General features: G+C 43.7%; 40 protein-coding genes and 4 tRNA genes. 4 read left to right on the forward strand and 40 right to left on the reverse strand.

Annotation, left to right across the window (positions count from 1 at the left end; all coding sequences use genetic code 11):
* From PHV77_01225 to PHV77_01255, 7 genes are all read right to left on the reverse strand, one after another.
* Nucleotides 1-1,445: ABC transporter ATP-binding protein (locus PHV77_01225; GenBank protein MDD5503923.1), on the reverse strand; the 1,445-nt coding region annotated here is incomplete at its 3' end.
* Nucleotides 1,446-2,225, reverse strand: a complete 780-nt coding sequence (locus PHV77_01230) for an ABC transporter permease (protein MDD5503924.1) — start codon at nt 2,223-2,225, stop codon at nt 1,446-1,448.
* Between the two features lie 4 nt (nt 2,226-2,229).
* Nucleotides 2,230-3,390 (reverse strand): glycosyltransferase family 4 protein, encoded by a 1,161-nt coding sequence (locus PHV77_01235; protein ID MDD5503925.1) that lies wholly within the window; start codon nt 3,388-3,390, stop codon nt 2,230-2,232.
* Between the two features lie 110 nt (nt 3,391-3,500).
* Nucleotides 3,501-4,676, reverse strand: coding sequence for a radical SAM protein (locus PHV77_01240; GenBank protein ID MDD5503926.1), 1,176 nt, complete (start codon nt 4,674-4,676; stop codon nt 3,501-3,503).
* Nucleotides 4,677-4,706: 30 nt separating this feature from the next.
* The gene (locus tag PHV77_01245; GenBank protein MDD5503927.1) at nt 4,707-5,960 is read right to left on the reverse strand and encodes a radical SAM protein; all 1,254 of its coding nucleotides are present in this window, start codon (nt 5,958-5,960) and stop codon (nt 4,707-4,709) included.
* On the reverse strand, nt 5,947-7,131 hold the full coding sequence (locus PHV77_01250; protein MDD5503928.1) for a radical SAM protein: 1,185 nt from the start codon (nt 7,129-7,131) through the stop codon (nt 5,947-5,949). Before PHV77_01250 ends, PHV77_01245 begins: the two co-directional genes overlap by 14 nt.
* A gap of 7 nt (nt 7,132-7,138) precedes the next feature.
* Nucleotides 7,139-8,545 (reverse strand): radical SAM protein, encoded by a 1,407-nt coding sequence (locus PHV77_01255; protein ID MDD5503929.1) that lies wholly within the window; start codon nt 8,543-8,545, stop codon nt 7,139-7,141.
* 220 nt (nt 8,546-8,765) lie between these two features.
* Here PHV77_01255 and PHV77_01260 point away from each other — a divergent pair, with 220 nt between their 5' ends.
* Nucleotides 8,766-10,256 carry a glycosyltransferase family 39 protein gene (locus tag PHV77_01260; protein ID MDD5503930.1) on the forward strand — a complete coding sequence of 497 codons (1,491 nt, stop codon included), beginning with the start codon at nt 8,766-8,768 and terminating at the stop codon, nt 10,254-10,256.
* Nucleotides 10,257-10,312: 56 nt separating this feature from the next.
* Here PHV77_01260 and PHV77_01265 read toward each other — a convergent pair whose 3' ends face one another.
* From PHV77_01265 to fba, 5 genes are all read right to left on the reverse strand, one after another.
* Nucleotides 10,313-11,173, reverse strand: coding sequence for a TIGR01212 family radical SAM protein (locus PHV77_01265; GenBank protein ID MDD5503931.1), 861 nt, complete (start codon nt 11,171-11,173; stop codon nt 10,313-10,315).
* A gap of 97 nt (nt 11,174-11,270) precedes the next feature.
* Nucleotides 11,271-11,465 carry a DUF6485 family protein gene (locus tag PHV77_01270; protein MDD5503932.1) on the reverse strand — a complete coding sequence of 65 codons (195 nt, stop codon included), beginning with the start codon at nt 11,463-11,465 and terminating at the stop codon, nt 11,271-11,273.
* Nucleotides 11,466-11,486: 21 nt separating this feature from the next.
* A complete protein-coding gene (locus PHV77_01275; GenBank protein MDD5503933.1) occupies nt 11,487-13,100 on the reverse strand; it encodes a Na/Pi cotransporter family protein in 1,614 nt (537 codons plus the stop codon).
* Nucleotides 13,101-13,111: 11 nt separating this feature from the next.
* On the reverse strand, nt 13,112-13,777 hold the full coding sequence (locus tag PHV77_01280) for an HD domain-containing protein (protein MDD5503934.1): 666 nt from the start codon (nt 13,775-13,777) through the stop codon (nt 13,112-13,114).
* Between the two features lie 3 nt (nt 13,778-13,780).
* Nucleotides 13,781-14,707: a class II fructose-1,6-bisphosphate aldolase gene (gene fba, locus PHV77_01285; protein MDD5503935.1), complete on the reverse strand. Its 927-nt coding sequence runs from the start codon at nt 14,705-14,707 to the stop codon at nt 13,781-13,783.
* A gap of 164 nt (nt 14,708-14,871) precedes the next feature.
* On the opposite strand from fba, the gene PHV77_01290 reads away from it, so the two are divergent.
* The 3 genes from PHV77_01290 to PHV77_01300 are packed head-to-tail and all read left to right on the forward strand — an operon-like array spanning nt 14,872 to nt 17,811.
* Nucleotides 14,872-15,549 carry a ComF family protein gene (locus PHV77_01290; protein MDD5503936.1) on the forward strand — a complete coding sequence of 226 codons (678 nt, stop codon included), beginning with the start codon at nt 14,872-14,874 and terminating at the stop codon, nt 15,547-15,549.
* A 16-nt stretch (nt 15,550-15,565) separates the two neighbouring features.
* On the forward strand, nt 15,566-16,681 hold the full coding sequence (lptF, locus tag PHV77_01295; GenBank protein ID MDD5503937.1) for an LPS export ABC transporter permease LptF: 1,116 nt from the start codon (nt 15,566-15,568) through the stop codon (nt 16,679-16,681).
* Between the two features lie 35 nt (nt 16,682-16,716).
* Entirely contained in the window at nt 16,717-17,811 is a 1,095-nt protein-coding gene (locus tag PHV77_01300) for an LptF/LptG family permease (GenBank protein MDD5503938.1), read from the forward strand.
* Between the two features lie 66 nt (nt 17,812-17,877).
* On the opposite strand, the gene pfkA is transcribed toward PHV77_01300, so the two are convergent.
* The 28 genes from pfkA to PHV77_01440 all read right to left on the reverse strand — a co-directional run.
* Nucleotides 17,878-18,840, reverse strand: a complete 963-nt coding sequence (gene pfkA / locus PHV77_01305; protein ID MDD5503939.1) for a 6-phosphofructokinase — start codon at nt 18,838-18,840, stop codon at nt 17,878-17,880.
* A 5-nt stretch (nt 18,841-18,845) separates the two neighbouring features.
* Nucleotides 18,846-19,901 carry a type IV pilus twitching motility protein PilT gene (locus tag PHV77_01310; protein ID MDD5503940.1) on the reverse strand — a complete coding sequence of 352 codons (1,056 nt, stop codon included), beginning with the start codon at nt 19,899-19,901 and terminating at the stop codon, nt 18,846-18,848.
* A gap of 51 nt (nt 19,902-19,952) precedes the next feature.
* Entirely contained in the window at nt 19,953-21,041 is a 1,089-nt protein-coding gene (locus PHV77_01315; GenBank protein MDD5503941.1) for a PilT/PilU family type 4a pilus ATPase, read from the reverse strand.
* Nucleotides 21,038-22,294, reverse strand: a complete 1,257-nt coding sequence (gene ahcY / locus PHV77_01320) for an adenosylhomocysteinase (protein ID MDD5503942.1) — start codon at nt 22,292-22,294, stop codon at nt 21,038-21,040. The genes PHV77_01315 and ahcY overlap by 4 nt, the downstream gene beginning before the upstream one ends.
* Nucleotides 22,295-22,329: 35 nt before the next feature.
* Entirely contained in the window at nt 22,330-23,475 is a 1,146-nt protein-coding gene (gene metK / locus PHV77_01325) for a methionine adenosyltransferase (protein ID MDD5503943.1), read from the reverse strand.
* Between the two features lie 65 nt (nt 23,476-23,540).
* Entirely contained in the window at nt 23,541-24,275 is a 735-nt protein-coding gene (locus tag PHV77_01330) for a nucleotidyltransferase family protein (protein ID MDD5503944.1), read from the reverse strand.
* A gap of 2 nt (nt 24,276-24,277) precedes the next feature.
* Nucleotides 24,278-26,011 (reverse strand): phosphoenolpyruvate--protein phosphotransferase, encoded by a 1,734-nt coding sequence (gene ptsP / locus PHV77_01335; GenBank protein ID MDD5503945.1) that lies wholly within the window; start codon nt 26,009-26,011, stop codon nt 24,278-24,280.
* Between the two features lie 26 nt (nt 26,012-26,037).
* On the reverse strand, nt 26,038-26,328 hold the full coding sequence (locus PHV77_01340) for an HPr family phosphocarrier protein (GenBank protein ID MDD5503946.1): 291 nt from the start codon (nt 26,326-26,328) through the stop codon (nt 26,038-26,040).
* 15 nt (nt 26,329-26,343) lie between these two features.
* Complete coding sequence (locus tag PHV77_01345; protein ID MDD5503947.1) at nt 26,344-27,645, reverse strand: YvcK family protein; 1,302 nt, start codon at nt 27,643-27,645, stop codon at nt 26,344-26,346.
* 3 nt (nt 27,646-27,648) lie between these two features.
* The gene (locus tag PHV77_01350; protein MDD5503948.1) at nt 27,649-28,110 is read right to left on the reverse strand and encodes a PTS sugar transporter subunit IIA; all 462 of its coding nucleotides are present in this window, start codon (nt 28,108-28,110) and stop codon (nt 27,649-27,651) included.
* Nucleotides 28,111-28,181: 71 nt separating this feature from the next.
* Nucleotides 28,182-28,257, reverse strand: a tRNA-Gly gene (locus PHV77_01355).
* A 99-nt stretch (nt 28,258-28,356) separates the two neighbouring features.
* Nucleotides 28,357-28,441 (reverse strand) — tRNA-Leu (locus tag PHV77_01360).
* Nucleotides 28,442-28,596: 155 nt separating this feature from the next.
* Nucleotides 28,597-28,672 (reverse strand) — tRNA-Lys (locus tag PHV77_01365).
* A gap of 441 nt (nt 28,673-29,113) precedes the next feature.
* A complete protein-coding gene (locus tag PHV77_01370) occupies nt 29,114-29,872 on the reverse strand; it encodes an RES family NAD+ phosphorylase (protein MDD5503949.1) in 759 nt (252 codons plus the stop codon).
* Between the two features lie 32 nt (nt 29,873-29,904).
* The gene (locus PHV77_01375; protein ID MDD5503950.1) at nt 29,905-30,126 is read right to left on the reverse strand and encodes a zinc-ribbon domain-containing protein; all 222 of its coding nucleotides are present in this window, start codon (nt 30,124-30,126) and stop codon (nt 29,905-29,907) included.
* 132 nt (nt 30,127-30,258) lie between these two features.
* A complete protein-coding gene (locus PHV77_01380) occupies nt 30,259-30,618 on the reverse strand; it encodes a hypothetical protein (GenBank protein MDD5503951.1) in 360 nt (119 codons plus the stop codon).
* A 50-nt stretch (nt 30,619-30,668) separates the two neighbouring features.
* Complete coding sequence (locus PHV77_01385) at nt 30,669-30,890, reverse strand: helix-turn-helix transcriptional regulator (GenBank protein MDD5503952.1); 222 nt, start codon at nt 30,888-30,890, stop codon at nt 30,669-30,671.
* A 325-nt stretch (nt 30,891-31,215) separates the two neighbouring features.
* Nucleotides 31,216-31,292 (reverse strand) — tRNA-Arg (locus PHV77_01390).
* Nucleotides 31,293-31,418: 126 nt separating this feature from the next.
* On the reverse strand, nt 31,419-31,847 hold the full coding sequence (locus PHV77_01395) for a hypothetical protein (GenBank protein ID MDD5503953.1): 429 nt from the start codon (nt 31,845-31,847) through the stop codon (nt 31,419-31,421).
* Nucleotides 31,837-32,565, reverse strand: a complete 729-nt coding sequence (locus PHV77_01400) for a DUF3047 domain-containing protein (GenBank protein ID MDD5503954.1) — start codon at nt 32,563-32,565, stop codon at nt 31,837-31,839. The genes PHV77_01395 and PHV77_01400 overlap by 11 nt, the downstream gene beginning before the upstream one ends.
* Nucleotides 32,544-32,903, reverse strand: a complete 360-nt coding sequence (locus tag PHV77_01405; GenBank protein MDD5503955.1) for an S-adenosylmethionine decarboxylase — start codon at nt 32,901-32,903, stop codon at nt 32,544-32,546. Before PHV77_01405 ends, PHV77_01400 begins: the two co-directional genes overlap by 22 nt.
* A 240-nt stretch (nt 32,904-33,143) precedes the next feature.
* Nucleotides 33,144-34,421: a saccharopine dehydrogenase family protein gene (locus PHV77_01410; GenBank protein ID MDD5503956.1), complete on the reverse strand. Its 1,278-nt coding sequence runs from the start codon at nt 34,419-34,421 to the stop codon at nt 33,144-33,146.
* Nucleotides 34,422-34,452: 31 nt separating this feature from the next.
* Nucleotides 34,453-35,556, reverse strand: a complete 1,104-nt coding sequence (locus PHV77_01415; protein MDD5503957.1) for a carboxynorspermidine decarboxylase — start codon at nt 35,554-35,556, stop codon at nt 34,453-34,455.
* A 96-nt stretch (nt 35,557-35,652) separates the two neighbouring features.
* Nucleotides 35,653-36,438 carry a polysaccharide deacetylase family protein gene (locus PHV77_01420; protein MDD5503958.1) on the reverse strand — a complete coding sequence of 262 codons (786 nt, stop codon included), beginning with the start codon at nt 36,436-36,438 and terminating at the stop codon, nt 35,653-35,655.
* An 87-nt stretch (nt 36,439-36,525) separates the two neighbouring features.
* Nucleotides 36,526-38,637 (reverse strand): HD domain-containing protein, encoded by a 2,112-nt coding sequence (locus PHV77_01425; GenBank protein ID MDD5503959.1) that lies wholly within the window; start codon nt 38,635-38,637, stop codon nt 36,526-36,528.
* Nucleotides 38,638-38,889: 252 nt separating this feature from the next.
* Nucleotides 38,890-41,073, reverse strand: a complete 2,184-nt coding sequence (locus PHV77_01430; protein ID MDD5503960.1) for a cation:proton antiporter — start codon at nt 41,071-41,073, stop codon at nt 38,890-38,892.
* Nucleotides 41,074-41,092: 19 nt separating this feature from the next.
* The gene (nuoB, locus tag PHV77_01435; protein MDD5503961.1) at nt 41,093-41,845 is read right to left on the reverse strand and encodes an NADH-quinone oxidoreductase subunit NuoB; all 753 of its coding nucleotides are present in this window, start codon (nt 41,843-41,845) and stop codon (nt 41,093-41,095) included.
* Between the two features lie 15 nt (nt 41,846-41,860).
* On the reverse strand, nt 41,861-42,139 hold a 279-nt coding region (locus PHV77_01440), incomplete at its 5' end, for a hydrogenase (protein MDD5503962.1).

Consider the following 42,139-nt stretch of genomic DNA (forward strand, 5'->3'; position numbering starts at 1 on the left):
GGGTCAACTACAAGCTTTAAGTTGTCTTTTGATATACTGCGGTTTAAGAGTTCCTGCCGGAGCTTGAGGGCGAGGCTGTCATCACGCTTTTCCTTAAGCACGCGCAGATATTCTAAAAATTCACTTTTATCCGGTATAAAACTTAATTTTGCCGAGAACGTATCGGACCCTGCCGAGAATATTTGAAGAACGCGCGCTTCCTGTTGATAACCTGTGTTAAAAAATCTGACCTGTTGCCAGCTGACAAAGGCTTGCTCCGCTATAATACCGGGCAATACGGCGCCTTGCGATTCGCCAAAAATACCGGCCGCCGCTTCCTGCGTATTGTCCAAACTTAAATCATGCCATCCGGATTTATGGATAAAATCGGGAAAATCTCCCTGCTCATCAAGCGAATGCCAAAGGTTATATTGCGGAATAAACATACAATCAGCCCTTAACTGTTTCGGGTCTTTTCCCGCAACCTTTACCGACCAGTCAAGGCATGCCTTGCCTAATTCAACCGTCCATTCCTGCAAAACTACTCCATTAGGCAAACTGCCGCGGGCAATAATTTTCCCCGGGCAGGCGCTGACTATTTCCCACGATAGATTAAAAGATAATATCTCTTTATCCTGGCCGTGATACCTGCATGAAAAATAAAAACCTGAAGCCTTTGTCACGGCATATCCTTTATACCTTAAATGCATATTACCGTTATTAAATATCAGCCTGATATTATCTGTTTCTATAGCGGCGATACCCTCCCTGTCGCCGACAGTCTCCATATAATAAGATGTCACCCTGCCGGGGCCGCCCTCCTGGACTATTGAACCGTTCTCCAGCAAGACAAGGCGCGTGCATAATTTATCTATCATATTCATATCATGGCTTACAACAACTATTGTCATGCCTTTTTGCTTGAGCTCAAACACCTTTTTAACGCATTTTTCCTGCGCTTCCTGATCGCCTACGGAAAGAATATCGTCAATCAACAATATCTGCGGTTCTACGAAAATAGCCAGCGCGAATGCCAAGCGCATATACATGCCTTGAGAATAGTATTTAATAGGAGCATCAATAAACTTCCCCAGGCCGGAAAAATCTATCATCTCGTCCATGCGCCTGGTAAGCGTACCGGAATCCAGGCCATAGACCCGCGCGTTTATGGCAAGATTCTGCCTGCCGGTAAATTCAGGGTTAAAACCGGCGCCCAAATCCATCAAAACAGATACCTTTCCGTTAACGCGGACATGGCCCCTGTCCGGCACCAGCTTGCCGGCCGCGAGTTTTAGCATAGTCGTTTTTCCCGCCCCGTTATCCCCGATTATGCCTAATACCTCTCCTTTCTCCACGCCGAGATTGATATCCTTCAGGGCCCATATCTCTTCCCAGGAGACCTTATTATCCTGCATAAATTGGATATTATACTTTTCCCAGACCCCTTCAAATTCAATAGGTTTCATCTAAACCCTCTTTAAGATCTCTTTTTCTTTGCGCAAAAAAAATAGATATCCGGACAAAAAACACAATAATGCTATGATAAAAACAGTCCCCAGACAGCCTATGGACGGGGGCCTTGCCTCAAACAATATCCGGTTATACAGGGCGATAAAATGTGTCATCGGATTGAGCAATCCTATAAAACGGTAAGGATATGGCAGCATATCAAGATTATAGAATACGGGTGTTATCCAAAACCATATTGTAAGCGTTATAAAAAAGAAATGGGGGGCATCTTTTGAAAACGCGTTCCAGCCCGCGAAGATCATGCCAAGCCCGGCGGTAAAAATCAACTGTAAAAACACTGCTACAAACAATAAAGGCGCGGCCATTAACACCTTTATTTTAAATACAATAAATAACGGCAAGAGCGAAAAAAGGCCTATTAAAAAAGTGAAAAAAGCCGATAGGACGGCTGATAACGGTATAAATTCCGGAAGCAATATACCCTGTTTTAATATTGAAGCGTGACTGCCGAACGAATTCACGGATGCCAGCACAGAATTGGAAAAAAACATCCACGGTATTATGCCGGAAAGCACAAAAAACGTGTAATTCGGGGTATCTATCTTATAGGCCTTTGTAAAAATCAGATTAATGCTTATTGCCAAAAGCAATGGATTGATTACCGCCCACCATATATGAAGCCTTGAGCCTGAATACTGCGATTTAAAATCTCTTAAAGCAAGGCTTAAAAGCGTCTCTCTTAGGCTATAGGCTTTTTTCATCCTTTGGACGAACATATATTCACCTCTCCAAATATTTGTTATACGCGGACAATAAAGAAGACGCGGTAAAATCCCAGTTGTATTTTTCAACCGCTCTTGCCCTTGCCCTGGAAGATAGGGCCTGCCTCAATCCTCCGTCATTGACCAGCTTCAATATGCCATCCGCCAGGGCCGAACAATCACCCGGCTTTACCAGAAGTCCGGCGTCTTTTATCATATTGCCCACTTCTCCGACATTGCTTGCCACAATCGCCTTGCCGCAGGCCAGATACTCCGCTATTTTTAAAGGGCTTTTACACCGGGTTATATCATTATCTTCAAAACAAGCTACGCAGATATCCGCTGAATTAATATAAGAAGGCACAATCTCGTGGGGCAGAGACCCCGTAAATATCATATGCCGGCCCAAGCCCTGGGCGGAGGCCAGTTCCTTTAATTCCACCGACCTATAGCCATCGCCTATGATCATAAACGTTACCTCTTTTGTTTTTTTGAGTATAAGCCCGGCGGCCTTTATAAAAAGCTCGGCATATTGGCCTCCATGCAGTTGTCCGATATATAATACAAGATAACGACCTGTATTGTAACGCGTTTTGATGCCGTGGGATTGGTCCGGGCACGGCTTGAATTGATTTATATCTGCCCCGACAGGCGCGGGGAAGATATCATCCTCTCTGACCGCCGCTTTAAGGCAGAGTTCTTTAAGCCGCCTGCTTGACACCGATACCGTGTCCACGGCCAGAGGCATTAGTTTTTCAAGCATGTGAATAAACCCGCCTAAAACACGCTTCCTGGGGTTTGAATAATAAAATATCTTGGTCTCCCAGTCATCCCAATCATAGTGCGCGGGCTTGTTTTTAATCCAGGCCCCTATCAGGGCCGGAAGTGACGCGTAATAATAGCATTTCTGAAAATGCACCACATCCGCCCAGCCGGCCAGCCTTGTTATCTGGGCAGTGTTTTTTAAAAAAACAAGACTGCCGAGGCGCCGGCTTAAAGATATGGCCTCATAGCCGTTTTCTTGAAATCGTTTACCCGCGTTATTATTGTCAAGCGGAAAATAAACAAGCTTAACAACATGGCCCTTTTTTGCAAGCTGACATGCCAAATTTTTTATACGCGTAGTCCATGGTTCGGAAGCGGAATGGATGTCATGCGGGCCTATCATAAGTATATTCATCCTATCATCCCCCGGGAAAATACAAACTGCCTCTTATCTTTTTTATAATAAATAATGCCGTGTCCATGGCCAGGCTGATAATCAGCATGAAAAATATAATAAATAATTTTTTAATTTTTTTCATAACAGTTTCCGGCACAAAGCCCAAAACAGGGCCGCGTAAACCTATAAAAACCTCTGTTTACCAGTATATTATCGCAGGCGCGTTTGCACCCCGTATCCGTTTCAGGCGCATTACCAATATAGGAAAAATATCCCGCATCCTTTGGGACTTTTAAAGACTGGCGCCTGAATCTCTGCTGAAGGGCATTATTCCAAACAGAATAAATACTTTCATTATAAGCGTTGCCTATCGGCATGCGATGGGATTTCAGGCATGAATTATAATCTCCATTCGCCCTGACCCTCAAAAATACCCATCCCGCGAAACAACGCGTAACGGCGGCAGGGCTGTCATATTCACCCTTCTCGGCGCCCGGATTTAATATCCTCGCGGCAAAAACATCCTTGTTTATTATGCGCGCCTTGTGTTTTTTTTCACGGCAGAGCCGCGAAAAATCATCATAAAGAACATCTAACTGGCCTCTATTAAGAAGCAGGCTGTCCGTAACCCCGGGCATAATGTCCGGCAGGCCAAACTCTATACCGTCGCTTTTTGTGACAGAGGCCAGTTCTCTCATTTCCCGTGTAGATTTATAATTTAAATTAGTAATAAGGCAGAACAAAGACGAGCATGTCCCCGGGCTTTTGAGACTGTTAAATACCGCCAGATTCTCCTTCGTCTTTTGAAAATCCTCTTTGCTTCTGCCATGGAGCCGCGCGTATAAGTCGCCGTTCGCGGCCCAGATGCTTACCGTGATAGAAGCCATCTTTTTAAAAGACGCTATTCTGTTTATGTCGTTTCTGCCGCACTCGTTAAGGCTTGTGTTTATTCTAAAACACAGCCCCATTTTTTCAATCAGCTCCAGAACATCCCATATCCGAGGATGCAAAAAGGGTTCGCCGCCGCCAGATATTATTATCTCTTTTGCTCCGTATAAAGCAGCGTCTTTTATAAGCGATTCCGCGGCCGTAAAATCCAAGTCTTTAAAATCCGCGCTGGCCTGTTTAGCGTGCAGGGGAGAGTGCAGCCAGCAGGCTATACAATGACTGCGACATTTGTCCGTCAGGTCAATCTGCACGACATCAGGCCCCTTAAAAGCTGCTGCGCCGTTTACGATACCCCTTATATTGAGCAGACGCCTTTTGTTTTCCTTAAACGAAAACCTGTCGCGTAAAAAGCTCATATAAAACCTTTTCTATCAGAGCCTGGCGAATTATTTTTCACGCTTCAGCTTCAGCAATGCCTCGCCCGCCTTAAGCAGGAGAGGATTTTTTCTTAGTTTTTCCAAACACGCGTGCATCGGTATATTCTGCCACAAATTATCGCAGTTATAACAGCCTGTCCTGGCTTCGGCCTCGTTTCCTATTCTGGAAAAATACGGATCTTCTTTTGAAAGCGTCAGGCCATTGCGCCTGAATTCATTATATATATCCGAAAACCATATGTCCCGGAAACTATTTTTATATAAATTACCCATAGGCATGCGGTGCCCTTTACAGCAAGGCACGACATCCCCGGTCGCCATCACCCTGGCAAATAACCAGCCGGCATAACAAGGATACAGTTCAACCACATCTTCATCATAGGCGCCTGTAGACATGTTAATCCTCTCAACACGGTTGATGAAACTATCAAAATCGGAAAGGGTGACCATGCGGCCGGAATCATCCTTATACAAACGGTTTTCGGGGGTATAATTTTTCCTTATATCCCGCAGACTGCTAAGCAATTCCAATCTTTGGGCGCTGTCAAGCAAAAGCGTTTCGGTTTTGCCCTTCACTGTGTCAACAGGGACAAATTGTATATTATCGGCACTCACCTCCAGAGCAAAATTTATCATATCGCGTATATCCATATAATTCAGGTTAAAAATAACATTATGAAAAGTGACCCGCGGCCGCGCGGAGCCTGCCGCTTTTTTCATGCTATCAACGCGAGCCAGGGTATTCTTTATTTTGTTAAAAGTATCTTCGCTTTGGTTCGGATGCACCCTGGCATATGTCGCGGGCGTACCCGCCCAAAGGCTTATCGTAAAAGAATCTACGCCTAAATCAAATAATTCTCTGGCAATACTTTCATTAACAAGGCTAAAATTGGAATTAATATCTATTTCAATACCCCTGCCTTTCTGCCTTATATACCTTATGACCTGCAATATGTCCGGGTGCATAAAGGGTTCGCCGCCGCCAACTATTTTTACCTGCCGTAAACCCCCCATACAGGCCAAATCATCAAAAATACCTTTGACCAGATCCAGCGGCAGGCTTAATTTTCTCTCCCATTCCGGCATTGCCTTATCCCTCAACAGAGGAGACCTGCACCAGCACGCGATACAATTAAAGTTACACCTGTTAGTCAAATCAATATGCAATACCTCGGGCCCCATAAAAGCCTTTTCCGAGCGCATAATGCCTGCCGCCACCGACAGCCTGTCCTTGTCTTTCATTAATCTATCAAATCCGTCCATGTCTTTTTAATATGTCCCTGTATTTGTTGTGTATATCCAGATTTATCTGTATATTGTCACAGCTGTTCAAACAGCCTGAAGCGTGCCCTGGGTCATTACCTATTTGACAAAAATAAGGATCGTCAAAATCCAGTTTGAAAGATTTTTCCCTGAACAGACGTTCGGCGCCATTATTCCATATCCGGCAAAAAGAATCCTCATATACATTACCGACGCGGATACGCGAGGCTTTGAGGCAGGGGTTCACGTCACCACAGGCATTTATTCTCGCGAAGGCCCACCCGGTATAACATGGCTGCATGGGAACCGTTGCGTGTTCATATATGCCTTTGACTGCGTCAGGCGACGCAAGCCTCTTTAAAAAATTTTCATACTGCTCAATAAAAAGTTTAATTTGCCTGTTTCCGCTGTTATACTCTTTTAGGCAGGCCAACTGCGTCCTGATGTTTCCGGACACCGAGTCAATTTGTTCCTTATTAAGCAGAAGCTTATCTGTCTTGCCCGGTATCACATCCACAGGCACAAACTCAAGGCTGTCGGCTTCAACAATCTGCGCAAACCTGACCATTTCATCTATTTCCATGAAATTAACATTAGTTATAACATAATACAAGTTAATGTGCGGTAAAGGAGTAAATATATGCTGGCCATATTCTTTTTTTACGCGCGCGGTATAACACAACAATTCCTTCAAGTTATTGAACACGCGCTTTTCCTTGTTTGGATGCATACGCGCATAGCTTTCAGGAGTGCCGGCATGCAGGCTGACATGGATGTGGTCAACTTTTAAGTCAACAATCTTTCTTATCTTTTTCTCATCCAGTAGAGTAAAATTAGTGTTCATGCACACCTTCATACCATGATATTTGGCGCATTCAAGGATATCCATGATATCGGGGTGTATAAAAGGTTCTCCTCCTCCGGCAAAGAATAAGGTCATAGTGCCCATGCCTTTAAGCTCCTCTATTACCCTCTTTATTACGGCAAAAGGCAATTCGCCTTCCATATCTTTCTTTTTATCAGAGGAAAGTTCGCCAAGCAGAGGAGACCTGTTCCAGCAGCAAAGGCAATTATTATTGCATCTGTCCGTAATATCAAATTGCACAATCTCCGGGCCGGTAAAAGCTCTGGAGCCGTCCAATATGCCTTTGAGCAAGAGATCTTCCGTCATATTGCGCCTAAATAGTGGCAGTAGCGTAAGTCAGGCCGAGTTTTTCTATTAATTCCAGCATCCTACGCGCCCTTTCGTTTCTTATTTCATATGTATTTCTGCCGTCGGAACTGGCCCACTGCTTAGCCCTTATCGCCGGGTCATCCGGCAGGAGGAGGCCGTAATCTTCATGCCGCGCATTGAGTTCAGAGCCAAAATTTATCAGGCACACGCTGACAGCGCTTACCTTTACCAAACTGCTGGCGCTTATACGTCTCATGGCCTGACAGGTTTGGATGAAATTATCTTCGGTCTCCCCGGGGAAACCTACTATTATATTGACATAAGCGTATATTCCCGCCGCGCAGGTATCCATTATCACGTTTTCGGCTATTTTCGCGGTAAAAATTTTTCTCATTCTTCTTAAGACATTGTCAGAGAAACTTTCAACGCCATATACAAGAGTGCGGCATCCCGCTTTCTTAAGCTTGCGCAAAAACTCATAGGTCATTTCTTTGCGCGCTATAGCCTGGGAATCCCATCTTATATCCAGGCCTGAACCTATTATAAGATCGCACAATCTATCAAGCTGTTCAAGGTTACCGTTACAAAGAAGGTCCTTAAAACTGAAATCCATCACGTGATTATGAATTACATGGTATCTGATCTCGTCAAATATATTTTGAGCACTGCGGAAACGATAGGGTTTTGATGATGAATGATCGTTACAAAAACTACAGTTGCCTATACAGCCCCTGCTGGAAAAAATCGGCAGTTTCCTGAATTTATACATACTTAAATCCAAGCATGAAAAAGTGGGCCATGGTATGGAGTCCAAATCCATTATCGACGGCCTTTGCTTGTAAATATGGCCTGAATCTTTATTAAAAATCGCGCCGCGGACTTCGTTTTTTAGCGCGCGGCCATTAAGCGCCTCCAAAACTTCCGCCAGAGTCTCCTCTCCCTCTCCAACCACGAAAACGTCCACCATGTCCTTCGGGAGCAAGCCGCGCATATGTTCGTTTTGGCAGGCCCAGCCTCCGACTATAATATTCACCTTCTTGTCCGTTGAACGGATATGTTTGATTATCTCTGATGTCAGCTTTATGCCCGCGAAATTAACCGAAAAACCTATATTCCGAGTCTCAAAACGCTTCAAGATCTTATCAATATTCCGATACGCGAGATCCTTGAGTTTGGGCCAGATTTCTTCAAACAATACGCCGCTTGTCCACCAATCATAGCTTTTTTGTTCCCACAAATATTTCAAATTACTGCCAACCTCATTATACAAGGCAATATTCAGGTCAAAAACAGATACCGTATATGAATGCCTGCTTAAATAACTGTCCAAATAGCATACTCCCAATGGCGGCATATCTATATCCCATGGGGGGCACTGTATCAGCAATATGTCGGTCGGCTTAAAATTCATAATAAAATTTGAATGTAAACGCGGATTAACTGCATGTATTTATATTATATATCACTACTTACGAATGTCAATGTTCAATTTCTCCGTTCAATACACCGCTTAGAGCATAATATTCATTTAGTGTATGGATATTATTAAGTTTATATAATAACGGATTGACTTTATAAATCCATAAGACGTATAATTGAAACAATATAAGACTTCAAACCGGGGGCAGGGTATGCCGGAATTTAAACAAAAAATTGCTGACAAAAAAATTTGGGCGCTGTTTGTGCTTCTTTTGGCTGCCCTGGCTCTTAGGCTTTACAAGTTGGGGTCCAATGACCTGTGGTATGATGAAGTATTAAGCATACTCATAGGTCAAAAATTCTGTAGTAGTTGGAATCCGCCACTATATTTTATGTTTTTACATTATTGGATAAAAATATTCGGCGCTTCGGAATTCGCGCTGCGCTTTCCCTCCCTGATATTCAGCCTGTTAAGCGTATATGCCTGTTTCATTACGGGTAAACGGCTCTACAGCTTTAGCACAGGCATATTAGCGGGCGCTCTTATGGGCTTTTCATCGCTTCAGATCTGGTATGCCCAGGAGGCGCGGCCTTACAGCTTAATCGTGCTCCTCGGAATAGCTTCAACATATTTCTTTTGGCAGTCTTTAGTATCACGGAAAAACAAAAATTTTATCCTATACGTCCTGTTCTCTGTCTTACTGCTATATTGCGACATCACATATTTTAGTTTATTTTTGATCTCAGCCCACGCGCTATCATTACTGATTCTTTATCGCAAGCGCTTTCGGATATTCGCCATACTCCTTTGCGCGATTGGGCTATTATTCCTGCCGCAGGCGGTAAAATTTGCCCATAAACTTTTTTACGTAAAAAACGGATTCTGGATACCTCATGTCAGCGCGGGTTCGCTGTTAATCACGATTGAAAATTTTAATCTTGGCTATAATGTGTGGCCGCTTGCGTACAAGTTATCCCTTTTTTTTAGCGTTCTATTTCTATCCGGGTCTTTTTTATCAGCCACAAGAAACAGGGCATGGGCCATACCAACAGCATTTATGTCCATATTATGCTTCGTTCCGATACTATCTGTCTTTTTTGTTTCAAAAATTTTTTTCCCTTTGTATTTAGACCGGGGATTAATGCTTTTCAGCCCTTATTATTATGTTCTTTTGGCTTTCGGGATAAAGTATTTTTTTCAGGCGAAGGGTATAAGGGTAATAATATTTTTTGTTTTTATGTATCTTGTGGCTCTTGGGCTGATATGTTATTTCAATAATTGTATGTTCTCGCCTGTGGAACATCATACGGGCGTTCATTTAAAAAAACTTTTCGGAAACATCATAAAATTCATAAACGACCGCCTGGGGCCTTATGATGCCATAGCTCACACAAATTACACGACCTTAATCCCGTTGAGCTATTACGGACAAATCAACTGCCGCAATCAGTATTTTCTCTTCGCCCCGGGCGCGGTTGACACTAACTGGAACAGGCCTTTCAGGCAAGCAGAAAAACAACTTGACGTTACAAGCATTAGAATACCTGCCAATGGCGCCTTATGGGTCATTGCCTGTGATTGGCCGCGTGATCTAAGCCTTGACGTAAATTCAATAAATGTCTTAGCCGAGCTGTTCGGGAAGCATAAAAAAGATCTAAACGTCCAAATTGACGGCATATGGATATTCAGATTCAAAGAATAAAATACCCTTGTTTTCCAATAAAGCGCCTGGCATAGCCTGTTTCCAGCGCGCGGCCTTTAAAAAAAGAGGGCGCTATTTTTTCTTTCCGACACCCATTCGGGGCAGACCAGCATATCTTTGGGGCAATACGCGCTTGACCTTTGGACAATAATATCGTCTGATAACAGCCCCATAAACCTTTGCAATATCCTGGAATACTCTTCAAGGCTTAAAGGCGCATATTTATTTCTATTATACATACGCTCAAGCGCCGTTCCTCTTACCACATACAACGGGTGTATCTTGATACCGTCTATGGCCAGCCTTGACATCTGTTCGGCGGTCTGCATCATCATCTCCTCGGTCTCGCCCGGAAGGCCCAGTATGACATGGACGCATATCTTTATGGGGTATTTTCTGGTCAGGGTAAACGCCTTTAAAAAATCATTATAGCCATGGCCGCGATTAATTAATCGCAAACTGCCGTCGTGTATGCTTTGAAGCCCATATTCAATCCAAACTTCATAATCCGGGGCATAACCGGCTATAAGCCTGATCACGTCATCATCAACGCAGTCCGGCCTTGTAGCTATTGATATGGACACAATATCTTTGAATTTTCTTACCTTGTCATAGGTTTCTTTTAAAATCTGCCGGGGCGCGTATGTATTGGTATGCGCTTGAAAATAAGCGATAAATTTTTTGGCCTTAAAACGCTTTCTTGCCGCGAGCATACCGGAAGCTATCTGTTCTTCTATTGAAGAAAAAGCCTGCGCGCGAATGGGATAGCTGAAAGCCCTGTTATCGCAATATACGCATCCAAGCGTGCTTATCCTTCCGTCTCTGTTTGGGCATGAAAAACCGGCGTCTATGCATATCCTGTGGGTCTTTGCGCCAAACCTCTTCTTAAGATAGTCTGAATACCTTATCCTGCTCATAAAAACCTGGATTTTAAGCGGTTAATAAACAAAAAGGATATGCCGAAAAAAACGGCATATCCTATATAACTATTGGCAAGATACCGGCATTACCCGGTCAAGCCTTGTAGTTTCTGATAAAATTCTCAATACTGCGGTCCCATGTTTTTTCAGTATCGGTGGAAAAATAGCAGGCCGGCAGTTCTTTTCTTTTTCTGTGATAGGCAACGCACTCACAGCATACGCCTCGCCTATCGCAAGATTCGTAACTGCAATTGCAGACCTTTATATTCTGCGTTTTTTTACACTCCATAAAAACCGCCTTTTAAAAGCTCTAATTCCACTGCAGCCTGCCCATTACCGCTTGGGCGATATTTGTTACATGGTCGCCGATTTTTTCAAAATTACTTAACATATCCAGAAAAACTATACCGGAGAGAACATTACATCTGTTCTGGCCAAGCCTGTCTATGTGGTTTTTACGAAATAGTTCGGTAAGCTCATTTACCTTGTCCTCAATCTGCAAGACCTTTTTTGCCTTTTGGACCGAATTTTCCGACAACGCTTCAATAGCGCGAGTAATCATGTCGTCTACATGAGACAACATTATCTTGATCTCATCTACGGCGCCCTGGCTGAATGACAAATCAGAGCTTATCCTTCTCAAGGCAAGCTCCATTATATTCTCTGAATGGTCTCCTATCCTCTCTATGTCATTGACAGAATGTAAAAGCGCCGGTATCCTGCGGGCCTCTTCTTCGCTTAAATCGCGCTGTGTCAGCATCATAAGATAATCCGTGATAGACTCTTGCAGCCCGTCTAAAGCGTTTTCTCTCTGGGGCAGGTTTTTCAAAATTCTTTCATCAAGATTAAGGAACCCGCTTGCCGCTTCGTCAACCATGACTTTTGCCGATTGCGCCATCCTCGTTATCTCTTTTACCGCGGCGTCAAGGGCAAATATCGGGGTATTTATAAGATGCTTTTCCAGATATTTCGGGCCTGTTTCTATAGTAATATCTTCGCCAGGGATAAGACGCTCTACCGCTTTGGCAAAAAGACCTATGAAAGGAAGATATATCAGAGTCTCTATCACCTTCATGATGGTATGGGCATTGGCAATCTGCCTTAAACCGTCATGCGAGGTATGCATAACAAGCGCTGTAAAAGGCCCAAGCACAATAAGAAAAATCAAAGCTCCGATAATATTATAAAGAAGATGCGCGGCGGCAGTCCTCTTTGAGGCGATATTGGTGCCGATAGAAGCTATTATGACTGTGACACAAGTGCCTATATTGGCGCCGAGTATGATAGGGATAGCGCCCTCCACGCTCAAGAGCCCTACCGAGGCAAGACCTAAAATAATGCCGACTGTAACGCTTGAGCTTTGCAAGACAGCTGTCACAACCAATCCGGTCAATACGCCATATAGGACCCTTCCGTTTATGAGCATGAAGGCATTCGTTACCATGGGGCTGTTCGCGAAAGGCCCTACAACGCTTGTCATGATCTTAAGGCCCAAAAACAATATGCCAAAACCAAGGCAAAAAAGACCTAAGAACCGCCAGAATCTTTTCCTGGTAAAAACATAAAGTACCATGCCTATACCGATAATAGGCAGGGCGTAATCTGTTAGTTTAAAGGCAATGATTTGTGCCGTTATCGTAGTGCCGATATTGGCCCCAAATATAACGCCCAAAGACTGCGAGAGAGTCATAAGCCCGGCGTTGACGAAACCGACCACCAATACTGTCGTGGCGCTGGAGCTTTGTATCAAGGCGGTAATGCCTGTGCCGACCAGCATACCCTTAAACGGGTTTGAAGTAAGCGCTTTTAAGACATTGCGAAATTTATCACCCGCGACCCTCTGAAGGCCGTCTCCCATGATATGTATACCATATACAAAAAGACCTAAACCCCCAAATATACCGAACACAAGTTCTTTGAGCATAAACCTTCTTTCTAAAGGGCCTTAAGGAACCTTTTATTCTCTTTTAAAAAATTATCTATAGTATTGGCGGCTTTTAATATGTCTTTTATGGATGGTATAATCCTGGAAAATACGTCTACCATGCCTGGATCAAACTGGCTCCCGCTTCTTTTCTTTATAGCCTCTATGGCATAATCCATGGTCTCCGGCTTTTTATAAGGCCTTTCCGAAACTATGGCGTCAAACGCGTCTGCAAGAGTGACTATTCTCGCGTATAAAGGTATTTGTTTGCCGCGCAGGCCGAAAGGATAACCACTGCCGTTAAACCATTCATGATGATAAAGCGCTATCTCGCCTGCCGCCTGAAGGACCGGTGAAAGAGAGCCCGCGAATATCCTGCCGCCTATCCTGGTATGCTCTTTTATTTTATCATAATCCTGGGCGGTTATGTCTTTTTTGCGGAGTATATCGCTTGAAACACCTATTTTGCCGATATCATGCATTATGGAAGCAAATCTGATGACCTTGAGTTTCTTTGAAGAAAAATTCAATGCCCTTGCTATGGCCGTGGAATAATCGCTTACCCTGATAATATGGCTTCCTATTTCATTGTCTTTATATTCCGCGGCTATAGCAAACCTTAATATCATTTCTATATATGTGTCTTCTATATATTTTGATATATAAGGTTTGGCCATACATTATGCCTTGTTGGCACAGCCAAGTATGTCAATCTTGTGGGCAACAACCTTCTTTATCGCTTCACGCGCGGGGCCCAGGTAATTTCTGGGATCAAAATTAGCGGGGTTGCGGTCAAACTCGGAGCGTATTGTGGCAGTCATTGCCAGTCTAAGGTCTGTGTCAATATTGACCTTGCATACATTCATGCCGGATGCCTTGGTTATCGCCGGCTCCGGGACCCCTTTAGCGCCGGGCAATTTGCCTCCATGTTGATTGCATATCTCCACCAGTTCAGGCAATACGCTTGAAGCTCCGTGGAGAACAAGAGGGTATCCGGGCAGGGCATCCTGTATTTCTTTAAGCCTGTCAAAATACAATTTTGGCTCGCCGCTAAATTTGTAAGCGCCATGGCTTGTCCCTATCGCAATGGCAAGAGAATCACAGCCTGTTTCTTTAACTATCCTTACCGCCTCTTTGGGGTCTGTCAATATTGCTTCCTTTTCAGATACGGATATATTGTCCTCTATACCCTTGAGCCTGCCAAGCTCCGCCTCAACCACCACACCTTTACGATGGGCGTAATCAACAACTTGTTTTGTAAGGCGGATATTTTCCTCAAGGGGGTGCTTTGAACCGTCTATCATGACAGACGTGAATCCGCCGTCTATGCAGGCCTTGCATATTTCAAAATCTTCCCCATGGTCAAGATGGAGCACTATATCAAGCCCAGTATCCTCCATGGCCGCTTCTATAAGGTGCAAAAGATAAGCATGTTTTGCGTACTTACGGGCTCCGGCTGATACCTGTAATATGACAGGCGCCTTCTTTTCTTTGATAGCTTCGGTGATGCCCTGGACTATCTCCATATTATTGACATTGAAAGCGCCTACAGCATAACCGCCCTTTAAGGCCTTTTGGAACATTTCCTTGGATGAAATAAAAGCCATGGACCTACCCCTTTCTGTTATTAGTATTTGTTGATGTAATAGGAAAGTTAACATTATTATATGGAAAAATAAAATATATGCAAGAAATATTTTATTTTTTTCTCCAGGGGTTTAAGGGGTAAAGCTTCGTTGACAACAGAAGCATTTGATGGTATTATTTGGATATGACGCATACCTTCCTGGACATATCCAAAGCCGTATTGAATTTGATTTTCCCCGTTTACTGCCAAGGGTGCGGCGAGCCCCTTGGATACGACAACGACCTTTTTCTTTGCCGAAAATGCCTTGAAAAACTTACACCCTTCTCTGACGGATACTGCCCCGCGGACAACGTTTATCCTTTTTTAGAAAAGACCTGCCACTGCTGTATTTACGACGGGCTGGTCAGGGAACTGATACATAAATTTAAATATGAAAAAAAACTTTTCCTGAAACGCGCTTTTGTCCAGCTTCTGCACGGCCTTTTTGCGGCGAAGATGGCGGATAAGGGGATAGAGACTATAATATCCGTTCCTATGCTCGGCCCGGATGAAAGGGTAAGGGGATTTAACCAATCGGAAATACTCGCAAAAGGCCTGTCAAAAAAAACGGATATCGCCTATAAAAACGCTCTTAAAAAGAACTTTGCGACAAACGCGCAGGCAGGCCTTAGGAGGGCGCAAAGGCTGACCAATGTGAAAGACGCCTTTTCCTGCCGAAAACAGATAGATATACGGGATAAACGCGTTATGATAATTGATGATGTGTTCACTACAGGTTCCACGATAAACGAATGCGCCAAAGCCCTGAAAACAGGAGGTTCGGGCGCGGTGTTTGCCATGACTTTGGCGCGCGGCATTTAATAGGCCCGATAACACGATGAGAATATTAAGAAATTATATATTAAAAGAGCTGTTCTTCCCTTTGGCCGGTTCCCTGGCGGTTTTCACCTTTGTCCTGCTTATAGGCAATATATTCAAGCTCGCTGATCTGATGATAAATAAAGGGGTTGATGTATCAGACATCATGAAACTATTCCTTTACCTTACTCCCTATATATTAAGCTACACGATACCGATGGCCCTTTTGACGGCAACGATGGTCTGTTTCAGCAGGCTCGCGTCCGATAACGAAGTGATCGCGATGAAAGCAAGCGGTATCAGCCTTTACAAAATAGGTCTTCCGGTTATAATTATCGCTTTTATCATAAGCCTCGCCTCCGTCTATTTAAACAACACGGTCTTGCCCGCTTCACATTACGCTTCTTATAAATTGGTCAAGGGCGTTGCCCTGAAAAACCCGACGGCATATCTTGAACCCGGCGTGTTTATCAAGACATTCAAAGGCTATATAGTAAGAATTGACAGGATTGAAGGCAATAAACTTGACGGCGTTCTCATCTATCATCTGCAAGAAAAAGGGCCGGCGCGGACAATAATCGCGGAAAGCGGGGAATTTATTCTCCACCCGGGCAGGGGCATGATAACATTAAGGCTGTCAAACGGTTCAGTTGATGAGCCGAATCCCGACGACCCAAGCGTATTCTATAAACTGAATTTCGGGACTTATGACATGACACTTAACGCGGAAAAAAGCATATCGCCGGATAGCATTGAAAAAAAACCAAAATCAATGACTATCAAAGAATTAAAAGAAGACATAGCAAAATTAAAATCATCGGGCAAAAGCCCTGAATATATCAGGACCAACACAAACGAAAGGCTCACCGAGATACACAGAAAGATCTCCATGGCATTCTCAAGTTTTGTTTTCACCCTGGTAGCATTACCGCTGGCAATAAACACCAAAAGGCGCGAAAAATCAATCGGCTTCGCTATCAGCCTGATTATACTGGTATTGTATTATTTCATGCTGTTCGGCGGCATGGCATTAGCGTTACGCGGTATAATACCGCCCATAATGGGAGTGTGGGCGGCAAACCTTGTCTACCTTGTCACGGGTTTGATATTAACATCGCGTATTATTGAACAATAAAAGCGGCGAAAGTCGGGCCCGCGGATCCGGTCAAAATGAAAATATTTGATAGATATTTCACAAAAAATTTCATGCTTCCGCTCGTCTATTGCCTTTTCCTTTTTATATTCCTCTACGTTGTCGCCGACGTATTTGCCAACCTTGAGGACATACTGCGCAATAAGGTGCCCATACCGATATTGCTCCAGTATTACGGCTCGTTTATTCCGGCTATTTTCGTGCAGACTTTGCCGATAGCCTCTCTTCTGGCCGTGGTATATATGCTAAGCGTATTCAACAAGAACAATGAACTGACCGCCGCCAAGGCCTGTGGTATCAGCGTAAGGCAATTACTGCTTCCCGTATTTATCATATCGGCACTGCTCGGCCTGTTAAACTTTTTAATGAACGAAACCGTTGTCCCTGACGGGGCCGTCAGGGCCGAAAAGATCAAATCGGAATACATAAAATCAGGGTCGGGTAATTCAAAAAAACTTTCCCTTGTAAAAAATCTGACATATTATGGTAAAAATAATCATCTTATTTACGCCCAGGAACTTAACGTTGACAGTAACAGCATGTCGGGGATAATTATTATTGAGCGGGACAATAACCTTAAGATACGCAGAAAGATACTGGCCGCGAGAGCCTTATGGAAAGACGGGGCATGGGTATTTTATGACTGCGTGATATACAGATTTAACGCCTTGGGAAAAACAGCCGGCAACCCGCTTGTTTTCGCGCAAAAAAGCATAGATTTTACTGAAACACCCGAACAATTGCATAGATTTGAATTTCGGGCGGGATATATGAACTACAGGGAACTAAAAAAACATATCACTGAAATGTCCGGCTCCAACTCAAAAATACTTAACAGCATGAAAACCGAACTCTACTTTAAGACAGCTATGCCGTTTATATCCTTTATCATTATGTTGTTAGGCATGCCTTTCGCGCTGTCAACAAAAAGGGGCGGGGCCATGTCGGGTATCGGCATAAGTATATTTATCGGACTGCTTTACTACGGTTCCATTTATATTGCTCTTGCGATAGGTAAAGGCGGCCTCTTGCCGCCTTTTGCCGCCGCTCATCTGCCAAATATACTGTTTACACTCTTAGCTTTCAGGCTTTTAAAAAGACATGGAGTTTAGATAGGATTTTTTAAGGGCGAAGTTCGCGGAACAGCTTTCGGAAAAGTTTTACGCATTAAAGGCGTATCAAGCCTCTAATATTTTTAAAAGACGGTATAGGTTATCTTCCGAGTCTTTCTTTTTTTCACAGGCAATAGCGAAATCGGTAAGAACTATTTTGTTGGAGACAATGCCGACCATCTTGTCGCTTGCTCCCTCAATCAATGATGTTACTGCCGCCGAACCGAGCCTTGAGGCAAGTATCCTGTCAATAGCATTCGGAGCGCCCCCTCTCTGTATATGCCCCAGCACTGTTACCCTTGCCTCATATCCTGTCAGCCGCTCTATGGTTTTTGCCACCTTATGCCCATGTCCGGCGCCTTCAGCAACAACAAGTATCCAGCTTACCTTGCCTTTTTTGCGCGCGGCCTTTATCTCGGAACATATGGCTGTTATATCAGGCTTTGATTCGGGCAGGAGAACGTCTTCGGCGCCGCCGGCAATCGCGACCCGCATAGCTATATACCCGCTATCGCGGCCCATAACCTCTACGACAAATATCCTTTCAAGGCTTGTAGCCGTGTCCCGTATCTTATCTATAGCGTCAAGGGCAACGCCAACAGCGGTAAGCGAACCTATGGTAAAATCCGTCCCGTTAATATCATTGTCTATTGTTCCGGGCACGCCTATACAACGTATATCTGATTCAAGGCATAAGGCGTGCGCGCCCTGGAATGAACCGTTTCCTCCTATAACAATAAGAGCGTTTATATCATAATTTTTTAAAAATTTAACAGCTTTTTCACGGCCTTTTTTGGTCATAAATTCGCCTGAACGCGCTGTTTTGATTATAGTGCCTCCCAGGTTTATTATACTGCTTACGGAGCGCCTGTTAAATTCCACGAAATCGCCCTTGATAAGGCCGTCATATCCCCGCATTACCGCGAACGGCTTGATACCATAATACAAAGCCGTCCTTGTAATACTCCTTATGGCGCTGTTCATACCGGCGCAATCTCCGCCGCTTGTTAAAAAAGCCAGCCTTTTCAATTTACTCATATTTTATCAAGGTCCCCTTTGTCCTTTAACCTGCTTTTAAAAGTCTCTTCATCAATTAGCGACGCCTCATAAAGCATCTTAAGGGTCTTGTCCATCGTTATCATACCGCTTCTGGCGCTGGTCTGGATAACGGTAGGCAGCTGCTCGGTCTTTTGTTCACGTATAAGGCTTCTTACGGCGGATGTGGCCGTCATTATCTCACAGGCAACAACTCTTCCATTACCGCTCCTCTTGGGTAAAAGTTGTTGGCATATCACGCCCTGCAGAGAACCGGCGAGCTGTATCATTATCTGCTTCTGCTGATGGGGCGGAAATATATCTATCAACCGGTCTATTGTCTGGGGCGCGTCGGGAGTATGCAAAGTGCTCAACACGAGATGGCCTGTCTCGGCGGCAGTGATAGCAGTGGATATAGTCTCCAGATCCCTCATCTCTCCGACTAATATAACATCAGGGTCCTGGCGCAAGGCGTGCTTTAACGCGTTGGCAAAACTTTTTGTATCAGAGCCTACCTCTCTTTGCTTAATTATACTTTTATTGTTCCTGTGCACATACTCAATAGGGTCTTCAATACTTACTATAAGGGCCTGTTTCTGTGTGTTAATCAGGTCAACCATGGCCGCCAGAGTAGTGCTCTTGCCCATACCGGTAGGGCCTGTAGCCAGGACCAGGCCATTGGGCCTTAGAGCAAGGTCGGCAACAATAGCCGGCAAACCGAGTTCTTCTATGGTCTTGATTTTTGAAGGTATGACCCTAAAGGCAGCCTCTATACTGCCTCTTTGCATATGAACATTTACCCTAAACCTTGAAAGGTCAGGCACGTATATGGAAAAATCTAATTCAAGTTCGGTCTCAAACCTCACCTTTTGATTATCGTTTAGAATGGAATATATAATCCTTTTGCAGTCTTCTCTTGATAAGGCCGGATATGAGGTATGCTGTAAAATACCGTCTATCCTTAGCGTGGGGGGCAGGGCTTCAGTCAGGTGTAGATCGGAAGCGTCTTTTTCAACGGCATATCTCAATAAATCCTTAATATCAATATTAACCATTTGATCTCCTTATCATATACGGTAAATCCCGTTCAATACACTAACAAGCGTTTACCGGGCGTGCGCTCCGCCCCCGGGCATGATATTCTTTAACTGAAGGGCCAGTTCCTCCGGATTAGAGGCATAGGCCAGTGCCGACTCTCGGCTTATAACGGATTTTTTAAGCCACGCGGTAAGAGATTGGTTAAATGAACACATCCCAAAAATAGCGCCTTCTTGTATAAGAGAGGCAAGTTGGCCCGATTCACTCTTGGCAATGCATTTCTTTATAGTGGGCGTTAACAGCATTATCTCGCATGCCGGCACCCTGCCCGGGCCATCGCTTCTGGGGACAAGCCTCATGGATATAATGCCCTTCAAAAGCCCGCTTAACTGCGTGCGGACCTGGGCGTGGGCATAAACCGGAAAAAAATCCATGATCCTGTCCACTGTCTGCGCCGCGTCAACGGTATGGAGACTGCTGAAAACCAGATGCCCTGTTTCTGCAGCCATAATAGCTGTCTGCATTGTAACGGCATCCCGCATTTCTCCGATTACTATTATATCAGGGCTTTGCCTTATTATATGGCGCAGGGCATGGTTAAAATCCACGGTATCTGGACCTATCTCTCTTTGGGATATTATGGATTTTTTATCTTCGTGAATAAATTCAACGGGGTCTTCAACCGTAATAATATGCTTGTTGAAATTTTCATTGACATAATCTATCATAGACGCGATAGCGGTTGATTTTCCGCACCCTGCATAGCCGGTGACCAAAACAAGGCCCCTCTTTTGGCAGGCAAGGTTTTGCAGGACATCAACAGGCAGGTTCAGGCTTTTTAACGAGGGTATTTCGGCCTTAATATGACGGAAGGTTACGGCCGGCGTTCCGCGCTGCATATAAATATTAAAACGAAACCTGCCGGTATCGGGGACACTGCGCGCCCCGTCAAATTCCTTATCAGAATCAAACCGGTTTCTCTGTTCCTGCGTTAAAACCGAACCGATTATACTATCTATATCGGAGGCATTGAGTTTTTCACCGGGCAAAAAAAATAAGGCATCGTCTATTCTCAAAACAGGCGTATTACCTGTTTTAAAATACAAATCCGATGCCCCCCTGTCGGCCATCTGCCTAAGGTAATAGTCTATCTTCATGTCCCAAGTTCCCAGCTTTTAAGATACTGCCTTTGCCGGGCGCTTAACGTATCAATACGAATGCCCATTGACTTTAACTTCAAAAAGGCTATGCGCTCGTCAATATGTTTAGGCACTGCGTATACCTGTTTTCGCAAATTGCCGGATTCTTTCGCGGCGTATTCGGCGGAAAGCGCCTGATTGGCAAAACTCATATCCATAACACTGGCAGGATGGCCTTCGGCGCTGGCAAGATTGATAAGCCGGCCTTCGCCAAGCAAGTATATCTTCTTGCCATTTTTTAAAGTATATTCTTCCATTGACGTTCTGATATGCCTTATATTTTTTGAACAGCTTCTCAAGGCGGAGATGTCAAGTTCTACATTAAAATGCCCGGAGTTTGCCACGATAGCGCCGCTTTTCATCAGCATAAAATGTTCCCGGCCTATGACCGTCGTGTTGCCGGTAAGGGTAATGAATATATCTCCTATTTTAGCGGCATCCTTAATAGGCATAACCCTGTAACCGTCCATGGCCGCCTCCAGCGCCCTTAAAGGGTCTATCTCCGTAACAATCACATTAGCTCCCGCGCCACGGGCGCGCATAGCCACGCCTCTGCCGCACCAGCCGTAACCGCAGACAATAAACACGCAACCAGCTAAAAGCTTGTTTGTGGCCCTTAATATGCCGTCTATTGTTGACTGGCCCGTGCCGTAACGATTATCAAAAAGATGCTTGGTCTGCGCGTCGTTAACCGCGATTACCGGAAAAAGCAGGAGTCCTTTGTCCTGAAGGGCCCTTAATCTTATAACACCGGTTGTCGTTTCTTCCGTGCCTGCCATGACATTTTTGGCAAGATCTTTGCGTTCTTTATGCAGGGCTGAAACCAGGTCAGCGCCGTCATCCATTGTCAGGCTGGGGCGTATATCAAGAACGGAATTGACATGCTTATAATACGTCTTGTTGTCTTCTCCTTTTATCGCGAATACCTGGATACCGTGGTCTTTCACAAGCGATGCCGCGACGTCGTCCTGCGTGCTTAGCGGATTGGACGCGCACAAGGCGACATGAGCGCCTGCCGCCTTTAACGTTATGGCAAGATTGGCCGTCTCGGTGGTGACATGAAGGCAGCAGCTAAGTTTTATACCCTTGAGGGGTTTTTCCTTTACAAACCGGTCTCTTATCAGATTCAACACGGGCATGTCTTTAGCCGCCCACTCAATTCTTAACCTGCCTTGGCCGGCAAGCTTGATATTTTTTATATCATATTTCATACTAACCTCACCTTTTTCGTTTTATTATGTAGTTTTTATATCCTCTTGGCCTTTTCGGCAAGCAAACCGGACTTGTCGGTATCTTCCCATGTAAAACACGGCCTGCCGAAATGTCCGTAAGCGGCTGTTTCCTTGTAAATCGGCCTTCTTAGTTTTAGGCAGTCTATAATACCTCTTGGAGTGAGGTCAAAATTTTCCCATAAAAGTTTCTGAAGCTTTTGATCGCTTATCCTGCCCGTGCCTTTGCTGTTGACGTTAAGGCTTACAGGTTCCGCGACTCCAATGGCATAGGCTATCTGTATCTCGCATTTTTTTGCCAGCCTTGCGGCTACGATATTTTTCGCCATATAACGGGCCATATACGACGCCGAACGGTCCACTTTGCTGGGGTCTTTGCCTGAAAAAGCCCCGCCTCCGTGGCTGCCTACTCCGCCATAAGTATCCACTATGATTTTTCTGCCCGTGACCCCCGTGTCCCCCTGCGGCCCGCCTACCTCAAACCTGCCCGTCGGGTTTATATATATCAGCGTATTCTTATCTACCATGTCTTTGGGCGCGGCAGGGTCAATAACATATTTTTTTATGTCCTTTTTTATGTCCTGCATTTTAGCCTTATGGTCATGATGAGCGCTGATAACTATCGCGTCAATCCTTTTGGGGCCTTTGTCATCGTATTCCACGGTCACCTGGCTTTTTCCGTCAGGCCTTAAATATTTCAATATGGCCTTTTTACGCACATCCGCAAGCCTGCGTGTCAATTTATGAGCCAAGCTAATCGGAAGAGGCATCATCTCTTTGGTCTCATCGGTAGCGTAACCGAACATCATGCCCTGGTCACCCGCGCCGCCCGTATCAACGCCTAAGGCTATATCGGGAGACTGCTCCTGGACAGCCGTTATAACGCCGCACGTATGGTAATCAAAACCATACGCGGCATCAGTATATCCTATATCTTTTATGGTCTGGCGGACTATCTTTGGTATGTCAATATAACATGAAGTTGTTATCTCTCCGGCAATAAAGGCAAGGCCCGTGGTCACCATTGCCTCGCAGGCAACCCTGCCATTGGGGTCTTTATCGTAAATCGCGTCCAATACGGAATCGGATATCTGATCGCATATCTTGTCCGGATGCCCTTCGGTTACAGATTCGGACGTAAAAAGATGTTTTTCTCTCTTCAATTTGCCTTCTCCTTTTTTTTAACAGACGCTATTAACAACGTGAATGATCTCTGCGGTTTTGCTTGCTACCATTTCATGGCCCGGGCTTTGTTTAAAAACTTTTTATCGCCTATGTCAAACCACTTGCCCTTGAATACGCGGCCGTAAACAGTTTCCCGCTCAACAAGCCATTTTATGAAAGAACCCGCCAGATCCAGCGGATTATTGCCGGCCTTATATTTCTTCAGCATCCGTATCTTGTCTTTTGGAAAATAATAAAGGCACATGGCCGCCAGTGTTGACTTGGGCCTGGCAGGCTTTTCTTCAAACGATGCTATGCTTGAATCTTTATTAAGTTCCACTACGCCGTAATTTTTGGCGATATTTTTACTCCCGACATCAAAAAGACCCACCCACACGCCCTGCGGGCGCAGCTTGGATTTTCTGATAAAGTCATTCAGGCTGAAATCAAACAGGTTGTCGCCCGCCACAACCAATATATCGGTGTCTATCTTTTTTTTGTTAATGGCAACGATTATGTCTCCTATAGAACCTTTTCTCTGGTCAAGCTCTTCCACGCCGTCATCAATTATATGGATACGCCTGCCGCACCTGTAATCGCGCGCCCAGGCGGTAAAGGCATTAAAAAATTTCGCGTTGGAAACAACATATATATCAGACAGGCCGCTTATCCGGCTTATCTTCTTAATTATGTGCTCTATGATCGGTTTCCCGCCAACAGGCAATAAAGGCTTAGGGCAATCCAACGTAAGGGGCCAAAGCCTTGTAGCATATCCTGCCGCCAATATTATCGCTTTCATGATCACGCAACCCCATAGACTATGTCTCTAAACCGCTTGGAAACAAGCGCTTCCACCTCTTTGCCCGTTGAAAGTTCAAGGGCGCGCAAGACAAGGTTCTTGGCATCTTCATACTTCACAGAACGTATAATCCTTTTTATCTTCAAAAGGCTGGGCGGCGGAACACTAAATTCGTCAAGTCCCAAACCGAGCAATAACGGCGCGTATTTTAACTCGCCCGCCATTTCACCGCACATGCCTACCCATATACCCTTGGCATGGCCGGCGTCAATAATATTTTTCAGAAGGCGCAAAACCGCGGGATGCGCCGGTTCATAAAGATAGGCTATCTTTTCATTGACCCTGTCAACGGCCAGGGAATACTGTATAAGATCATTGGTACCTATACTAAAAAAATCCACCCTGCTGGCAAGTATATCGGCGATAATGGCGGCGGATGGGACCTCTATCATCACACCAACTTCCATATCCCTGCCAAACGGGATTTTTTTTGCCCTTAACTCCTGCCTGGCTTCGTCAAGGCATTTGTTGGCGGCCTCAAGTTCTTCCACTCCCGATATCATAGGATACATCAGCCTAAGTTTTCCATGCGCCGAAGCGCGCAACACCGCCCGTAATTGCACCTTGAACAATTCAGGCTTTGCCAGACTTAAACGTATAGCGCGCCAGCCCAAAAAAGGGTTCATTTCTTTCGGCACATCAAGCTGTGACAAAAATTTGTCCCCGCCGAGATCAAGACTGCGTATCGTCAGCGTATTTGGTTTTACCTTATCTATAACAGCCCTATACGCCTGGTAGTGTTCTTCCTCGGTAGGCAAACCCGCGCGGTTCATATAAAAATATTCCGTCCTGTAGAGCCCTATGCCTTCCGCGCCGTGGGCGATTATCGCGGGCACTTCATCCGGTAATTCTATATTGGCGGCCAATTCAACCCTGTGCCCGTCAATTGTCTGGGCGGGCAGGCACCTGATGTCCTGAAGCTCTTTGTCAAATTTTATAAGCTTCTTTTGCTCTTTAAGATACTGGGTAACAACAGCCCTTGCCGGGTTCAGGTAAACATGGCCGGTGGTCCCGTCAATAATAAGGGTATCGCCATTTTTAACGTTTTCCGTAATATTCTCAAGCCCAACCACGGCAGGTATCTCAAGAGATTTTGCCATAATGGCCGTATGCGATGTCTTGCCTCCTATATCCGTTACAAAACCGACTATATGCCTCCTGTGCATTGTAGCCGTATCGCTCGGGGCCAAATCGTAAGCTACGACAATGGATTTCGGAGGAATATCAAGCAAGGCCTGTTTTTTCTTCCCAAGCAGGTTTCTCAAGAGCCTCTTTCCCACATCTTCTATGTCGGTTATGCGCTCTCTTAAATACTCGTCATCCATTTTTTGGAAAGCGTCTATGTATTTACGCAAAACATCCTCAAACACGTATTCAACATTATATTTCTGGTCCCTCAAACGGCTTATTACCTCATCTATTATCGTCCTGTCTTCAAGCACAAGCAGATGGGCATTGAATATTGCGCCGTGCTTGGTGCTCATTTCCGTAGAAATATTGTTGCGTATAGTTATAAGTTCCGAGCGCGTTTTTATAAGCGCTTCTTCAAACCTGGTTATTTCAGACGGGATATCCGATACCCTGATCTTAACCTTTGGAACCTGTATATCCTCGCTGTTATAAAGGTAGACCTTGCCTATCGCTATGCCGGGAGAAGCGGGAATTCCTTTAAACATATAACGCTTTTCCTTTCCGCAAGAGATTATTTTTGTTCATGATAATCATCCCTGTCGCTAATCAAGACCTTTTCAAGTTCCAATACGGCGGCTTCGGCATCTACGCCGACAGCCTTTAAGCACACTGACGCGCCTCGTTCGGCCGCCAACATTAGAATTCCCATTATTGATTTACCGTTTACTTCCTGTCCGTCTTTAATAATGGATATGTCGCTGTCAAACTTATTGGCTATCTGAACAAAAAAAGCGGCGGGCCTGGCATGCAAACCCTGCTTGCTTTTGATCATAATATCTTTTGTTACTGTCTTAAGTTCCATTTTCTAAGTCCCGTATTACCTATGCGCGGCTTCCGATTTGGCAATAGAAATAATATCTACTATGGATTTTGCCAGCCTCCTGGGATTATGCCTTAGATACTCCATATCACGCAGGCCGCTTACAGTCATGAAACTATCCTCTATCGGTATAACGCCCAATTCCTTTATCCTGTCAAGATCGGCTTCAACCCTGCAGGCGTTGCCTGATTTATAACGCTGTTCAACCGCCTTTGGTATATTGGAAATATTAATAATAGCGTAATCAATCTTTTCTAATCTTGTGTTGGCCAATAGAGCTTTTATATGGTCGCTTGACTTAAAATTTGTTGTCTCGCCGGGCTGTGTCATAACATTACAAACATACAGTTTTATCGCCGGCGAATTATTTACCGCTCTGGCTATGGGCTCTACAAGCAGATTAGGCATAATGCTCGTGTAAAGACTACCCGGGCCCAGCACAACCGCGTCGGCACCCGCTATAGCCTCCAAGGCGCTTTCTGTCGGCTGGCAATTCGCGGGATCAAGATATAATCTCTTGATAGGGCTTTTATTTTTTCTCCTTGTAATATTTGACTCGCCCATAGCTTTTGTACCGTCTTCAAGATCAGCTGCCAGCCTAACCTTGGATAAGGTTGACGGCAAGACCCGTCCCCTTATAGCGAGTATCTTGCTTGCGGCCTGTACGGCCTCTCCAAAATCCTTTGTGACTCTTGAGAGAGCTAATATGAAAATATTGCCGAAATTATGCCCACCCAGGGTTGACTCTCCTTCAAACCGGTATTGAAAAAGTTCTTCCATTAAAGGGCTTGTATCAGCCAGGGCTACCAGGCAATTTCTGATGTCTCCGGGCGGCAGAATACCAAAATCCTCTCTTAGCTTGCCTGACGAGCCTCCATCATCAGCCACGGTCACGATTGCGGTAAGGTTACTCGTATATTGCTTTAACCCCTGCAGTAGAACGGAAAGCCCTGTGCCTCCCCCGATGGCAACTATCCTCAATCCGCGTTCAAGGTGCTTTTTCTGATATAGAAGGTCTACCAGCTCTTCCTGTCTTTGCGGAGAAACAACTCCGAGAAAAATAAAGATGACCCTTTTTACCCCGAAAAATATGATCATCATGCCAATGAACATATAGGTGACGCCAACAGCCCTGAATAGATTAGTAGGCCCTGAAAGGAACTGGCCGCCTGCCACGATAAAAATAATACCGACAAAAGATACAGACAGCCAACGCTTGACACCCATACCAGGGTAAAGCCATTTAAAAGGCTTTAAAAGCTGGGATAATTTTTTTTTGAATTTTATTTTTTTGCCCACTTTTCAGGACTTTCTGTCTTCCTGGGCTATTATGTTGAATACGGCCTTCTCATCTTTTGCCGCGATAAGAGAATCTCTTACGAATTTATCTTTGAGCATGCGGGATATCTTTGCCAAAGCTTTAAGGTGGGGTCCGGCGGCATCTTCAGGGGCAATCAAGAGCATGAATATATGGGTCGGCTCTCCGTCCAACGAATCAAAATCGGCCCCGGCTTTTGAAACACCCAATACCGCGACAAGCTCCTTGACGCATTTGGATTTCGCGTGAGGGATCCCAATCCCCTGGCCTATACCTGTAGAACCCAGGGCCTCACGGTTCATCAGCGTCTCAACCAAAGACGCTTTGTCCTTGGCGGAATAGCCTGCGGGTAAGAGTTCTACTAATTCATTTATGACATCTATTTTCTTTACAGATTTCAGGTCCCACTTGATAGCGTTTTTGTCTAAGATATCAATAATTTTCATACTGCTCTCTGTCTCCTCTTTAAAAATTCTGCCTGAACGCATATTTAAGATATACTCAATATTAAAATTCATGGAGCGGGTGATCGGGCTCGAACCGACGACAATCACGTTGGCAACGTGATGCTCTACCAACTGAGCTACACCCGCTGGTATCTGTTAAAAAGAAAATAAAGTCAATCTGCCGCGAAAAAGGTTTAAAGCTAAAAAAGCAAATATATGAACAAATACTGCCGCAAACAAAAGGAATGGTGCGGATGGAGGGAGTTGAACCCCCACGAGTTACCCCACTAGATCCTAAGTCTAGCGCGTCTGCCAGTTCCGCCACATCCGCCTGCGGGCAAATGGCTTTTCCCTGCCGATATAAAAACTTAATACTAATAATTCGCGAAACATTAAAAACTAATGGACTGTTTTAAGGCCTGATACCTTAATTTATCTTCGGGCCGCGCATTATCGCAGGCCTGTTTTAAAACCTTTTTACAAACCTGGTACCCGCACAAGGACTCGAACCTTGGACCGTCACCTTAAGAGGGTGCTGCTCTACCAACTGAGCTATGCGGGCTAATCCTGCCCAAACTTTTTTAGTAATTACGGCTGTTAAATGAGTTATATATTAGCATAAAGTCGTATTAAGTGTCAATTATAAAAGTCTATAATTTTGACTAACAATGCCAATTTGGTGCCCCGAGCAGGAATCGGCGCCCTTCACTCACTTCGTTCGTTTCGGGTCGGCCATTCGCCCTTAAAATGCTCTCTGTCGCATTTTATTGCAGGGCTCTATTCGATTCCTGCCTGAAAATTTTGATTAACAATGCCAACTTGGTGCTGCATAGCGGCTGAAGTTCGAACGTTCTTCAGGGGAACCCCTGAAGAAACCGTCATTGTGAGCCCCAAAGGGGCGAAGCAATCTATATAATCAAACCCTCTCGGCACTCACGCCCGCACCAAAATTGTACCTTTTTGCATCAAAGAGCAATTTTAATCTGACGGACAGTGCATGAGCCTACACAATCTTAAAATCAATCTTTACAGATTCGACCTGTATAACCTTGCGTTCACAATTTTTAAAATCAACGACATCTGCATCAAATAAAACAAAATTTCTGCCCTCAATACCCAAAGAGCTTCTAAAGCAAATGCCATCGTAACCTTTTGATTTAATAAAATCAGCGATATATTGGGTTGGAGGATATAGTACGCTACCCATGCTTAGTATAATAGGCCGCGAAAGCAAAAATGTAACAAAAATTTTTACTTTATTTTCTTCTATCTGTTTTGAAGAAAGGGATACTAACGCCAAATTCAAATTAGGATTAAAATCTGAAAAATCTATTATTTTTACACCTTTTTTTAACTGCCCTTTAAATATTGTTATATAGTAAAAAGGGTGCGGCTTAGTCTCGTATATTGCTGTTTTTTCAGTATCCGATAAATAAAGGTATGAAAAACCTGGCGGATTAAATCTGCCGCCGGAATTATTTTTAGCATCAAGAGGTCGTGCCCCCTTGCAATCTAAAGGCTTTCGATTATTATAATTCTGAATTTCGTCATGGATTCTTGCCCTATAATATACGGATGACCTTTTCAATAATTTTTCACATCCATATTGTAACAGCTTATTTAATAAGTTTGAGGTATTGGCTATCGGGATAAAACGGTTTTTGGTTTCACATGATAAAACAAAACGTAATATTTTATCTTGAAATGATAATTCATTTTCATTGTATTGAAGTAATCTTCGTAATAGTTCTAGCCCTTCCACAAATATACTGCTCCTTCTTTATTAAAAAATTGTTACTGGTATTTTTTCGCCTCTTTGTTATATTGTTCGACCGCTATCCGATCTTTTAAAAAATTACGGCAAGCAGGGCAATTACTTCCATTACTTCGTCGGTCTATTCTTGCTTGCCATTCATGACCTTTTTCGCATTTCCACCATACTATTCTATGGCTTCCAGGAACAACGTCGGCTAAGGTCAATGGTCTATTTTTAGTAGGGTGCCACTCCTTTGCCAATTCTGGATTAACGGTAGCTAAACATTTTTTTTGTCATTCATTTTTTTAAATTAGATTTTACATATAAAATTTACATTTGTTGTGAGTCATACAAAATAAGAAGCCGCGTCATAATTTCAAATACTTTAGACTCTATTTAGCAAACATCTTAATTAGCATTCCGATGGTTGCTGTTGTATATACAAAAGTTAGTATAGCAATAATAACTGAAAGGCATATGAGCCAATGATTGTATTTAGTGGTAGACGCATTTAGCTTATCGAGGCTTTCCTCTAACGTATTAACCGAGAATTGCACTCCAGACATCGTTGTATTTAAATCATCTATATTTTTGAAAAGTCTTATCTGCAATTCTGCCTTGATTGCTTCTTTTAGACTATGACCTACGCTTGAGTTTGCTAATAACGTCTGTAATTCTCTAGAAGTTCTGTTTCTAACCTCTTTCTCTAATGTCGAATCTAAGTTGTTCTGAATTTCTTCAAATGCAGCCATGCTTATTCCTTCCTGAACACATCGATAATCAAAATATAATTCACGGTTTTTTATCTAAACGTTTTGAACGAGTTTTTGCTCCTTCCTACTAATTCATCGATTGAAACACCTAAAGCATCGGCAATTTTCATAATAGTAGTTATCGTAGGCTCTTTAGCTACTCCTGATTCAATTTTTACAAGGGTCGCCGTCGAAATATCTGCTAGTCTGGCTAGTTTTTCCTGAGCCAATCTTTTTTTTATTCTTAATTTCCTAACATTATCTGCTAGCATATTTTACCTTGACGATATTGTACATATGTATTAATATATATATATTGATATATACAACCTATACGGTTTGTCTATTGTTAATTATACGATAAAAACACTACAATTTCAACGCAAATTTTCGTTTATCATGCTCGGAATTGCTCTTTGATGCAAAAAGGTACAATTTTGGTGCGGGAAAATTGGTGCCCCGAGCAGGAATCGGCGCCCTTCACTCACTTCGTTCGTTTCGGGTCGGCCATTCGCCCTTAAAATGCTCCTATCGTCGCATTTTATTGCAGGGCTCTATTCGATTCCTGCCTGAAAATTTTGATTAACAACGCCAACTTGGTGCCCCGAGCAGGAATCGAACCTGCAACCTTTGGATTCGAAGTCCACTACTCTATCCAATTGAGCTATCGGGGCAAATCAATAAAAAAATAAATGATCTGTTTGATTAGAATTATTTTTTTAGCGGACTGATAGAAGGTCAAATAACTAAAATACTTTTGTGCTAAACGGCTTTTCCTAGCTTTCGGGGTATATAATACTCTATCTGGCCCTGCCTACAAGCTTGTTTATCTTATCCGCCAAAGCTTTAAGCTCGTCTCTTGGCCGAAGCTTTATGGGGCCTTGGCTCTTCCCGGATATCATGCTATCTAATTCTTTTTCAAGCCTGTAAATAGGGCCCGCTATTCTGTGGGATAATTCAAGAGCGACAAACCATATAACTATTAATACAACAGGCAATGAAACAAGCAATATTATATTGACCTTGCGGACAACCGGTATAAGGTTATAAGCTACCATTTCCGGTATGCCCATCTGCCATGCCAGCATATTGAATATAAGATAATAAAGGCACATAACGACAACCGCCATCGGTATAACGGCGGAGGCAAAAACCAGCAATAGCGTTTTGTTCTGGACCGGCGTATTGATAAACTTTATTTTTCTCGTATTGGCCGCATTATTTTTCATTTTTATACCCCACTTTTAACTCTCTATAATTAGCCTCCGCCGTGCTTTGGGTGTTATCGGTATCTGTCATAATCGCTATAGCGCCTACGCGTCCGGGTTCTTTGCCAAAAGCCTTTTTATAATCCTCTGCTATGTTTCTCTCAACATGTATCCACTTACCGGCATTGCCGGAACCGGATTCAACTACAAAAAGTTTTATATTTTCCGAATAAGGGCTGGTGATAATAGTGCCTGCGGGCAGGTTTCTGTCCCAAACATATTCCAGGCATTTGGTAAGATTAAAAGAAAGTTTCGGAAATATCACATACACCCTCGCGGCATAATCATCTTTTTCAATCCAATTGTCGCCTTTCGCGCCGACGGAGGGGCTTTCCTCAATTGAAGGAAACCTTAAGACAGTCCACTGCCAGCTTATCATCGGATACTGCTTCGGATTAAATTTGATCTCATAGAAAATGCCGGAGGCGGAATCATCGCTGTAAGCCCTAAGGTATTGCGTGCCCCTGTCGGCCTTAACCGAATAAAGAACGCGCCCCCTGAATACCTTTTCCTGCCATTCGGAGAGCGCGTTTTTTTCTTTAAAAGAAAATATTTTAGGCAGCCTTACCGCGTAAGCGTCGGCTGTTGACAAAAGTATGGAAAAAATCAAAAAAAATTTTACGGTTATCCGTTTCAAAAGCATGCCACCTTCGGCTTTTATCTGGTGATAAAACGGCACCTAGCCTTTTTTGCCTTAAAAAATTCTTTCGTAAATTCCCTTGCCTTTTTTTCGTCATATTCAAGGCATGAAAAAATATTGATATAGGCCGTTTTCCAAAATTCGGAAAAATGCCCGGTTATTGAACTGGTTTCTATAAGCTGGACCAGCGAATAGCCTTTTGTATATGCCGCGTTACTGCCAAAATAAGGAATAAGCGTTTTACCAAACTGCTTCATCTTGATCAGCTTGCAAAGCGTATCAACATATTCTTTAAGCTTTTTCTTTGAGGAAATTACGCCAAGGTCGCAATCCGAAAGATCCATGATAAGCTCATAGCCATAAGTCTTTTTCTCCATCCCGTGCTTTTCTCCTTAAATATTCGGCAAAGTTCCGCTGCCGTTACGGCTTTTTCGCTTATTTTGCCGCGGCTTCGGCCGCAACAGGCAAAATACATGCATAAAATTATGCATATTTATACAGGCATTTTTCGGTTTTGTCAATATTTTTTATGTAAAAAAATACTCCTTACATCATTATACATAAAAACCCGCATACGGCAACATAAAAAATCATAATTAGTATTTTCAAACTAAAGATTAAACGCGAAGAGCATGCCTGTCTTTGCAGGGCAGTGCCCCATCGGGAATATCAAGCGGCAGAGGATTCTCATCCACTACGGTCTTAAGGCCCATGGTATCCAGCAACGATATGAACGGGTCGGGGTCAAGTTCTTCAATATTTACCATGCTTCGTGCATCCCACGCCCCTTTTGCTATGAGAATAGACGCCGCGGCAGGCGGAACGCCTGCCGTATAAGAAATGGCCTGGGATTCCACTTCGCTATAACATTGCTCATGATCGCATATATTATATATAAATATCTCTTTTTCCCTGCCGGCCTTACTGCCTCTGATAAAATTGCCTATGCATGTCTTTCCTTTATAATCCGGGGCAAGAGACAGCGGGTCAGGCAATAATGCCTTGAGCACTTTAAGCGGGACCACCTCAATACCTTCAGCTGTCCTTACAGGCTTTTCCGATAAGAGGCTTAAATTTTTCAACACATTAAACACATTTAAATAATGGTCTCCAAAGCCCATCCAGAACCTTATGCTTTCAGCCTTGATGTTCTTTGAGAGCGAATGGAGCTCATCGTGGCCGTTTAGATATACGTTTTGTTTCCCGACAACGGGAAAGTCATAACTTGTCTTTATGGAATGAACGTCCTTCATGGCCCATTTACCGCCTATCCATGCCCATACTTTTTTGAATTCCCTGAAATTTATCTCGGGATCAAAATTCGTCGCGAAATACCTGCCGTGGCTTCCGGCATTGACATCAAGTATGTCTATTGTATCTATCCGGTCAAAATAATGTTTAACCGCGAGAGCGCAATAAGCATTTACAACACCCGGGTCAAAGCCGGCGCCCAAGACGGCGGTTATCCCGTGCTTACTGCAAAGCGGTTTTCGCTTCCACTCATAATTAGCATACCATGGGGGATTTTCGCAGACTTTATCCGGCTCCTCATGTATTGCCGTGTCAATATATGCCGCGCCTGATTTTATGCATGCTTCCAATAACGACATATTAACGAATGCCTGCGCCAGGTTTATGACAATCCGGGATTCCGTTTCTTTTATAAGCTTGACTGTCTGCGCTATGTCCATGGCATCTATCTGCCTGGAACATATCTTGCCGGAGGCGTTCTTCATACTGTGTTTTCTCTTAATACTGTCAATTATGGCGTCGCATTTTGCCTTTGTCCTTGATGCTATACAAATATCGCCTAATATATCATTGTTCTGCGCGCACTTATGCGCCGCGGCATAGGCAACCCCTCCGGCCCCAACAATCAACACATTTTTCTTCATTTACACAGCGCCTCCTTAATTAAAAAAACAATCAAGACAAGTTATTCAGGAAATCCTTATAACCGAACTTACGCACAATATCAAGCTTACCGTTAAGCCTTTTAACCGCTATAGCGGGCATCTGCAGGCCATTAAACCAATTTTTTTTGACCATTGTATAGCCGCCCGCGTCTTTAAACCTTATGGTATCCCCGGGTTTTAGGCGTTTTTTAAAACAATATGAACCAAATATGTCTCCGGCAAGGCATGAACGCCCTGCTATCGTATATTTATACCCGCCCCTTTTTTCGGCATCTATTTTGGCCTCCGAACGGTATATCAAAAGGTCAAGCATGTGCGCCTCGGTTGAGGCATCCACGATAGCGGTATACGTCCTATTTTGAACCACGTCAAGCACCGTGCATACAAGTTCTGACGACCGCGTTATCACGCTCTCGCCCGGCTCAAGATAGACCTGGGTGTTAAAATGTCCGGCAAAATCCCTGACTGTCCGGCAAAAATCCCCAACCGGATAACCTTTTCGGGTAAAATAAATACCCCCGCCCAAACTCACCCATTTACAACATTTTAATATATCCTTATATTCATTTCCAATATATTCTATATTGGCACGAAAATTTTTAAAGTCGGCGTTCTCACAGTTAAAATGAAACATAACCCCGTCAATATAAGGCAGTGCCCGGCGGACAAGCTCCTTAAGACACACGCCGAGCCGGCAGTATTTACGCGACGGGTCAGCAAGATCAAAATGGGAATAGCCCACACCCGGATTTATCCTAAGCCCAAGCTGGGCCTTGCCCGCGTAACGGTAAAACGCTTTAAGTTGAGACACCGAATTGAAGATTATCTTATCCGCGAAGTTTCCAAGCGTAAGTATTTCCCGCCTTTTATAGCCTGGGGAATAAACATGGACCTCTTTTCCGAACTTCTCATGCCCTAAACGCGCTTCATAAGGAGAGCTTGCCGTGGTTCCGTCCATATGCCGCTTTACCAACTCAAAAACACTCCATGCCGCGAAACACTTAAGCGCTAAGACGCATTTGGCTTCGGAGGTTTTTCTGATAAAATCTATGGTCCGCAGATTGGCCAACAGCGCTTTTTCATCAATTAAATAATAAGGCGTTTCCGGTTTCATAAAAATACCTCTTCTGCAAAATAAAAAAACTCGCGCGATTTATTCGCAAGAGTTTTTTAAAAAACACGCCGGGCAAGCATTATCATATCAGGCCTGCTAATCAGGGCTTTTCCCCTTGCGAAACAAATTATAATAACCGGACAGTTTCGCCTGAAAATGAAACGGTTTAGTCATATCTGAATCCGTCACTTTTATTCTCTTGATCCCATAGGAATCGTTATATCTGTCAAAACCGCGGTTTGTGGCACAAGCGCCTCTATAACCGCTGGCACGCACAATCTCTTTGATCTTGTCATTAAAAGCGCCTGTCGGATAACAAAAATATTTTACTTCATTGCCCAGGCGGTTTTCAATATCCAGCTTGCTTAAGGCTATCTCCTCCGTAAGCTTAAGATCGTCTTTAACCGACGGTAAATAGATACCTGTTCTCGTGTGGGCACCTATGTCAATATTATTCATGGCCATCACCCGCACCTGGTCCCAATTCAAATAACCGGCATTATTGCCTATGCGGGCTGTCTCTAAAAAAACAGTCGCCGGCATGCCGTATTTGGACAAAACGGGAAAGGCCTTGGTAAAATTATTTTCAAAACCATCGTCAAATGTCAGTACCACTTCCTTGCGCGCCGGACGCCTGCCTTGAGACATTGTCTGCACAAGCGAGTCAAGGGGAATAACTTTAAAACCCGCTTTATTCAAATATTCCATTTGTTTTTGGAAATTTTCCGGGCTGACGCTTAAAGTGCTTTCAGGCTCCGACGCTATTGAATGATACATCAGCACTGGCACCGCGTAACGCGGCCGGGCATAAAAAATGTAGAAAGACCCTGCCGCGGCACAACATAAAATAAACGCTAATAATATCTTTTTTATCAAGCGCATAAAAATCCGCCTTTAATAATGCTTGTATAACATAAATGGGAGTAAACGTCAAGATGAGAAATCAGCAGAAATATAAAAAGGCCGGCATCAAGCCGCGGACTTGAACGCGTCTTCAACAAGCTTGAGCATGTTAATTTCTATGCCACCGCTGCTGCGGCTAATTGCTTCTCCCAAAGCCTTGGGAGAAACTTTACAACTTCCAATAGCTACCAAAAAATCATCTAACGATGTGTACCTTAAATAAATACCGGCCTTCATTAACTTTATTTCTGAAGGCCTTTTATTCACGTTTAATTTCATCGCCTCAACGATGCTTTTACCATTCTGATACGCGCGCCTCCTTAGATCATCTAATGTAAAAAACTTTTGGGTGGAGGCGACCGCCGCGAATAATTCATTTTCGCCTACAAGCCCAAGGTCTAAAGCACATGGTTTAAAAAATTTTCCTATTGTCTCGGGATTTACCACAAAACCCACGTCCTTGATAATCTTTAGACCTCTTTCTGTGGATTTTTCCATGCTACCGGGCCAAATATTGTTCAAACATAAATGAGCGCGCAGGGTTTTAGCGTATTTATCAATATCAAGCCTTGCGTTGGTAAAGTTAATAAGATTATCATTATCCTTGATAATCTCAACAGAATCTGCCGTTTTCAATTCATACTGGTTGCCATGTCTCATGGGTTTTGACCATTTTATCTTACAAGACTCAATATCATACACGCAGTGAAAAATATTCCCGTTCTTATAATCACACTTTAGAAGGTCCGTTCCTCTAAGCGCGGCATAATCCGCTATCGTGCTGTCTTTTTCAAGCCTTAAAGGTTTTACTATTTTTTGGCCATTGACAGAAACCTTTTTAAATACAAAAACCCATTTGCTTAAAAAACCCTTTAATGCCTTAAAATCCTTATCAAAATTGCCGGTCCATTTTATCTCATCCTTATCAAATTTCTGGTTACTTTGCCTTTTTATCTTGTATGCCCAGTGCGCAATTTCGCTATGTTCATATATATCCAGATTTTCTTTTGACATAAATTGGAATTCATAAAAACGCCCTTCTTTATCCTGCACCCTTACTTGATACGCTTCATAGCCTAATTTTTGCGTAGTCTTATATCTACTGCCTTCCTCGCCGGGCACAATGCTCATTCCTACTTTCTCCAACAGTTCACCCGCTTTCCAGATATCATTGTTATCGCTAAAAACCACTCTGATACCAAAGATATCGTATAGATCGCAGGGTTCAATCATTCTGCCTTTGCCTTTTTCGTAAACGGAATAGATACCCTTCACCCGTGATGTAACAACGTACAAATTTCTGCCTACTCCAAGATTCTTTAAAGCGTCTTTGACTTTGTTTTCCACAGATTTTAAATGACCGTCTGCCTCGTCTATTCTCATTCTTATCCTATCTTCTATCTTGCTTTTAACGCTATTATACGCTTCTAAATTATATGCCTTTAACGACTCGTTGCGCAGATCATTTGACAGCTTAATCATACCCAGTCTTTCGGCCAGGGGCGCGTAAACATTTACTAACTCGCGATAGATATATTCTTTCTGGTCTCTGTTAAGCTTGCCGGTAAGACAGGCTATCTTTTCCGCGAAAACCAACATCATAACATCGGGTTCAGAAGCAAGCTGGATGATCATATTCATTTGGTTTTGGATGCTGTATCTTGATTTTTTATAACTTTTAAAATAAGGCAGGCACCGTATTGTCCCTGCTTCCTTAACAAGCCTAAGGACCCTTTCCTGTTCACCTTTGGCCAATGCGCGGCTCTTTGCCATAGCTTTTTTTAAATCATCAGGATCGGCTCTGTGCAGTAAGGCGGCTGCCGAGGCAACAGGGCCCGCTTCAGGCCTTAAATGTATAAAATTTTCAAAAACCCTTAAACTGTAATCATAATATGACTCCTTACCTGAAAAACTTTTATCCTTATAAAGAACTTCGGCAATATCTTTTGCCCATTGAGGTGTCTGGGGCGATAAGATTACAGAGACATATTGGGTATCTGGTACCCCCGCGGAAGACGATTTGCCGGCAAGGAAACTGCGGTCTATAGGATTTGATGAATTGCTTGAAGAGGCAGGGCGCAGGGCAAAGGCGGCCGGACTGCCTTGACCGATGGACAATAAAGCGCATAATAATATAATGATAATTTTGCGCGCGATAACTTGTCTTCCTTCTTTCATAAAATAACCCTTGACTTGTTTAAATACAACAAGACCCCTGTTTATGTATTGCATATAGGATTTAATAATGACTTTTTAATACTCTGTAAAAAGTATAACATAATGGAAAACAAGAGTCAATATCCAACTTGAAAATTAATCAAAAAAAATGATTAGCATTATTCGCTTATCTAAAATGCGGTTATTCTTAAGAGGCGTAAAAACAAAACCGCGCGCGGGCATGTTTAATCTAACGGGAAAATATTACCGGCATTACGCATAATTCAATATTATACTATAAAGCTCTTCATTGCTCTTGGCCGATAATAATTTAAGCCGGTTTTCAGGCTTTATTAAAAATTTGCTTACTTCGGCAACATATTGAAGATACGGACCTGAATATGATTCAGGGGCTATAGTTACCACAAAAACGCGGGAAGGTTTTTTATCAAGAGAACCGAAAGCCACGCCCTCCTTACTTACTCCAATAGCTGATATCATATTTTTTACAAGCCCTGTTTTAGCGTGGGGCAGGGCTATCCCGTCCTGCATACCTGTAGAGATAATTGCCTCCCTGTCCAATAGCTCGCGGATAATATCCTGTTTGTTTGAATAATCTAACTGGCCGGATTGTATAAGAAGCTCTGTAAGAGAAGTTATAATTTCCTCCTTTGTACTGCCTGTTAATCTATATTCAACGGCCGAAGAGGGTATTATCTCGTGTATAGTCAGCCCCTCTTTCTTAACGCCGTTACTTGAAGCCAGGATATCTTTGCCTACCTGGTCCTTATCGGCTATTAAATCCAAATTTTTGATTATATATTCAAATTCAACAATAACTTCATAAAATAACGTGTATACAAAAGAAGCGTCTTGCGGCTTGCAGGTAAAATAAAGCCTTTCGTGGGTGAATTTCAGCGTAATGAATGTTTCGTCCTTGCGTATCTGATATAAGCGATCGGGCGTGTCAATCCTGTGTATGAAAAAACCCTCATGATCAAAGGCATTAATGATCCTGTTTAATATCAGATCCGCTGTTTCGGGATTAGGCATCTCATAGGATATCTCTTTATGCTCAAGCTTATGGTCCGTCTGTTTTATAAGCATGGGCTTATCCGTATCCACCAGCCTTTCAAGGACAGGCGGGGTCATAAGGGTAGTAACAAATGTCATAAGCACGGCCACACTAAATATATCATGCGGTATAACTCCGAGCGAGAGACCGATACCCGCAATGATAAGAGCCACCTCTCCTCTCGGTACCATGCCGACACCTATGGTCAGCGCTCCGCGGGTATTAAAATTAAGCAGGCGCGCGGGCAAACCGCAGCCGATAAGCTTGCTTAAAACCGCAACGATCAAATAAATAGTCCCGAACAAAAGGATGGGCAAGGAACAGACTTCTCTGATGTCCACCATCATGCCCATAACGCAGAAAAAAACCGGCACAAAAAATTTATACAGCATTGAAAGGTTTTCTCTGATAATAAAACACAGGTCCGTTCTTGATAGAGAAAGTCCCATAATATAAGCGCCTATTATCATGGCAAGCCCTGATTTTTCAAAAACACCGGCCAGAAAAAAAGCCAAAGCTAAACTTATTACGGACATAGTGCTCCTATCTTTAAAGGCCTTTAAGAAACTGCTGATCTTGGAAGCAAACATAATGCCTAATACCGTAAATACCAGCCAGATCGTAATACCCTTGGCAGCTATTGCGCTCACCTGTGACCAATTCACATTAGAACTCCTGGCTATGCCGATAACGACAGCTAATGTAATAACCCCGAGTATGTCATCTATTACCGCCGCCGAAATTATAGTAATGCCTTCCGGGGAATCCATCTTACGTTTATCCGATAATATACGCGCGCCTATACCTACTGATGTCGCTGTGCATATGGCCCCAAGGAATAAGGGCACGGGACTGGCAAAACTGTATTGCCTGCCGAATAGCAGATCTGAAAGGAAGATGCCTGCCATATCTCCAAAAACAAAACTAAATATGACACCTGATATGCCGACCACCGAGCCGACAAAAGAATAACGCAAGAAAGTATTTATATCCGTCTCAATACCGGCTAAAAATAAAAGCACGATAGAGGCTATCGTCGCGATACTGTATAGTTCGGGCGATACGGGGAAATTAAAGTGCATGGGAAATATGCCGCTGGAAAAACCGGGCATGGATATGCCGCCCAAAAGATAGGGGCCTATAATCACGCCTGATACTATCTCTCCGAGCACTTCCGGAAATTTGAATTTTCTAAATATCCTTCCTCCCGCCCAGGCGGCAAATATTATAATGGAAAGCTGGAATACCAGAAGGGTTGTCCTGCCCACCAAATCAAGATCATGCGATTCTGCCTGCGCAAAAACCGTATCCAAAGGGGTTAACACAAATATAAATAACAGAATCAAAAAACACGCTCCTTTTATAAACATAAGGTTTTTCATCTAAACAATCCTTTCTCCTTTAACCTTTCATGATACCGACAAGGCCGTCTAATATTGTCAATGGATGCGGCGGACAGCCCGGGACATAAAGATCAACCGGAATGATTGAATCAACCCCGTTGTTACATTCTCCGTGTCCGGCATATATACCGCCCGATATGGCACAGGCGCCTACGGCAATAACAAGCTTTGGCCGGGGCATGGCTCTATATGTCTTTTCAAGGGCAAGCTTCATATTATTCGTTACAGGCCCTGTGACTATAAGCCCGTCTGCATGCCTCGGGGAGGCGGTAAACTGTATTCCAAAACGCCCAAGATCATAGCTTAATGTGTTTAAAACATTTATATCAGACTCGCAGGCATTGCATCCTCCGGCGCTTACCTGCCGTAATTTAAAAGACCTGCCGAAGATATGTTTTATCCCGCTTTTTAAGGACGCTTTTTCGGCCAAAGAGCCTGCGGAAATAATAAGGTCCTGCCTTTTACGACATGCCATACGATAATCGCGACTAAACGTTACGGCCCCGTCAACGCGGTTGTTTTGACAGGCCCCGCAGAATATACACTTTCCCGAATCAAGCGTAACCTCGCCATCAACTAATCCGATAGCGCCCGAGGGGCAGACGCTGTGATAATCCTGTACGGCCCGGCTTAAATCCCGTCGGTTTATAACGGGCCGGCCTAAATACCTTTTCGGTAAAATACCCGCATCAGCCGGAAAAGGCGCCGTTCTGTAGCCTTGCTTTAATCTCGCGCGTAATGTCTTGAACATATGGTTTTCCTATACTTATAAATCATGCCCGCAATATGACAGGTTAAAACTTTTATTGCACAAAGGAAAATTTGATATTTCTTCTCCGCGGCAGGCCATGGCAAGGCCTATCCAGTTATGAAATGACGGATCCGTAATTTTGTAACTAACTATTCCGCCGTTTTTGCCAATCATGGCAAAATGGCATATCTCGCCGCGCCAGCCTTCAACCAGGGATATGACAGCGCTCTCATTTTTTACAGCCGGCATGTCTGACATGACCGGGCCTTCTGGCAGGCAATGCAGGCGTTCAAG

The organism is Candidatus Omnitrophota bacterium (assembly GCA_028716165.1).
Lineage (GTDB): Bacteria > Omnitrophota > Gorgyraeia > JABMRG01 > JABMRG01 > JAQUQI01.

Bases quoted from the DNA above. Each gene is read 5' to 3' on its own strand.
- PHV77_01395 (MDD5503953.1), bottom strand. From the start codon at position 31,847: ATGAAAAATAATGCGGCCAATACGAGAAAAATAAAGTTTATCAATACG.
- PHV77_01380 (MDD5503951.1), bottom strand. From the start codon at position 30,618: ATGGCTGCATTTGAAGAAATTCAGAACAACTTAGATTCGACATTAGAG.
- PHV77_01340 (MDD5503946.1), bottom strand. From the start codon at position 26,328: ATGGAACTTAAGACAGTAACAAAAGATATTATGATCAAAAGCAAGCAG.
- nuoB (MDD5503961.1), bottom strand. From the start codon at position 41,845: ATGTTCAAGACATTACGCGCGAGATTAAAGCAAGGCTACAGAACGGCG.
- ahcY (MDD5503942.1), bottom strand. From the start codon at position 22,294: ATGAAATATGATATAAAAAATATCAAGCTTGCCGGCCAAGGCAGGTTA.
- PHV77_01350 (MDD5503948.1), bottom strand. From the start codon at position 28,110: ATGAAAATTATTGATATCTTAGACAAAAACGCTATCAAGTGGGACCTG.
- PHV77_01420 (MDD5503958.1), bottom strand. From the start codon at position 36,438: ATGCGCTTGATAAAAAAGATATTATTAGCGTTTATTTTATGTTGTGCC.
- PHV77_01260 (MDD5503930.1), top strand. From the start codon at position 8,766: ATGCCGGAATTTAAACAAAAAATTGCTGACAAAAAAATTTGGGCGCTG.
- PHV77_01405 (MDD5503955.1), bottom strand. From the start codon at position 32,903: ATGGAGAAAAAGACTTATGGCTATGAGCTTATCATGGATCTTTCGGAT.
- PHV77_01230 (MDD5503924.1), bottom strand. From the start codon at position 2,225: ATGTTCGTCCAAAGGATGAAAAAAGCCTATAGCCTAAGAGAGACGCTT.
- PHV77_01410 (MDD5503956.1), bottom strand. From the start codon at position 34,421: ATGAAGAAAAATGTGTTGATTGTTGGGGCCGGAGGGGTTGCCTATGCC.
- PHV77_01240 (MDD5503926.1), bottom strand. From the start codon at position 4,676: ATGAGCTTTTTACGCGACAGGTTTTCGTTTAAGGAAAACAAAAGGCGT.
- PHV77_01235 (MDD5503925.1), bottom strand. From the start codon at position 3,390: ATGAATATACTTATGATAGGCCCGCATGACATCCATTCCGCTTCCGAA.
- PHV77_01265 (MDD5503931.1), bottom strand. From the start codon at position 11,173: ATGAGCAGGATAAGGTATTCAGACTATCTTAAGAAGAGGTTTGGCGCA.
- ptsP (MDD5503945.1), bottom strand. From the start codon at position 26,011: ATGTTTAAAGGAATTCCCGCTTCTCCCGGCATAGCGATAGGCAAGGTC.
- PHV77_01290 (MDD5503936.1), top strand. From the start codon at position 14,872: ATGACGCATACCTTCCTGGACATATCCAAAGCCGTATTGAATTTGATT.
- PHV77_01270 (MDD5503932.1), bottom strand. From the start codon at position 11,465: ATGGAGTGTAAAAAAACGCAGAATATAAAGGTCTGCAATTGCAGTTAC.
- PHV77_01275 (MDD5503933.1), bottom strand. From the start codon at position 13,100: ATGCTCAAAGAACTTGTGTTCGGTATATTTGGGGGTTTAGGTCTTTTT.
- PHV77_01300 (MDD5503938.1), top strand. From the start codon at position 16,717: ATGAAAATATTTGATAGATATTTCACAAAAAATTTCATGCTTCCGCTC.
- fba (MDD5503935.1), bottom strand. From the start codon at position 14,707: ATGGCTTTTATTTCATCCAAGGAAATGTTCCAAAAGGCCTTAAAGGGC.
- PHV77_01250 (MDD5503928.1), bottom strand. From the start codon at position 7,131: ATGACGGAAGATCTCTTGCTCAAAGGCATATTGGACGGCTCCAGAGCT.
- PHV77_01245 (MDD5503927.1), bottom strand. From the start codon at position 5,960: ATGGACGGATTTGATAGATTAATGAAAGACAAGGACAGGCTGTCGGTG.
- PHV77_01255 (MDD5503929.1), bottom strand. From the start codon at position 8,545: ATGAATTTTAAGCCGACCGACATATTGCTGATACAGTGCCCCCCATGG.
- PHV77_01280 (MDD5503934.1), bottom strand. From the start codon at position 13,777: ATGGCCAAACCTTATATATCAAAATATATAGAAGACACATATATAGAA.
- PHV77_01415 (MDD5503957.1), bottom strand. From the start codon at position 35,556: ATGAAACCGGAAACGCCTTATTATTTAATTGATGAAAAAGCGCTGTTG.
- PHV77_01425 (MDD5503959.1), bottom strand. From the start codon at position 38,637: ATGAAAGAAGGAAGACAAGTTATCGCGCGCAAAATTATCATTATATTA.
- PHV77_01330 (MDD5503944.1), bottom strand. From the start codon at position 24,275: ATGAAAGCGATAATATTGGCGGCAGGATATGCTACAAGGCTTTGGCCC.
- PHV77_01310 (MDD5503940.1), bottom strand. From the start codon at position 19,901: ATGGTTAATATTGATATTAAGGATTTATTGAGATATGCCGTTGAAAAA.
- PHV77_01385 (MDD5503952.1), bottom strand. From the start codon at position 30,890: ATGCTAGCAGATAATGTTAGGAAATTAAGAATAAAAAAAAGATTGGCT.
- PHV77_01315 (MDD5503941.1), bottom strand. From the start codon at position 21,041: ATGAAGATAGACTATTACCTTAGGCAGATGGCCGACAGGGGGGCATCG.
- PHV77_01430 (MDD5503960.1), bottom strand. From the start codon at position 41,073: ATGAAAAACCTTATGTTTATAAAAGGAGCGTGTTTTTTGATTCTGTTA.
- lptF (MDD5503937.1), top strand. From the start codon at position 15,566: ATGAGAATATTAAGAAATTATATATTAAAAGAGCTGTTCTTCCCTTTG.